This window comes from Kitasatospora sp. NEAU-69 (assembly GCF_057158765.1).
The window spans coordinates 1-55,540 of sequence record NZ_JBWXUE010000044.1 but is presented as its reverse complement, the minus strand read 5'-3'; the positions used below and the strand labels follow the sequence as shown (position 1 = coordinate 55,540).

Genomic DNA, 55,540 nt, shown 5'->3' with positions numbered 1-55,540 from the left:
CGCCTTCACCACCGCACCGCTCGACCGCCCGGCCCCCTACAAGCGGGACACCGTCACCGTCGACGTGATCACCACCGTCGCCCCGAACGACCCCACCGCGACCCACACCCTCAACGACAACCCCCAAGGCCAACGGCGCTTCACCCAGCGCACCCTGGCCCGCACCACCCTCACCCTGTCCAGCACCCTCTGCGTCAGCGACAAGCCGCCGGAGCGCTACGAGAGGCTCCACAACTACCGCTACGCCAAGACCATCTGACACCCGACTCCCCGCCCGAACGGGGTTGCGAAAGAAGACCATGACCAGCGCCTACCTCACCGAGATCCGCCTCAACACCCGCTCACGCGAGGTCCAAGCCGACCTCGCCCGCGGTGGCTACGGCTTCCACCACCGCACCACACGCCTCACCGGCGCCGAAGGCGACACCACCCCCACCACGGCCGGCGCCCGCCCCCTGTGGCGCCTCGACACCTTCAACAACGGCCTGCGCCTGCTCCTCCAGTCCACCGACAAGCCCGACCTGACCACCCTCCCCACCCACTACGGCAACGCCCGCACCCTCCCCCTCGACAAGCACCTCGACCGCCTCACCGCCGGCCAGAAGGTCCGCTACCGCCTCACCGCCAACTCCGTCCGCTTCGCCCTCGACGAGATCACCGGCCTCCCCCTGGCCAACCGCATCCCCTGCAAGGGCGAAGAGGTCAACCGCTGGTGGACCCTCCGCGCCCCCGACACCGGCCTCGCCCTCGAAACCAGCACAACCCTGCAACTCCCGACCGTCACCGGCAACCGCGACCACAAACCCGGCTTCCGCCTCGTCCTCACCCGCTACGACGGCACCGCCACCATCACCGACCCCGACGCCCTGCGCACCGCGATGCTCACCGGCATCGGCCGCGGCAAAGCCTTCGGCGCCGGACTCCTCACCATCGCCGCCACCCTGTAAGTCGCCCAACCTCAACGCTCCTTGACAACAGCAAAGAACCAGAAAAGCCCCCGCGTCACCGCAGGTGGCGAAGCCTCCTCCCCGCACGCTCGGGGCTGCTCCGGTGCTCGGGAACGACCTGCGCGGTGCCGAGATCTCCTCCCCGCACGCTCGGGGCTGCTCCGGACCTCCACCTGCGCGGCAAGAGCGACGAGTGCTCCTCCCCACACGCTCGGGGCTGCTCCGAAGGTCAGCATGTAGATGCTGCCTATGAGGTGCTCCTCCCCGCACGCTCGGGGCTGCTCCGGGATCGAGCTGGGTGCGCTGGCACAGGTGCAGCTCCTCCCCGCACGCTCGGGGCTGCTCCGACCTTCGAGGCCTCGTTCAGCGCGAGGAGGCGCTCCTCCCCGCACGCTCGGGGCTGCTCCGGTCATCGAGGACATCTACGACACCCGACTTCGCTTCTCCCCGCGCGCTCGGGGCTGCTCCGAGGCCCCGGGCGCTGTGGACCTAGTGTTCGGTCTTCTCCCCGCACACTCGGGGCTGCTCCGCAGGCCGTCACTGCTGCCACATACCAGCAGCACTTCTCCCCGCGCGCTCGGGGCTGCTCCGCACTACGGGGTGGAACTCACCCGGGCACACACCTTCTCCCCGCGCGCTCGGGGCTGCTCCGGCCGCTTGCTCATCTGTGAAAATGAACGGCTCCTCCTCCCCGCGCGCTCGGGGCTGCTCCGGCAACGGCCGCGTGGGTGGTCACTGCCACGTGCTTCTCCCCGCGCGCTCGGGGCTGCTCCGGACGTCTTCTGGGTCATCGTGGGTGAACTCGCCTTCTCCCCGCGCGCTCGGGGCTGCTCCGGTGCAGCCCGACACCTGCGTGTAGACGCTGCCCTCCTCCCCGCGCGCCGAGGCGTCGGAGACGACGGGGTTGGACCCCGCCCAGGCCGCGGGCGATGAGGGAGCAGAGGCCATCGTGTTGATCTCTCCGTCGTGACCTCAACAAGCCGAAGGATCAACCGGTGGCCGTCTTACGTTTTCAGGCGACACCCGCTACTGGGACGAAGACCCCCGGATCGGGTGGAGCCCGTACGACCACTTCCCTGGACGCAACTCACCGACCTGCCTCTGCCGCCCGGCGCGAGTGGGCCAAGTCATTCGCTATTCCGAGTGCACCCTCACCCACTCGGCCCACGGAGGCGACTGGTGATCGGCAGCCGCTGTCTCGTGACTCCGCTTCATGCAACACGCTCCCGGAGAGGAATACCTCACTCCTCTTCTTGATTGGCCTCTCCGTACGATCGTGCGAAGGGGGCGCAGGTGACCGACCTGAAGGTGTTCCGGCTGGGTGGCGACGGCCGTGATGTCGAGCTGCGTGGTTCGACGGTCGCGAGGGAGCGAGAGCTGCAGCGGCGGGTCGAGGCATCGCTGGAGGAGATGCTGGGGGTGCGCTTCCTGGCGTCGGAGTACCCGACCGGGCCGTGGCACCAGGGACGGATCGACACCTTGGGCCTGGACGAGAACACCGTGCCGGTGGTCGTGGAGTTCAAGCGCGGTCGTGACGCCGGGGTGATCACGCAGGCGACGTCCTATCTTGCGTGGCTGACCGCGCATCGCCACGAGTTCGAGGCACTGGTGCGAAGACGCTTGGGCGCCGAGGCCGCGGAGGCGATCGACTGGCGACGGCCACGGGCGGTCTGCGTGGCGGGCGAGTTCTCGCGTCACGACCGCACCGCTGCTTCTTTTCACCAGCGGGACCACCGGATCGACCTGGTGCGCTACCGGGTCTACGGCGCTGAGTTGCTCACCCTGCAGCTGGTGGAGACGGTCCCGGGCTTCACTGCCTCCGCGTCGGAGCCGCCGGCGGTTGCTCCGGCTGATGAGGCGTTCGTTCCGGATGCCGTCGCGGTGCCGGCGCAGGGTCCGCTGGTGGAGGTGCCGGGGTGTCTGCGGGAGTTGTACGGCGAGTTGGATGAGGTGCTGACCGCGGCGGGCGAGTTGGAGGTGGTGGTGCTCAAGCACTACATCGCCTACCGGCGGATGTTGAACGTGGCGTCCGTGATCTTCCGGCCGTCGCCGTCGCACCGGGCGATCCTGATGTACCTGCGGCTGGACCCGGACACGGTGGAGCTGGAGGCGGGGTTCACCCGGGACGTGCGCGGGATCGGGCACCTGGGGACCGGTGACCTGGAGGTGCGGATCGCCTCGTCGGTGGACGTGGCGAAGGCGGCGTCGTTGATTGGCCGGGCGGTGGAGGAGTCCTGAGGGACGGATGAGGGCGGCTGGAGCTTGGTGCTCCAGCCGCCCTCAACCGTCTGCGGCCGGTCGGCCTGGTGGTGGCTCTCGCGGTCATGCCTCCGGTCCGGCGAGGACGAAGTCGTCCTGGGTGAGTTCTGCCCGCAGCCGCTGTTCGGCGACCTCGGCGTAGTGGGGACTCAGCTCGACGCCGAGGAATCGCCGGCCTTCGCGTAGGGCGGCGACGCCGGTTGAGCCGCTGCCGGTGAAGGGGTCGAGGACGGTGCCGCCTTCGGGGCAGATCTGGACGAGTTGCTGCATGATCTCCAGCGGCTTCTGGGTGATGTGGACTCGGTCCTTGCGGGGCTGGGAGGCGATGAAGTGGCCGGGGAGGTAGATGGCCCGGCTGTTGTCGAGGGTGCCCTTGACGCCCCAGGTGATGAACTCCGCGGACTGCTTGAAGCCGCCCTTGCGGGGCCGGCTGGCGGGCTTGATCCAGGGGATGGTGCCCTGCCAGGTCCACCCGGCCATCTGGAGGGCGTCGCTGGTGGTGGGTTCCTGGCGCCAGTCGCCGAAGACCATCGCGACCGAGTGCTCGGTGGAGGCCCGGTACGCCTCGGTCAGCAGCTCGGTCAGCCACGAGCGGTAGGAACGCTGGTCGCGGTTCTCCCCGGGGAAGGTCTGCAGGTCGTGTGCGGAGCCGGAGGTCACGTACTTGGCGCGGGCGTCGCGGCTGGTGCGCTCAGAGCTGGTCCTGCCGCCGCTGTTGTACGGGGGGTCGGTGATGACGGCGTTCACGCTCTCGTCGGGCAGGGACTTGAGGACGGTGAGGGCGTCGCCTCGGTGGAGCGTGTAGCTCATGGGGCCTCTCTCAGGGCAGGGGTGGACCCGCTCCCGGTGGCGCTCTGCGGCAGCCGCCGGGAGCGGGGATGGCCGGGACGGTAGCGGTGAAATCCGGCCGTACCTAATGAACGGCGTGGGCGACGGCCCTGGTGGAGGGGCCGTTTGGTGCGGCCGGATTTCGCGTCTACTGTCTCGCCATGCCAACCGGGCAGTGGGCCAAACCGGCACGCTCCCGAGGAGCCTGCGTGTTCCACCTGAGATTACGAGCGCGGCTGGCTGCCGCGCAGACCTGAGACCGGTGTCCCGGAGCTACCAACTCCACTGACCCGGGCCCGCCTTGAATCGCGGATTCACAACAGCGCGGTGCCGACGGCTTTGGACGAGAAGTCGGCACCGCGCCTCCTACGACACCAGGGAGCCGCTGCGATGCAGCCTGCCCAGATACGCCTGCACCCTGCTCCAACTCCACGCTCCCGCACGGCGTTGCGCCTCGCTGGCTGGCGACGGCGATGAAGAAGTCCGCCGGAGCCGTCGTGGGGCTGATGGCGTCCGGTCCGCTGCTCCTGGCGGTTCCGATCCTGGCTCTCTCGGCCGGGAGTGCCTCGGCCTCGTGCCCAGCTAGCGGTGCGCAGGTCGTGGATTCCGTTGCCGTCGTCGGCCAGGTGACGGCGATTCCGGCTGGCGGCTCGGCGGGCGCGGTCTCCGTCGCGGGTCTGGATGCCCCGGCCGAGCAGGTGCCCAACGCCAGGACGATCCAGGCGACCGGCATGGCGATGCATATCCCGGCCCGAGGGCAGATCGTGGCCCTGGCGACCGCGCTGCAGGAGAGCGGCCTGCGGAACCTGACCTACGGCGACCGGGACAGTCTGGGGCTGTTCCAGCAGCGGCCGTCGCAGGGCTGGGGTACCGCGACCGAGATCCTCGATCCGGTGCACGCGAGCACAGCGTTCTACTCGGCGCTGCAGCAGGTGCCGGGTTGGCAGTCGATGACCGTGACGCAGGCGGCCCAGGCCGTGCAGAAGTCGGGTCTGCCAGATGCCTATGCGAAGTGGGAGCCGTTGGCGACCGCGTTGCAGAAGGCGATCGAGCCGCTGCTGGTGAAGGCTGGTGCCAGCGCGTCGCCGTCCGGGTTCGGCACCTCGAGCAGTCAGGCGCTGGGTACCGATGCCGGCTGTACGACCGGTGGTGACGGCACGGGCTTCGATACCATCCCGCCGGGCTCGGTGCCGGCCGGGTACACGATCCCTGCCGGTGCGCCGCCGCAGGTGCAGATGGCGATCCGCTGGGCCATGGGTCAGCTCGGCACCCAGTACCAGTGGGGCGGCTCCTGCACGGACTCCCACGGTGCGGACCCGATGGCGCGCTGCGACTGCTCCTCGCTGATGGAGATGGCCTACGAGGCGGCCGGGGTGTCACTGACGCGAACCACGTTCACCCAGGTCGCGGAGGGCAAGTCAGTGGCGGTCGACGCCCTGCAGCCGGGTGACCTCGTCTTCACGGCGGGCAGCGACGGCAGTGCCGCGAACCCGGGCCATGTGGGCATGTTCATGGGTTCCGGGTTGATCATCAACGCCCCGCACACAGGCGCGGTCGTCTCCATCGACACGCTCGCCTCCTGGCAGTCGCAGATCGTCGCTGCCCGCCGAGTCGTCTGACCGGCGCTTCTCCCTCCCCCCTCGCTTCTCCCGGCGCACTTTTGCGCGCCCATAATCGAACTGGAGTTCTCTGTGTACCTTGCCGACAAGGCCGTTCAGCTCGCCTACGACCCGGGGATCAGCCCGAACGAGGGCGGCCTGCCGGGGCTCAGCGTGCTGAAGGAGGTGATGGGCTCGATCAACCTGTTCGGGATCGTCGCCGTGGTCGGCGCGCTGGCGGTCAGCGCCGGTGTGTGGGCCTGGGGCCATCACTCGGGCGGCCACCAGGCCGAGGCCAACGGCAAGAAGGGCGTGCTCGTCAGTGCCGCTGCCGCGCTGGTGTTGGGCGCCTGCAACGGGATCGTCGCGTTCTTCAGCACGCTCGGGACGCAGATCCACTGATGCCTACCCGAAACCACAACCCTGGCGGCGCATCTCCCGTACGCCGCCGGGCACTGCTCGGCACCGCCGTCCTAGTGGTGCTCGTCGCCCTCGCCAGCCTGGCCGCCTACCTCACCCGCGACGGCAGGACCGCCGCCAAGCCTCGTGTCTCGCAGTCGAGTTCGGCCGCTCCCTCCGCTCTTCCCCTCTCTCCTGCCGCACCTTCCTCGGCCCCGCTGCCAGGGGGCCACGGCGCACTGCCCGTTCCGCCGTCGATGCACGATCCGATCGCCTTCGGGAAGGCGGCGGCCGTGGCACTGTGGTCCTACGACACCCGCGCCTACTCCCAGCCCGAGCTGCTGAGCGCCCTGCACGGGTGGCTGACCACCGAGTCCAAGTACGCCGACGCGGCCTCGGTCGACGCCGGCGTCCCCTCACCCGCGCTGTGGCAGGAGATGGCGGCCAACGGGCAGTTCGCCACCGCCACCGTCGCCGAGGCGCACTTCCCGGACTCGTTCACCCGGGCTCTGCAGGCGGATCCCGGTGCGCTGACCACCGCGTACGTCTACGCCGTCACGGTCTCCGGGAAGCAGTCGATCGCGTGGAACGGCGCGCCCGCCGGCGGCGCGGAGGACCGCGTCACCACCTTGGCGGTCCAGTGCCGACCGGTCCTGCCCTGCGCTCTGGTCGGTGTCCTGCCGGCTGTCGCGCCCTGATGATCCCCGTCCGAGAAAGGAGGTTTGCTCATGGGAGTCTGCGACCTTCCGCTGATGTCCCCCGTGTGCGCCGCGGTCGACTTCGCCAACAATCCGGCGGGCGCCATGACCGACGGCATCGGCGCATGGATCGCCAAGTCCGCGGGTGAACTTGCCGCCAGCGCGGCCGACCTCGCCGCCGAGGCCGTCAACGCCACCACTGCCATCGACCTCAACGCCTCGTGGTTCCGCACCGACTACGAACTGCTGCTGCCGATTGGTCTGGCGATCATCGTCGGCACGTTCTGCATCCAGCTGACGCTCGCCGCCTGGCGACGCGATGAACGCGCCCTGGCGCAGGCCGCGATCGGCACCATGACCGGTGTGCTCTTCTCCTTCTGCGCCCTCGCCTTCACCTCGGTGGCCGTCACCGTGGTCGACGCCCTGTCGGACGGACTGTTTCAGGCGGCCAACTCGAGCGTGGACGACGCGATCCGGCGCGTGATCAAGGTCAACGAGCTGGGCGCGATGTACGGCCTGGGCTGGGGCGTACCGTCACTGATCGCCCTGGGCTGTGCGATCGGCGCGTTCATGTACTGGGGTGTGATGGTCGCCCGGAAGGTCGGTGTGCTGATCCTGGTCGCTCTTGCCGTCTTCGCCGGCAGCGGTGGTGGCTGGGAGGTGGCCAAGCGCTGGCGGCGCGGCTGGACCGAGGCCACCGCCACGCTGGTGGTCAGCAAACTGCTGATGACGGTGGTGTTCCTGATCGGCGTCTCCGCGATGGGCAAGTCGGACGCCCACGACGGCCTGTCGGCCCTCTCGGACGCGATGGCCGGCCTGGTCGTCATGGTCATGGTGCTGCTCTGCCCTTACGCGACCTACAAGTTCGTCCACTGGGCGACCGACAACGGCGGTCACGACGACCTGCACCGAACCGGCGTCGCCGGTGTGGCGGTCGCCGCAGGAGCTGCGAAGACCGCGGCGAGCCTGGGGATGCAGGCGGGCACCGGCGCTCCGGTGCCGCAGGGCCCGAGCCAGGTTCCCGGCGCAGGCGCCGATGGCGTCGCCTCCGGGATCGACCCGACCGGGCGCATCTCCAAGGAGGGCATCGACGCCGGACCGCCTCAGATGCCATCGACGTTCCGGTTCGGCGAGGACCCGGGTGCGGGCGGCGACCGTGGACGGGCGCTGGTGACTCGGCCGGGAATCCCGGCTCTGATCTCCCGGCCGACCCCCGGCGGAGGCAGTGACCGGCCGCAGGGTGGAGGCGAGGCTCAGGAGGCATCGGCCGCGCCGAGCACCCAGGGTGCCCACTCCGCCGGTCAGGTAGCCCCGTCCGGAACGGGCACACCCCTGGCCGCTCCTCCCGCGAGCGGGCGGGCGAGCAGCCCGGCACCGCCTGCTCCGCCGGTCGGTGGGCCGGCGCCAGCTGGTGAGGCCGCGCCGAATCCGGTCCGCTGGGTCTTCCCGAACCAGCCTCCCGCGTCCGGATCCTGACCAGCCCCCACCCCTGGGGCGGGCCGCAGCCCGCTGCCCGCCCCAGGCCCCACCCACCCACCGCTGAGGGAGTCCAGCCATGAAGTCCAGAAGAGCGCCGCGCCCCCGCCCGCCGCCCGCACGCTCACCCCTCTGGATCACCCGATGACCTCCGCCTCGAATCCCGATGCCACCCCTGCGTCGGTCAAGTTCCCCCACCGCAGTCGCCGAGGTGTGCTGCTCGGCCTGAGTGCCTCGCAGCTGATCACCGTCTCGGTCACCGGCCTTCTGCTGCTGGCCGTCCTCACCACGCGCGGCGTCGTGGGCGCCCTCCAGCTCCTGCCGCTGTGGGGCGCCACCGCCGCGATCGTCTTCATCCGCTACCGGGGCCGGTCCCTGGCGGACTGGGCACCGATCGCGACCCGGTATGCGCTTCGCCACTTCCGGGGCCAGTTGGTCTGGCTCGTCCGCCCCTCGACGCGACCGGTGCGCGAGGGCCTGCTGCACCTGCCCGGCAGCGCCGCCAGCCTGCGCGTCGTCACAGCGCCGGATCGCCGCTACGGCGCCGTCCACGACCCGCACGCCGGCACTCTGACCGCCATCGTTAAGGTCAGCAGCCGCGCGTACGCCCTGCTCGACCCCGGCACCCAGAACGACAATGTCGCCGGTTGGGGGCGCTCACTGGCGGCCTTGGCCCGCACCGGGCACGTCGCTCGGATCCAGGTCGTCGAGCGGACCGTGCCGGACAGCGGCGACGCACTCCGCCGCTACTGGGAAGAGCACGGCAAGCCGGACGCCCCGCTCGCGGGCGCGCTGTACGGCGAGCTGATCCGCAACGCCGGCCCGGCGGCCGCCCCGCACGAGGCATACGTCGCCATCGCGCTGGACTTCAAGGCCGCCCGGCGCCTGATCAACCAGGCCGGCGGTGGCTTGATAGGCGGCTTCGCGGTCCTCGCGCAGCTGACCAGCGCGTTCGAGCAGTCCGCCCGCACCGCCGGCCTCAATCCGAACGGCTGGCTGTCCGCCACCGAGATCGCGGCCGTCGCCCGCACCGCCTACGATCCCAAGTCCCGTGCCGCGCTGGACCGCTGGTCCCAGGACGGGCGCCCTGGCGCCGATCCGGCCGCCGCCGGCCCAGTGGTAGTGGTCGAGCGAGCCGACCACATCAGCACCGACTCCGCCCACCACTGCACCTACTGGGTGGAGAACTGGCCCAGGACGGAGACGAATCCGGGCTTCCTGCACCAGATGCTCTTCGCCTCCGGCGTGCGCCGCAGCGTCTCCCTGTCCTACGAGCCGAAGAGCCTGGACTCCGCGATGCGCGACGTGCAGCGCAAGAAGGCGTCGGTGATCGCGGATTCGGCCGAGCGCGCCCGCAAGGGCCAGGTCTCCAACGAGGCGGACTCGGTGGAGTACCAGGACATCCAGAACCGCGAACGCCAGCTGATCGCCGGACACGCCGACGTCGCCCTCACCGGCCTGGTCACGGTCTCGGCCGACACCGAGGAGGAACTGCGCTCCGCGTGCGCGGTGATGGAGACCGCCGCCGTCGGCGCCCAGCTCGACCTGCGCCCGCTCACCTGGCAGCAGGCCGAGAGCTTCACCGCCTCCGCCCTGCCCTTCGCCCTCGCGGCCTGACGCCGGCCCATCCCTCTCCCGCCTCCGAAAGGGCACCCACATGCCGGCCACCACCGCCACCGCGCAGGACTTCGTCCCGTACGCGACCGCCGCACTCGACTTCCACCGCGCCCTGAACATCCCCGCAGGGCCGCTCGTCACCTCCCGCGCCGAGCTCGACTCCCTGCACTCCCATCTCGTCTCGCTGCACGGCCTCCTCGACGCCCACACCCAGCGCACCTCGCCGCTGCTGCCGGGCGAAGGCGATCACCTGAAGGCCGCGCGAACCCGCCTGTGGCAGGCCGCCGACCACCTGCACACGGCCTACCACTGCGCTCCCCGGCCTGGCAGCGGCGAGGTCCCCGACGATGACTCCTGCCGGGCCCGCCTACCCGAGGGCGCACCCGAGCTGACCATCTGCCGCCGCCACCAAGAGGCCACCCAGCTGGTCCGCCGCCGCACCACCCCCGCCGAGCTCAACTCCCCGTTCACCGGCCTCATCCGCCACTGACCCCGGAATCCGTGATCATGCCCAGGAACCGCGTCACCGCCTCCCCGCTCTTCGTCCCCCGCAAAACCTCACGCACCCAACAGCGCGCCGCCAGGGCCGAGTTCGCCCAGGCCAGGACCAAGGCCCGCGATGCCCGGACGCCCGAGAAGCGCCAAGAGCAGGACGGCGCCGACCCCGAGCACCAGGCCACCTACCCGCCGTCCGGGCGGCCCGGCCCCGCCTCCGCCCGAGGCAGCAGGCTCCGCCTGCCCAAGCACCGCATGACCACCGCCGTCGCCGGCGGGGCCTACCCCTTCCTGGCCGAGGCCGGGCTCGGCGCCGAGGGGATGTTCATCGGCCGGGACCTGCACGCCGAGGGCTCGTTCTGCTTCGACCCGTTCACCCTCTACAACTCCGGCCGCATAGAGGGGTTCACCAACCCCAACGTCGCGCTGTGCGGCGTGATCGGCATGGGCAAATCCGCGCTCGCCAAGAGCATCGCCACCCGGGCCATCGCCCACGGCTACCGGATCTACATCCCGTCGGACCCGAAGGGCGAGTGGAGCCCTCTCGCCGAAGCCCTCGGCGGCCAGACCATCGCCCTGGGCCCTGGGCTCCCAGGGAAGTTGAACCCGCTGGACGCCCCCGAGCGGCCCGCCGGGGTGAGCGAGGAGGACTGGGTCGCCGAGGTCCGCAAGCGCCGGCTCCTGCTGCTGGCGAGCCTGGCGAGCACCGTACTCAAGCGGGACCTGCTACCCATGGAGCACACCGGCCTCGACGTCGCCCTGGACCTCGTCGTCGCCCAGGCCCACGCCGCCGGCACGGTGCCGCTGCTCGGCGACATCGCCCACGTCCTGGGCCGTCCCGATCGCCTGGACGCAGCCCTCGGCGAGCAGGCCAGCAAGATCGGCCACGCTGCCGACGACCTCGCCCACGCCCTGCGCCGGCTCGTCCACGGCGACCTGTGCGGCATGTTCGACGCGCCCTCCACGGTCCACTTCGACGCGAGCGCGCCGATGCTCTCCATCGACCTGTCCCGGCTCGGCAGCACCGGCGACGACACCGCCCTGGTCCTCGCGATGACCTGCGCCTCGGCATGGATGGAGTCCGCGCTCACCGACCCGTCGGGTGGACGGAGGTGGGTGATCTACGACGAGGCGTGGCGAATCATGCGGCACGTCGCGCTCCTCGAACGCATGCAGCAGCAGTGGAAGTTGAGCCGTGGTTTGGGCATCGCCAACCTGCTGATCCTGCACCGCCTCACCGACCTGCTGTCCGCAGGAGACGCGGGAACGCGCGGACGCGTCCTCGCCGAGGGCCTCCTCGCCGACTGCAGCACCCGCATCATCTACCGCCAGGAACCCGACCAGATCGCGCTCTCGATGTCCCTGCTCGGCCTGACCGGCGTTCAGGCCCAAGCCATCGCCGCCCTCCCCCGGGGCCGGGGCCTCTGGCTGGTCGCCGGCCTGAGCTTCATCGTGCAGCACCTCCTCCACCCCAGGGAGCGGGCCCTGTACGACACCGACTTCCGCATGGCCTCGTAACCGAACCACGCGCTCCCGGTATCCGCCAGCTATCACCCCTTCCGGTCTGACCAAACCGGCGCTTCCCCGGATCCCTTGCGATCCCGCCGGCCACCAGCCACGCACCGCCTCGAAAGGCCCTCCTGTGGAAACCCCGTCCATTCGCATCTCCCGACAGCCCGGCTTCGGCGTGACCGCCGAAGGCCCCGGTGACGGGCTGAGCGACCGACTCCTCCAACGAGCCGGGTTCCATCCGGTCTCCGCTCCTGACTCGTCCCGGTGGCATACCCCCGATGGGCTGGCCAGGGTCGAGGAGATGGAGATCGCGAGTGCCGCGTACGACATGCTCACCGCTGCCCGGTACGAGGTCACCATCGCACCGGAGTTGCGCGCCCGCCCCGCAGCGTCGGCCCGGGGGGTTAAGGCCATGGCCGACGAGATCATCGACGCGGACAACATGGGCACGGTGACAGCGCTGCTGTCCACGATGTCCGACGTCAACGACGGCACGCTGCTCGAGATCGCTCGGGCGCTCAGCGACGCCGCTCACTGGACCGCGACGAGGCCGGCGTACACCGACCGGAATCACCTCGCGTTCACGCTGACGCAGGCCCGCCGGGCGATCGAGTCAGCCCAGGAGTACCTGGAGGAAGCCGTCGAAGCCATGGAGCTCGTGCCGCAACAGATGCGCGGGCTCCGTACGGCCAAGGCCGATTCCACCGCATCGGTCGAGCCGCGGGTTGCGGCGGCCCGCGCCCGCTCCACAGTCGCATCGTCCCCCAGCGAGGTCGCAGCTGCACCGCCGCCGGCCACACCACCCTCCACCCCGCAGCAGCGTTCGCGCTGACCCGCGCTACCACCGGATCCCGGCTCGGCCAAACCGGCGGATCTCCGGATTCTCGATACCCACACGCCCCACCAGCTCCCGGCTGCCGCCGGGCCTGACTACCTGGAGGAGACGGTGCGCCCCAGCCAGGTCTCCGTTCTGTTCACCGAAACCGACGCGGGCGTCAACGCCTACGTCTGCGGGCCATTCACCCCACCGAAGGCCCGCCAGAACACCAGCGACCAGTCCTATGCCGACATCACCGCCGCGCTGGAGCAACGGGGGCTCGACTGCGCGCTCGACTTCGGCCTCAGCGACTACATCGTCAACGCCGAGCTACCCGACGGCAGTCATCTGACCATCGCACCGCCACCGGATCCGGGCAGCGACTACCCGGACGGATCGCCGCCCAGCTGGGTGGTGACCCACTCCGAGCCCAACGACGCCTCGCGGTACGAAGTCGTCTACGACAGCGAGCCCACCGGGCTCCAAGCGTCCCACGGCGGAAGCGTCCCGGCCCTGCTGGCTGGCCTCGACGGCTACCTGGATCAGCTCGGTGTGCCGTCACGGCAGCAGTGCCTGGCCGTCCAGGAACGGGCTGATTCGCTGCTGCACCGCGCGGGGTTCGTCCCCGTGCACGTCGGCGAGAGCTACCACCGGCTGCCCGTAGCCATGACCGATCCCGCCGAGCAGCGAGAGGCCGTCGGCCGGGCACTTCGCCTGCTGAAGGCCGAAGGGTTCGGGTACACCTACCCCGCGAGCCTGGACACCTCCAATCGGCCCGCCCTCACGGCCAGGACCCATCCGTTCAGCTCCTCCCTCGCCCAGTTGAGCGACGCCATCGCGCAGGCGGGACACACCCGCGAGGTGGTGGAGGCGCTCAGCGAGCTGACCGCCCCGGGCGACGGCATCCTCGACCAGGTGGTCAGCGTCCTCGACCAGACCGCCGCGTGGTGGGAGGGCCTGGGAGGGAGCGCAGATCCGCACTACGCGGCCCGGCTTCGCCACATCGCGCAGATGGCGGACGTGTACGTGCGGGAGGTTCGCGCGTTGCGCGGTGACCTGGCCGACCGCCACACCACGCACCCCTCCCTCGGCCGCCCTGACCTGGTGCAGGCGGCAACGCCCGTGGAGGCGCGGGTGGCGGCAGCCCGCGCCACTTCACCGGCAGCCGCCCGCACCGCCGGCCAACTCGCGATGCCCCGGATCCCAGCGCCCGCAGTCCCAGCCGCCGGGGTATCCGACGCGCGCATCGCCTTCGCCCGCCCCCGATGACCCCACCACCCATGGAGATCAACGTGTCCCCCGCTGTCCCCGAACGCGACGACGCCGACGTCAAGATCTGGCGTGGCGCCGACGACGAGGTCCTCGCCTCGCATCCGCGGCTACCCGTGTCCGTCGGCCGGCTGGTCCTCGGCGGCCTGTACTTCCGCCCCCTGCCCCACCAGGCGGACCGCTACGCACTCGACTACCCGCAGCACGACGGGCCGCAACGCGCCGCCCACGCGGTCCGGATCCTGCGCGGCATGGGCTACCGGGTGAGCACGGACGCCGCGTTCGAGCCTGCGCCGGGCTCCACGGCAAGCCTTCGGGGCGAGCCTGATGTCGTTTTCGCGGACCATCCACGGTTGGGGATCATCACCGCTGTCACATCCGACAACCCGGCCATCGCGTCCGCCTACCTCGACCTGGAAGGCTGGCAGCTCCACCAGGGCCTCGGCGTCTACCTCTCGCCGACGGCCGACCGCCGCCAGTCCGTCAGCGACCTGGTCAGCGCCACGATCGCGCTTCAGGTCAACGCCTTCCAGGTCAAGATCACGCCCTCACTGGCCCAGTCCGCTCTAGCGGTCCGCCCGGCAACCGCCACACCCGGCCCGGACCTACTCGAGCCGGCCTCGGTGCCGCTCTTCGCCACAGTGCGCACCGTCCGCGACGGCCGACCAGGCACGGGTGAGACCGGGACCGCCAGGCCCCCGATCGCAGCCGCGCCTTCCGCCCAGCCCACGCGTTCGCGCTGATCACACCCCGCTCGACCCGAACGGATCCGCCATGCCCACATCCGAGCACCACCAGCTCTTCGACATCGCGTTCAGCCGCCACCCCGACCACGGCATCATCGCCATCCGCTCAGCAGAGATCCCCACCAGCGACTGGATGCTCAGGCGCGGCGGCTTCCGGCAACTGGCCGACCAGCCCAACGTCTACGCCCTCGTCAACCCCGACGTCGAGGGCGCGGACCGCGCCCGGACGGCAGTCACGGCGCTGCGCCGCTCCGGCTTCCGCGTAGACAGTGGCGCGGAGTTCGAGCCCGCCCTGGACCCTCCGGCCCGCGAACGGAATCGACCCCGCCCTGTGGAGCCGGATATCGCGTTCGCCGAACACCCCCAGCTCGGCGTCGTCGCTGCCACCGCCTCCACCAGGAACGCGGTCGACCGGGGCCGGCCAATCCTCCAAGCACACGGCTGGAGGTTCGATCACCAGCTGGACATCTACACCCTGCCTGCCAGCGTCGACCGGGACGAAGCACTCAACCGGCTTACGCAGGCCACCACCGCCATACACCGCGCCGGCGACCTCCAGGTGGCCGTACATCCACAGCTCGCCGCCGCTGTGACCTCCCGCCGTTCACCGGCGCCCGCACCCGGGGCGCAATTCGACAGGGCCCAGGACGTCAGCACGCGCATGCTCCCCCGCACCGCTGCGGCACTCGCCACCAGCCCGGCCCGCACGAGCCTACCGACCCAGGCCCCGGCCGCCGGATCCCCGGCGGCCCGCCCTGTGGATCCCCGCATCGCATTCTCCCGCTCCCGCTGACACCCAACTCCCTTAAGGAGCAGCTCCCATGGCCGTGAAGAAGGTCTGGATGATCACCCACTCCTGCGGGCACGAGGCCGAGCGTGACCTCGGCAACCGTCCCGCCGACCGCCGCGCGGGCTTCGCCGAGTGGCTCGGCAAGCAGGAATGCACCGACTGCTGGCAGGCCGCCAAGAACGGCAACGAACAGGACCAGGGCGCCTGGCTGGAGGCCAAGCGCGCCGCCGAGCAGGCGGAGTCCAACGCCTGGTCCGCGCAGTACCGGATGCCTCCCCTGGAAGGAAGCGAACGCGGTATCCCGTGGGGCGTGCGGTGCCGCCACCAGCTCCTCGGCGCCGCCTACACCAGCCTGGTCCTCGAAGGCGATCTGTCCGAGGCCGAATGGCAGGAGCTCGAGGAAGCGGCCAAGACCGTGACTCGCGCCGGGTGGTGGATCGACCAGCGCACCTCGGAGCCCGGTGACCTGCCCGAGTTGCTGCAGGCAGCCACCAGCGCGGACCGCCCGACAGAGAATCCCTTCGTCTGATGACCGTTCTGGTGGCCTGCCCCGCCACGGCAGGGCACCAGGTCCGGCCCACCTTCCGTGCGACGAGGACTTCGCGCATGGTCTTGGGCTGAGCGCTCGGGGCTGACGCCCGCGCAGCACGGCAGGGTCCGTCAGCGGTTCCTCTATCAGCGATCTCCGGCCCGGCCAAGCTGCGGAATCTGCGGATCCTTTCCTCTGCCCGCCCGCCCGCCGGGCGCGCGGTCCATCGGCCTGAGAGGGGATTTCGTGATCGCCCACCTGCAGCGCGCCGCCACCACGGCCGCGCTGATTCCCGCCCTCTACGGGCCGGATGATCCCCGCTACCGTCTGCGGCCCCGGCTCATCGCAGCCGAATACCGCGGCGCCGACGCCCAACTGCCGCTCTTCGGTGACCCGCAGGAGGTCCTCAGTGGCGGCGTGCTGGATGACCCGGCCGCACGGCTCGGTGCCCGCGCCCCCGAGCAGCCGGTGTGGATGTGCTCGGTGCGCTCCGACCCCCGCCGGCCGGACCTGACCGACGCCCAATGGGCCGACGTCGCCCGGCGCCTGGTCTCCGCCACCGAGCTCGCCCCCGACGGCGATCCGGACGGCTGCCGGTGGGTCGCGATCCGCAACCTCGACCGTTCGGTGCACATCGTGGCCACCGTCGTCCGCGAGGACGGCTACCTGCACCGCTCCTACCGCGACGCCTTCCACCTGCAGACCGAATGCGACCGCATCGCCACCGAGCTCGGCCACCGAACCCAGTCCGTGCGTTCCGTCACCACCGCGAAGGAGTACCGGATGCCCGCCCCGGTCATCACCATCACCATCGAGCCGAGCGGCAGCGTCGCCGCCAAGGGCGCCAGCGACGACCTGTCCGCCTCCCTGCTCAAGCACGCCGGATTCAAGCAGATCGAGGACTGGCACGGCCGACGCCATCGACTGCCCACCACCACCGCCCGGGCAGACCGGGCCTCCATCGCCACGCACGCCGCCGAGATGCTGCGCGCCGCCCGCTACAACGTCGCCCTCGACCCGGCCCTGGACAGCGACCGGCTGACCACGCCCACCGACCCGCTCGGTCTCAAGGTGGCCGGCCGCCAGGTCCTGGAGCTGACGGACCGAATCCGCGGCGCTGCCACTGGCGCCGAGGCCGCTGCCGCTCTCGACCAGCTTCTCGACCCCGACGACGGCGTGCTCACCCGTGCCCGGGAAGCGCTGGAAGCAGCGGCCGAGCAGGTCACCGACCTGGACCCTGACGAGTACGAACTCTCAGACCGGTTCTCCTCAGCGGCCGAGTGGATCGGCAACGCCGAGGCCGAGGTCGTCGACGCCGTCGGCGACCTCCAAGCGCTCGGCACCCCACCCGACCTACGAGACGACAACCGCCAAGCCCTGCCCGCCGGCAACCTCACCACGGCCACCGCCAGCGCGGCCCTGGCCACCTCACCCGCCGTGCTCCGCGCATCGGCCGCTCTCGGCAAGGCCACCGCCACCACCACTCCCATGCATCCTGTGCTGCCACCGGTTGGCCGCTCACGGGCACGGTGAACCGGGCCTCTGCCTACGAGCCGCAGCCGCCCGCTCTCAACTCGAGATGCTCACCCCCAGCACGCCACCCAGCGCCCGACTGCTTCCCGCAGCGTGCCTGCGACATCAGCCGAGGCCCCCTGCACCAACGGCGCCGCCCACCGGCCGCGCCCGCTGAATGCCAAGAGAGCTACTCAACTCCCTTTCCCGCCAGGTCCAGAAGGAGCGAGTCCATGATCCCTTCGAGAGTCGAGCGCGCCCCGCCCCCACCCGCTCGCACCCACCAGGAACCGCCTTGCCCTCCCCGCGCACCAGCGCGCCGTCGACCACCACCGGCTCCGACGCGCTCCTCTACCTCCTGTTCGGCGTCCTCGGCGCCGCCCTCGCCTTCGGCTCCCTCGCCTGGTTGGCCGGCAGCGTCACCAACTACTTCTTCGGACGCGGACCGTGGGGCCCGTTCCGCGCCACCGACGCGCTGCTGCACCCTGACGCGCTGTGGCCGCACCTGAGCACCACCGCGCTGCTCGTCGGCGCCCGCCTCGTCCCCGGCGTGCTCACCCTCGCTCTGATCACCACCGCCCTGATCCTGTGGCTGCGCAGGCACGGCGGTGCGAAGACCGGCCTCGCCCGCAAGGCCGATCTAGCCCCGCTGCTGGACAAGGAAGTCACCGAGAAGGCACGCAGCCTGCGCCCGAGCCTGAACGGCCGGGAGTGTAAAAGACGTCGCACCGAGCGACCGGGGCATCCTGGTCGGCACGCTCTCGCCCGGCAACGCCGAGGTGCGCGCCTCCTGGGAGGACGTCCTCGTCGCCATCATGGCGCCGCGCAGCGGCAAGACGTCCGGGCTGGCGATCCCGGCGATCCTCGCAGCCCCCGGCCCGGTGTTGCTGACGTCGAACAAGGCGGCGAACGACGCCTACACCACGACCGTCGACGCACGCGCCAAGGTGGGCACCGTCTGGACGCTCGACCCGCAGCAGATCGCCCACCACCCGCGCGAGATGTGGTGGGACATCCTCGCCGACGCCCGCGACCTCGCCGGCGCCAAGCGGCTCGCCAGGCACTTCGTCACCGCCTCCGTGGACGAGTCCAGCGGCAGCGACTTCTGGAGCACCGCTGCGAGCAACACGCTCGGCGCACTGTTCCTGGCCGCCTCCAGCCACCAGCGCCCGATCACCGACGTGCTGGCCTGGCTCGCCTCCCCGGCCGACCGAACCCCCGTTGACCTGCTGTCCGATGCCGGCCACCACGCCGTCGCCGCCCAGCTCCAGGGCACCGTCAGCGGCGCCACCGAGACCAGGGACGGCATCTACGAGACCGCACGCCAGTACGCGAGTTGCCTGCTGGATCCCGACATCGCTGCTTGGGTCACCCCGACACTCGGCCTGGCGGAGTTCAAGCCGTTCGACTTCGCGACCTCGCGCGACACCCTGTACCTGCTCAGCAAGGACGGCGGCGGCAGCGCGTCGGCGATCATCGCAGCGGCGGCCGATGCGGTGATGCGCGCGGCCGTCATCGTCGCCGAGCGCGCCGGCGGCCGACTCGACCCACCCGCGCTGTGCGTCCTCGACGAGGCCGCCAACGTGTGCAAAATCAGCGACCTCCCCGACCTGTACTCGCACCTGGGCAGCCGCGGCGTCATCCCGATGACCATCCTGCAGTCCTACCGGCAGGGCCAGCGCTGCTGGGGGCGAGGCTGGCATGGACGCCCTCTGGTCCGCAGCGACCGTCAAGATCGTCGGCAGCGGCATCGACGACGCCGACTGGGCCGACAAGCTCTCCCGGCAGATCGGCGAGCACGACGTACAGACCACCTCCGTCTCCACCTCCGACGGCGGCAAGTCCACCAGCGTCTCCATGCGCACCGAGCGGATCCTGCCGCCGGACCAGATCCGCGCACTGCCCAAGGGCAAGGTGCTGCTGTTCGCCACCGGCATGCGGGTGGCGATGCTCGACCTCAAGCCCTGGTACAAGGAACCCTCCGCCAAGGAGATCGGCCCAGCCTCCGCTCGCGCTACCAAGGCGATCACCGAGCGCGCTCTCGCCAAGGCCGTTGACCGCGACGACTTCGGGCTGGCGTCGTGAGCGTCCGGAACACCCCGGCCACCAATCGCGTCGCCGCGCTTCGCGAGCAGGCCCAGCAGCTCGGCGACTCGACCGCCGGCTTGTCCGACCTGGAACTCATGCTCTCCCTTCTACGAGCCAAGAAAGACGCCCCCGCCCGGCTCGGCGCTGCCCCCCCAGGTGATCACTCCGGCGATCCTCAGCGCACCCTTCAGCAACCATCTGTCACCGAAGGATGACGCTCACGCCCCGTTCCTCGCAGATACTCAGGAGCAGGTCGAACAGCAAGATGTCACCATCGCCGCTGGGCACGCGCTCTGCCAATCGCGCCCTCGCCTCGGCCGAGGAGTCCCAGTTCAGGACGAACGGAGTGGTGGCACCCCACCCACCAAACAAACAGTCGTCCAGAGCGTCAAGGTTCCAGCCGAAGTACCCGCCAGGCCCGTTGATGGCCTCACCGATCGCGCAGTAGAAGGTGTCCCTGTCAACGATGTGCCGTCCGTCCAGAGTGAACACCCTGTCCGCAGGAGCGTCGGGCCGTCCTCGCCGGTGGTACTCCCGTGACCACAACGCCACCGAAAGCCACGCTCGTCGGTCCTCGGGGCCGAGTTCGTGCCACAGGCCGGTGCGGTTCAGGTGACCCGTTCGGATCAGCTCCCACCATCGCTCCGCTCCGGCCAGCGCGTTCTCGCACCACAGCGTCACCGTGAGGTCGATGAGGCCGGTGCCGCGATCGGAAGGCTTGGCATCTACGACGGTGACGTCGTTGACGAAGTAGGACCCCATGGTGGCGCCGTCGCCGTCGAGGAGGTCGAACGACGCGTTCCCCGCCAAGGCACGACGAGTGCCGACGTGGTCAACGCTCTTCAGTAGGCCGCCCTGCGGCAGACAACCAGCAAGGTGCACGCGACGTGCGCCCCCCGCATCCGGCAACGGTGTGAACAGGCCCTTGGCGTCGTAGGCGAAACCCCAGAAGTCGCCTCTGACTTCGTCAGAGGTCAGCGCGTACTTCTGGCCCTGGCTGACCCGCCCTGATGTTCCCATCGCGCTCCCCATAAGAGCGCTGATCTTACCGACCCTCCACGGCTTGCCGGACGGTTGCCGTGGGCGACGTCCCCACCGCATCTCATCCATCTTGGAGGCCCCTTGAGGCGTCACAACACCGCCTTCACTCGTGAGACTGAAGTGCAGGGAAGCACGGGTCAGTACAAGATCAAGCCGATCAAGGAGACGGTCCGCGACCTGCTCGGCTACCCGCACCCGCTGTGCATCCCGACCGGCGTGTTCGTCGAGCGGTGGATCGGCATCAGCACGGACGAGTTCCACCGGGCGAAGGACGCTGACGTCGCCTACATGAAGAATCGCTTCCCCTTGATCGAGCAGGGCTTCTCCCGCGCGGACTGCCTGCGACTGCTGCGCTCGCGCGGCCTCGGATCGACCCCGAAGAGCAGCTGTCTGGGGTGCCCGTACCACGGCAACGCCCAGTGGCGGCAGCTGCGGGACGACAGCCCGCAGGAGTGGCGCGACGTCGTCGCCTTCGACGCCGCGATCCGCGCGGGCAACGCGCGGGCCACGGCGGAAGGCACACCGCTGCTCGGCCAGGCGTATCTGCACCGCAGCCGCCGCCCGCTCGACGAGGCGCCGATCAACCGGGTCACCGCGCACGAGTGGTCCGGCCGCCAGGGCGACATCTTCGACGCCATCGCTGACGCCGAGTTGGAGAACGGGGAGGGGAGGTGGACGGCTGCTCCCCGTGGGCCTGCCGCTCCGGCGCACCCGCCACGGCCGATTTCGCCCTCGCTGCCTGAAACCCACTGCCACGTAGAGGAGCTACCCATGTCCGAGCACACCTCTCGGGTGCCGAGCTCCGAGCAGCTTGGCGGCTCCCCGGTCGTGCGCCGGGGCGGTCAGTGGTGGCTGGCCACAGGTGCCGGCTCGATCCTGGCCACCGACCCGACATTCACCGGCAAGCTCGACCGTTTCGCCGCCGCGATGGCCGCCGCCGACCACGAGGTCGCCCGGCTGCAGACCGAGCGCGCAGCCACGAGGGAGCGGTGATGGACCCACTGCTCAGGGGCGAGCAGGCCGTACTGGGCGCGGTCCTCCTGGACCCGGCCCAGCTGGAGGCACTGTCGTGGCTGGCGCCCGGCGACTTCTACCGGCCGGCCCACCGGGCCCTGTTCGCCGCGATGCGCACCGTGTGCGCCAACGGGCGGCCCGCCGTAGACGCCGAGGGCAAGTTGCCGCTGTCCTGGGTGACCGACACCGTCGCCGAGGCCGGCCGCCACGTGCGCGGGCTCACCGTCTCGTACGCACACACCCTGATCGCCGCCTGCCCCCGCCCCCAGCACGCACCGGTCTACGGACGGATGGTGCTCGAAGGCTCCATCCACCGGACCGTGACCGAGCACGCCGTCCGCCTGCAACACGCCACCCGAACCGACACCGAGCAGCAGCACGTCGAGGGCGTTCTGCACCACGCCGACGTCCTGGCGGACGTGCTCGGCGACCTGGCCCGCCGCTGGGGCACCGAACTCCGCCCGGTACCCCGGCCCAGCCCGCTCCCGGCTGCGGCACCAACCCCCGTCAGGCCCGAGCGGACCGAGGACGAGCGGTTCCTCCTGGCCGTCCTCATCGACCAGCCCGCGGCGATGGAGGAGGTCTACGGCTGGCTGCGGCCCCAGGACTTCGCCGACGCCGGCCACAGCCAGCTGTACCACTGTCTGGGCGCCCTGCACCACCGGGGCGAGCCGATCGACCAGGTGACCGCCCTGTGGGAGGCTCAGCGTCGCGGCCTGCTGGCCGACGGCACGCTGACGCAGGACCAGCTCGACAGCCTCTTCGGTGGACCGGGTGTCGGCTCCGCCGAGTGGCTGGGCGACCAGATCATCCGATCCGCTGTCGTTCGCAAAGCCGCCTGGGCGGCCACGTCGATCAAGGCCCTCGCCGAGGACGAGACCCTGGCACCCGGCCGCCTGATCGGCCAGGCCCTGCACGCCCTCGGCCCGCTGGACGAGGTTCGAACCCGATGGCGCACCGCCGCACTCCCAACCCCGACCCAGCCCCAGAGCGATCCCGCAGCCCGGGTCGACGCCGCGCTCTCACGCAGCACACCCCGGCCCGGCCCACCGACCACGACACCCACCCGCGCCGACCCGCCAGCCGGTGCAGCCCCGATCAACCCCGCCCCCCTAACCAACCGCCGCCATCCCGTTCGGAGCACCCCGTGAACACACCCGTCCAGGAGTCGCCCGTCCTCCGCAGCGGCTCAGAGACGACGGCCGTGGTCGCTCAGGTGGAGACCGGTGGCCCGCTGCCGCAGCGCGTCGACGGCCCGGTTGCGCTGGTGCGGCCGGGTCCGCGCGACCAGTGCTGCCAACGCTGTGTCGGCGCGCCTCGACCGGATGTGCTGGTAGTCGTCGCAGAAGCGCTGCCAGTTCGCGCAGGCCGCCTCCAGGAGGCCGGCGTCCAACTGGAGTTCGGCGAGCATTGCCGTGGTGATCGCGCGGGTGCGGCGCTCGGCCGGCGGGCGGCGGCGGATCGAACTCCGCAGGTTCCTGATCGCGGCCTCGCGGTCGCCGAACCGCAGGTCGATCACGGCACGCTGGAGCGCGTACGAGGCGAGTTGGTGGGCACCGCTCGCGGAGCCACCGCCGTCGGCACGCTGCAGGTGGCGTTCCGTCGCTGCCAACTGCTCGGCCGCGCCAGGGGCGTCACCGGTGTAGGCGCGGGCCACCGCCAACTGCCCGCACAGCGCGGCACGGGCCACCGGACCGGTCACACCGGAGAGGTCGGACACGGCGGCCTCGGCCAGCTCCAGCGCCTGCCGGTGGTGGCCCAGGCGGCGCGCCTGGACCGAGAGGGCCCGGAGGGCGAGCGCGTAGTCGGTCGCGCTGCCCGCCCCGGCCGCCAGCCGTAGCGCGACCAGGTAGTAACTCTGCGCCCGCCCGTGCAGGTTGTCGTCGAAGCAGGTGAACCCGCACAGGCAGCTCAAGCGCGCCGCCACGGCGAGCAGGTCGCTGCGCACCGCCGGCCCCGCGCCGGCCCGCAGCCAGACCGCCACGCTGCTCGCCAGGTAGCCGGCCAGTGCGGGGCGCGCGTAGCCGCCGCCACGACTCGCGTCGGCATCGCAGAAAAGTCCCAGCATCGACTGCGCGGCTGCGACCTCGACCGTCCCGACGCGCGTCGCCGCCCGTGCGCCCGGGGACGGCGGCAGGAGTTCCGCGAGCTGCTGCCGGCCGGGCACCGTCAACGCCGCGAGGCGGTAGACACGGTGCGCGGCCCGCCGCCCCGACGGCGCCCGGCCGCCGGCCAGTTCCATCAGGTCGCCGGCCACGTCCGTCTCCCACCACGGGGAGGCGCCCGAGGACGCCGCGGGGCCGGTGCGGCAGAGCCCGGTCTCGGCCACGGTGACCCGGCGGCCGAGGTGGCGGGCGAAGGCTTCGGCCACCAGAGTGCCGACCGGATCCCGTGGCCGTGTCCCCGTCAGCCAGTGCGCGACCGCGGCACGCTGGTACCGCAGCGACAGCCCGGTTTCGGCGCCGACGGTGTTCACCGCGCGAGCCAGCTCCTGATACGTCCACTCCGCCTCGACCAGCAGACCGCGCAGCAGGGGGTTCGGGATTCCGGCCTTCGGCATGTCCTTCTCCCCGGAGCGCGCCGACGGTGAAACACGGCGCGGGATGAAACACCCCTGCCGGTACCGGCCTCTGGGCGGACCGGCCGCCGAGGGTGCCTACTCATCATGTCGGGCACCGCAGGGGCGCGGGAAGGCGCGAGAAGGCGCGCGGCACTCGGGGGCGCCGGAAGAGGCGCACGCCTCGGGGAAGGCGGCAGGGGAAGGTGGCAATGGAGATCGATGGAGAATTCGACGTCGTCGTGGTCGGCTCCGGGCCGGCCGGTGCGACCACCGCCCGCACGTGCGCCGGCGGGGGCCTGCGCACCCTGCTGGTGGACCGGAAGCAGGAGCTCGGCTCGCCGATCCAGTGCTCAGGCGCCGTCAGTTCGAAGGCCCTGCGGGGCGCCGGCATCGCCGTCGACGAGGAGTTCCTGTCCGCGTCCATCCACGGATTCGCCATCTTCGACGGTGCGGGGGCGGAGTCCCTGGTCGATCTCGGCCGGGTGCACCCGGAGCCGACCGGATACGTCGTCGACCGGCGCAGGTTCGACCGTCACCTGATGCGGATGGCGCAGCAGGCCGGGGCGCAGACCTGGCTGAAGGCCGAGGCGATCGGCCACGAGCCCCGCGGCGACGGCACCACCGTGCTGCGCGTGCGGCAGTTCGGGACCGTCCGCGCGGTCCGCACCCGGGTCGTCGTCGGGGCCGACGGCCTGCAGTCGCAGGTGGGGCGCTGGGCCGGCCTGACCACCCGGATCAGGCTGCCGGAGCTCGCCTCGTGCCTGCAGTACGTCGTCGACGGCGTCGAGACCCGGGGGCTGCTGGAGGTGGTCACCGGCTCCGCCTGGGCACCGGGCGCCTACGCGTGGCTGTTCCCGAAGGCCAACGGTCAGGCGGAGGTGGGACTGGGGGTGAGCCGGACGATGACCGGCCTCGACGCCCGGCACCACCTCGAGCGGCTGCTGCGCGATTCGTTCCTCCGGGACAGGTTCGCCGGGCTGCGCATTCTCGAGGTCCAGGGCGGGGGCGTGCCGCTGACCTCGCCACTGCGCCGCCAGTACGCCGACCACGTCCTGCTGGTCGGCGACGCCGCACGGCACGTCAACCCGATCACCGGGGGCGGGATCCACACCGCCCTTCGGGGCGGGGTCCTGGCCGGAGAATTCCTCTGCGAGGCCCTGGCGACCGGGGCGCCGCCGACCGCGGAGCTCCTGCGCGGCTACCAGGAGCGCTGGGCGGACGACTTCGGCGGCGCGCTCCGGCAACTCTGCACGCTCAGGTCCTCGATCTACCGCATGTCCGACGTCGACCAGCAGGACCGGAAACTCCACCGGGTTTTCGTGGACTACTTCCGGCCGGGTTCTCCGTACCGGTACGTCTGAGGAGTGAAACCGTGGCAAAGCCTTCCATCGTGTTCGAGGTCGACTGGAACTCCTGCATCCAATGCGGCGCCTGCGTGGCCGTCTGCCCGCTCCCCGGATTCACCAGCCCGTTCGATACCATCGCCACCCATCAGCCGTGCGAGGTCTCGTGCATGGCGTGCGAACGCATCTGCCCGGTGACGGCGATCAGTTCCACGGCAGCGGGCAGCGAAGTCTAGAGCGCCGTCACCGTCATGGTCTCCAGGAAGCCGCCCAACACCGCGTCCGCGCGACCGGCGGTCCGGCGGTCGCCGCCGACCGCCCAGCGCGTGTAGGTCAGTGCCGCTGTGCCCTCCTGGCGGTAGACGCTGCGCTTGACCAGGCGGAATCTGCGGCTGACGGGGGTCCAGCCGAGCAGTCGTGCCGCCTCCCGCAGGGGTGAGCCGGGCTTCGGCGGGTCGGTGGACGCCAGGCCTGCGGTGCCCAGGCTCTGGACGAGACCGCCGGCGGACGCATTGGAGAGGCGGATCGGCTCCCCCGTCCTCGGGAGCACCGTCGCCTGAACGGTGCTCCGCCCCGGGTGCGCCACCGCCATCCAGACCCAGGCCCGCACCGCCTCGGCGATCGGGTACGTTCCCCAGTTGTGGTCCAGATAGGCTGCCGCGGCGCGCAGGCACACCGTCCGTCCGCCCCACCGGACGTAGCCGGTCGCCCTGCCGAACGGCATCGTCACGCACCAGTTCGCCATGCGTCCCGAGCCGGGGTCGGTGCACAGCACCCATGACGGCGGTCCCCAGGGCGAGGACTCGGGGCTGACAGCGAGTCCGATCTCCAGGTCGCCGCCATGGACCGTGATCCGGTAGGAGTCGGCCTCCTGGACGACCATCCCGTCGGCGTGGAGCCGCCCGCACCTCTGCACGGTGGAGAGCGGCAGCCGCCACAAGGCCGGCGCCGCCGATCCGTCCCGACCCGGATCGGTGGCGGAGACCGAGAGGTACGGGGTCGAGCCGCCCGCGCTGTCGGTCCGGTGGACGGTCACGGTGAGCAGCAGCTCCCGGTCGACGATCTGGATGTACCACCACTCGAAGGTCCCGTTCACGCCTGCGACCAGGTGTTCAGGTGCAGGACGTCGGCCAGCGGCACCCGCCGGGCGGGCCTGAAGTCGTCCCCCAGGTAGTAGGCGGTAGGGATGAGCGCCCCCTGGCGGATGTCGTCGGGCAGGCCGAGCAGTTCGGCGATCTCCCTCTCGTGGACCAGGTGCAGGGTGGTCCAGGCGGTGCCGAGGCCGCGGCTGCGGGCCGCGAGCATGTAGCTCCACACCGCCGGCAGCAGTGATCCCCAGAGCGCCGCCTGGTTCCCGGCCGGCAGCCGGCCGCCGGGCACCCGCAGGCAGGGCAGGAGCAGCACGGGCACCCGGCCGAGGTGCTCCGCGAGGTGGACGACGCTGTCGACGAGGCGGGCCCGGGCTCCGGCCGGCAGGCCGCTCATCCTGGCCATCCGTGAGCCGACGGTGTCCGGCCGGTACCTGTCGTGGAACGCGCGGCGGTAGTACTCGCCGATCTTCTCGCGGATCCCGGGGTCGGTGACCACGATCCAGTGCCAGTCCTGGTGGTTCCCACCGCTGGGCGCCTGGACCGCGATCCGGATGCACTCCGTGACGAGCTCGACCGGCACGGGCCGGTCGAGGTCGAGCCGCCTGCGGACGGTGCGGGTGGTGGTCAGCAGTTGGTCGGGCGTCAGCGGGGCCCGCTCGGCGCCTCCGACGGGATCGTCGCTCATGGTGTGCCCTTCGGCCGTGCGTCATGGAGGTACGGCGTCACGATCAGCTCGTCCGGATGCAGCGTCATGCCCGGCACGGCGGCGGCCTGCCGCGGTGTGCTCGGCACCAGCCGCCAGCGCCCCGCGACGGCCGTCAGCACCGTCGCGAGTTCCCGCCAGGCGTAGGCCTCGCCGATGCATCCGCGCGGGCCGGTCGCGAACGGCAGGTAGGCGCAGGGCGGCAGGTTCCGCATGCCCGGCTCCAGCCACCGGTCAGGGTCGAACCGCAGCGGATCGCGGTAGAGGTCCGGCCTCCGGTGAAGGGTGTACGGACTGATGTGGACGATCGTTCCCCGAGCCACCCGACGGTCCCCCAGCACCGTCTCGGTCCGTGCCTGGCGCGCGAAGATCCACACCGGCGGGTACAGCCGCAGGACTTCCATCAGCAGGCGGTCGACGTATCCGAAGCCTTCAGCACCGGTCTCGCCTGCCGCCGCGTGCACGCGGTCCGCGAGGTCCGGCTGGTGGGCCAGCTGGTGGCAGGCCCAGGACAGAGTGGTCGCGTTGGTCACGCTGGAGGTGAGCAGGAACAGCAGGAGCTCGTCGACGAGGTCGTCACCACTCAGCCCGGACGGCTCGCGCGCGGTGGCCGTGCGCAGCACGCCGACGATGCTGTCCGGCTCGCCCCGGTCGTCGAGCCCGTCGAGGGCCTGCCGGATCGCCTCCTTGAGCATCGCGATCAGCGGTGACCAGGGACCAGCCCGACGGTCCAGCTCCTCCGTCGCCCCCGCGATCGGGTACTCCATCGCCTGCTTGACCAGCAGCGGAAGGTTCTCCTTGAGTGCCACCGGCGCCACCCGGTCGAGGTCGTCGAAGAGTGTCGCCATGGCGATCCGGACCGCCACCCGGGACATCTCCTCGACGATGTCGAGCCGACGGCCGGGCTGCCACGCCGCCGCGGCGTCCCTGGCCAGCTGCCGCATGACCACCGCGTGGACCTCCACCTGCCCCTTGCGGAAGTGCGGTGCGTGCAGGCGCCGGTAGTGGAGGTGCACGTCGTCGTCGGTGGACAGGATTCCGTTCGCACTGACCAGGGCCCCCTTCCTGGCGCCTTCGACCTTGCCGAAATCGCGGTGGCGGACGACGAGGATCTCGTTGATCAGGTGCGGTTCGTTGACGAGCAGTCCCTCCTTTCCCGCCAACACGACCTCGGCGACGTCGCGGCCGCCTTCGACGCACCTGGCGAGGTGCTCGGGAGTCGGCACGTGCGCCCGGCCCGGGCCGGGCGTGACGCCGTCGGAGCTGTTGCCACACATGGGTCAGTGACCTCCGTCCAGTGGTCGGTAGCGAGGGCTCCGGGCGATCCAGGCAAGGTTTCCCGCCACGATGCCGTCGACCCCGTCGAGAAAGCTCCGCATCTGCGCCAGGCCGCCCTGTCGGGCGAGCCGCCCCTCGAAGCCGCTCCGGAAGCCGGCCAGCGCTTCTCGCAGGTCCGCGGACCTGCCCCCGATCGCACGGACGACGACCGCCAGCGCGGCGCAGTCGCTCAGGCTCCGGTCCTCCTCGCGCAGGACGGAGATGATGTTGTCGACCTCACCGGCGCGGGCTTCCCGCCGGTAGGAGAAGACGTCGTTGGTCCAGCCTGCGATGTCAGCGGCGCAGCACAGCACTTCGTTCAGCTCCGCCGTGTCGAACACCCAGTCCGGCAGGTCGGCGCCCAGGCCGAACTCGATGAAGCAGAGGCACAGGAACATCCCGCTCGCCCGGCGCCTCAGCTCGATGAACTCCTCCAGCCCCGGCGGCCGACCGACCGAGCGATGACCGCGTTCGACGTCGAACGCCGACAGGCATCCGTCGAGGCTCTGCCGGAACCGCCTCACCCAGCCCGGCCGGGCCAGTGGCAGCGTCCTGACGCACAGGTGCTCGAACACCTCGCTGAGGGTCCGGTGCTCGCCGCCCGGCAGGCTCCGCCCGCTGCGCGAGCCGAAGGCCAGCAGGCCGTCCGCGGTGTAGGCGAAGACGTCCTGCCCGCTGCTGAGGAAGTCGTCCATCCAGAAGAACCAGACACCCCACTCGGCCAGGATCGGCAGCAGGTCCGGCCGGGCGTCCGGATACGTCCACCGGGCCGCCGATCCGTAGAGGTGGGCCGTTTCGCGGTTCGCGGAGCTCGGACCGACCGGGAGGTGTTCCTGCGCCCAACCAGCGACCACCCGCTCGAGGTGGGGTGAGCTCGCACTGCGGCGTGCCGGAATCCGCGTGCGGTCCGCGATCAGGGCGACGAGGTCATCCATCGCGGGCCAGCTCGACGGCACGGTGCGCGGTTCCGTTCGGGCCGTCCTGAAGTGGTCAGTTGCAGTCGCCATGGTGCTCTCCCTCCAGCCGTCGCCGGCGAGCCGATCGGGCGGCTCACCGGTCCCTGTGCGCGGTCAGCTCGGCCAACGCCCGCAGCTCGGCCAGCGCCCGTAGGTCGACCGCCCCCGCCGGGTCGCCCGACACCTCGCCGAGCCAGGCGTCCGCCGCGACGAGTTCCGCTTCGGCCCGTTCGAGCGCCCAGCGGCGCCCTCCGGCCGCCTCGACCAACTCGGCGATCCTGGCCACGCCTTCGCCGTCGGGCGGCTCGTCGCGGTGGTAGAGCTCGGCGAGCCGCCGGCCGGCATCGGTGTCCGAACAGAGCGCCGCGACCACCGGCAGGGACTTCTTGCGACTGCGCAGGTCCGCGCCGACCGGTTTGCCCGTCAACTCCGGGTCACCCCAGATGCCCAGCAGGTCGTCACGGAGCTGGAACGCGAGTCCGAGGTGCTCGCCGAAGATCCGCAGCGCCTCGACGCGCGACGGCTCCGCGGCCGCGAACACGCCGCCCAGTGCGCAGGCGCACCCGATCAGCGAGGCGGTCTTGCCCGCCGCCGTCAGGCACGCCTGGTCCAGGGTCACGTCCCGGCGCCGTTCGAAGGACACGTCGGCCGCTTGCCCCTCGCAGAGCCGCCGGCAGGTCGCGGCCAACTGGCCGACCGCCGCGACGGAGCACTCCGGAGGGCCTTCGGCGAGTACCCGGAATGCCGCGGTCAGCAGCGCGTCGCCGGCCAGGATCGCCTCCGGCACGCCGAAGACCGTCCACGCGGTGGGTCGGTGGCGGCGGGTGCGGTCGCCGTCCATCACGTCGTCGTGCAGCAGGGAGAAGTTGTGCACCAGCTCCACGGCGACCGCCGCCGGCACGGAGAGCCCCTCGTCCCCGCCGACCGCCCGCGCGGAGCACAGCGCCAGTGCCGGGCGCACCGCCTTGCCCGCGCGGCCGCTCTCCGGCACGCCGGCGGCGTTCCACCAGCCGAGGTGGTAGCCGGCGATCCGCCGGATCGGCGTGGGCAAGTCGTCCACCACCGCGCGCAGCGCCGGATCCACCAGTGTGCGAGTCCGCGCGAGGAACTCCGCTGCCTTCTGCCTCCGCTCGGCGATGTCGACCGGCGCCCTTCCCATGCCCACCAGCCTCCCTCGTCGAGTGGTGCACGCCCTTTCGCGCCCACACGGTGTCCTGTCTGACGAGTAGGCACTCTCGGCCGCCGGTTCGCCCAGGGGACGGAACCGGGGAGGTGTTTCATCTCCCGTCGTGTTTCACCGCGCACGTGCGACGCTGCCGGGACCAAACCCGAAGCCGGGCAGCCTCGGGTGCCGGACCGTCAGGCGCTGTGCGGGATGCCGTTCGTGCTGCACACCGGCACCCAGTGGGAGCACCTGCCCCAGGAGCTCGACTTCGGCTCGGGCATGACCTGTGGCGGCACCTGGCGGCCCGGGTAGCTGGCACAACCTTTCAAGGCGTAGGCATGTAGAACGGGGGAAGCTCAACTCCCGTGCCGGCGTGCAGCCGTGCCATGTCCTGTCGATCCTTGTTCGCGGCTTCGTAGCCGAGGTGGCACTGCACCTGCGTTGCCGCATCGACACACGGGGACCTGGCGACCGCCGATGGTCCCGGTTACCGGCGCCGGGTAGTGGAACCGTTCACCGCCCGGGAGAAGCTGCTGTCCACCTTCGCTGGGGGAGCCGAGGATGGGGTGCAGGTCGATCTCCCGGCCTGCACTGTCCGCGACGGCCAGCGCAGTGGGAAGCCAGTCCCGCAAGACCTCCGTGAATCCGTCTTCGACCAGCGCCTCCTGCACTAGGCCGAGCTGGTCTAGCAGCACAACCAGGTCGAGATCCGAATGGCTTCGGGTCGTCTCCCCGATCAGGGCGTCTACACCCCAGCCGCCGTCCACCCAGGCCACCGCCCCTGCGCTCTTGAGCAGGTCCAGCACTTCGAGCACATCGGATTCATTCAGCACCAGGGCACTCTGACAGCGCAGACGAGCTGTCACCACCGAGATACCCGACGGTTCGGCGCCATTAGTCACCGACTACTGCCCAGTTGCAACCAGCGCACTTCCCGGCTCACCCGTCCGATCAACGAGCACCGTGATCGGCACGACAACGGCTTCTAGCACGAGTTGGCGGCCGTACCTAACCGCCGATCCTGCGGATCCTCTTCCCACCCGCACCTCTGGAGCACGCCCGTGACCTGCCGAAGAAGACCACCTGTCCCGGTCAGCCCTGTCCGCCTGAACCCCCTGGATGTGCCATGTCCGACCCGACCACGGGCACCCCCGAGCCCGAACCGATCCGCATACCCGACGAGGACCTCGACGACCTCGCCAGCACCCTCGCGCGCACCATCGCCGAGGTCCGCCAGCACGGCGTCATCCTCGACCGCCTCGGCTCCGACCCCGAATCGCCCACCGTACCGGGCACCGATGAGCCGGACGTGGAGCCCAGCGCGCCCGAACCCGAGGGCCCGGCCTCGGTGTTCATCCTCGCGATGGGCGGCGCAGAGTATGCCGCCGAACTGGCCGCGCTCAGCAACTGGGTGACCCACATTCTCCTGCCGACCTACGGCCGGGAGATCAGCTCCGGCCGTCCCTGGTGCGCGCGCTGGCACGAGCACCCTGAGGCCGTTGCCCGGCTCCACGCCCTGTGGCTCGCGTGGCAGCAGCTGACCGACGCCGAGGCCGGCCTCAGCGGGCCCTCGACGTGGCACCGCGATCACCTCGACCACACCCTTCTGCAACTTCGGTCCCCGGATGGCCCGTTCGCCGCATGCACCACCAGCCCGGGCCGGCCCAACCACCGCGTCCTGTCCACCCCGGCCCCGGCACCCGAGCAGTTCGGACTGACCGCATGAACCGCGAACCCAGCTTCGAACTCGACGACTTCGCGCCACCGGACGCGGTCTCCGCACAAAAGGGCACTCCGGCCGCGAGCTGGACCCAGGTGACGATTTCCCGGAGGTCGCTGTGACCAGGACCACGGGCGCCAAGTTCGCCTTCGCCGCTCACCCCGACGCCATCGCCGACCTGCGAGAACTGCCCGCCGCCATACGCGACCAGGCCCTGCTCCACCTTCAGGACCTCGTCCACGGAGAACGAGTCGCCAAGCGTCTGGAGGGCCGACTCGAAGGCTTCCACAAGGTCTACCTCGGTGTCGGCAGCGAGTTCGCCACCCACCGGCTCGTCGTGCAGTTCCGGGATGCTCCGGCCGACTCCAAGCACCGGCGTGAGGTGTACCTCGTCGCTGCCGGCGCCCGGCTCGACTACGCGGTCTACCGCTCGGCCCAGATGCGCCTCAACCGCACCGGACTCAACGTGGCTGCCGGCGCCGACCCGGCCGAGGAAGCCCGCGTCCAGGCCGCCCGCTACCGCTCCGTGCGCCCCACTCCGCACCGGGGCACCACGCCCGCCTACAGCACCGCTATGCCCGGCTTCGCCGCCGCCACCGCTTCCCGAAGGGCCCATTGATGACCACCAGCGCCACACCCAGCCGCTCCGATCTCGCGGGGTGGCTCACCGAGGCGGCCCAGGCCGTCTCCGGGATCCTCACCGCCGAATACCCCACCCCGGCAGGCCGCTCCTACCTTCACCCCGTCCTGGGCCCGCTCGCCGCCGGCCCCCGGGTGGTGAGCGACCTGAACCTCCGCCTGGAAGACCTCTTCGACGAGCCGCTGCCGGCCACACCGATCAGTCTGTTCGCCCTCGCCTCCTACGCTTCCGCGCTGGGCTGGCTCACCGAATCCCTCGCCGAACTGACCACGGCGGTGGACACGATCTGCACCCGCGCCGGCATCCCCGCCCTGACGCCCGCAACCGCCGAAGCCGCGCTCAACCCGGAGGAGGACGAGGGCCTCGACTACTCCTTCAACACGCTGGAGCTGGCTGCCATCCACAGCGCCGCCGACGCGGCCGGGATGACACCCGGCGTCTACGTCGAGGTGCTCACCGACGCACTGCGGGCCGCCGCCGCCATCACCGACGCCTGCATGGAGATCAGCAGCGGCCTGATCGAGGACGCCCAGTACGTCTTCGCCGAGGCGACCAACGACGTTCGGATCGGCGAGGGCCCCGGCAGCCTCCCCACCCTGGTCCGCTCCCTGCTGGCCCGGATGGAGGCAGCAGAGTGAACCCGCACAACCCCACGGAGCGCCCCGGGGCGTACCTGGTCGCCAGGCGTCTGGGTGTCACCAATGCCGGCGCCCTGGCGGTCCTGCACCCGCACGGCAACCGCCTGCGGCCGGTCGCCGAAGCCGTCAACGAGCTTGCCGGCAAAGCAGACGAGCTGAACGCCAAGCTCTTCGACCACGTCCGCTCGACCCTCAGCACCCTGGAAGAAGTCACCCGGCACGACGGCGCCCAACCCTCAGCGACCTACGAGCGCCTGCGGGACTCCTCCCTTCGCGTCGACCTCCTCGCGCTCCAGTGCCACCACGCGTACGCCCATCTGGGCCGACAGCGCGATACCTACGACGAGGCTCTGCGGGCCGATCACCGCCACGCAGGGGAATGGATGCTGTCCGCGGCGCACGACGATCCCGAACAACGTGCTGACGCCTGGTGGACGGCTCCGATTCAGAAGCGCGAAGCGCTGCTGACGATCGAACGTGGCGGCTTCCGCCTCCACGAGCACCCCGGCACCGGAAGCCTCTCTCTGCGCAACGACTCCGACATCCACCACTACCTCGGGCACGACACCGTCGAGTGGCTTCAGGAGGAGCAGCTCGTCACTGCCGACACTGCCTTCTCCACCTATGAGGGCCGGCCGATCTCACTCACGCAGCGCGGTCGGGCCACCGTCCAGGCGGTTAGTGCGGTGCAGAACCTCCTCGCGGCCACCCCGCTCGCCGCACCGGCCGAACCTTCGGCAGACCTCGGGCTGCCGCCAGGTCGGCCGCGCGCCGCCGACCTCCCCTCCCCCGCTCACCAGCGGGCGCTAGCGGAGATCGCTGGAGGCAAGGTCCGGCTACGGCTGTCCGGCATGAACGGCAGCATCTTCGTCTCCACCGCCTCGCACGCGCACATCACCTATCCCACCGTGCAGGCGATGGACCGCAGGGGCTGGGTCCACCGGGACGTGCGTACCTCCCTCTTCGTCGGCCAGCAGCTGTCCCTCACACCGGACGGCGAGGTGGCTCTGCGGGCTGCGCAGACAGCCTCCTCCCGGGTGTCCGCCGCGCTCCACCGCAGCAGCACTGGTCCCGCTGCCAACTCAACTCCCGTGGCCACGCCGGCTGCTGACCGAGCGCCCCAGTCCTCCGTCCACTCCCGAACCCGTTAACCGGAGCACGGCCATGTCCTCCCCGTCGATGACCTCCGCCTCTGCGACGACCACCGGCGTCGATCCGCAGCGCGTCGAGAACGCACTCCAGCAGCTCGCCCCGAAGTGGACCACCGCCTTCGTCCACACCCTCGCCAAGTACGGGCCGCAGATGCGCGTACGCGACCTCAGGCACTACTTCCCGTCGATCGGTCAGCCGTCCATCAGCAGGCGGCTGGCCGCCATGAAGGATGCCGAACTGGTGGCCCATGAGGCCGAGTTCGATCCGATGGCGCCCTACCGGCTCACCCGTCGGGCGCTCACCCTGGGCCCGGTGTACCGCGCCGTGGCCCAGTGGTCCTCGGACCACGTCGACCGAGGGCCCCGAGGGCGGCCCGAGCGAATCGAGGACGCCCTGCGCCTCCTTCGGCCGGTCAACACCACGAAGGTCGTCCAGCTGCTGGCCGAGAACGACAGCATGCGCTTCACCCACATCGCCGAAGCCGCCGGCGTGTACGAGCAGCTGCTGACGCCCCGCCTCGCCCGGCTCCAAGCCGATGGCCTGGTCATCCGTGCCGGCGACCGCCACGGCGCCCCGTACGCCCTCACCGGTGCCGGACGGTCGCTCGGGCCGGTCTACGCGGCCGTGCAGCGCTGGGAGGACCGCAACACACCCGCGCCAACTACGTCGGCGCCGACCGCCGTTCGAACCCTCAGCGGCCCGGCGAACGGTGCGGACGGCCTCCGAACCGCGGCGGCACTTCGGCGCACAGCAGTGCCGGCTGCTCTGTTCAGCCACTCCGCACAGCCGCACCCGCGCGTACCCGCCGCCACGGCCCCCGGTCCCGCTCGCGGCCGGTGAACTCCGTGACCCTACGGCCCAGACCCGGCCGCAGCCCTCCCCGGGCTCGCGCGCCCCCAGGCCCCCGTCATGGATAGCGCGCGAGCCCGCTCCCCGATCACCGCCAGGAGCGCCCGTGCCCACCCTCGCCTCCCTCCCGCCCGAGACCGCCCTGCTCGTCAGCCCGGTCCACCTCGCCGGTCCCGGCGACTCGCGCCTGATCACCGATCCGCTGGACGCCTCAGCGGACTGGGACAAGGCCACGACACCCGCCGGTGTCCTCTACGTCAGCACCTGCCGGCGCGTCCACATCGCCCACCTGCCCGACAGCGAGCACGGGGGCTGGGCCGTACGCGGCCACCACGCACCGTCCGCCGAGCCCCTCTGGGGAGCCACCTTCGGCCACGGCACACCGGCCGAGATCACCGCCGCCTTCACCACCGCCCTGGTCGACGGCCTGCGCAGCAACCCCCGCTACTACTACAGCGGCGGTGTACGCCAGCCATCCGGCAGCCCGGCCGCCGTCCTGGACGACCGCGGCTGGCAGCCGACCCCGGCCAAGGGGTACCACGACCAGGTCTCCCCCGACGGCCGTGCCGCCTACCGCCACCGGCTGGGCTGGCAACCGCACGAGGCCGAGCTGGACGGCGCGGCCCCGGGCTCCTGGGCCATGGCCGGCGGTATCCACGAGGCCCGATGGCAGGCGGAGTTCACCATCAGCGTCCCCTTCTACCCCCTCACCCGCGCCGCACTCGCGCTCAGCAGTGCCGAGCCCGTGAAGCGGCGTCTCGGCGAGATCCCCCCGCGCTGCCTGCCCCACCTCACCGCGCGACCCGCCGCTGCCCCAGCCCAGCCACGGCGCCCTGCCGTCCGGCCCCCGGCCGCTCCTGGCACCCCGCCACCCGCAGCAGCCCCAGCCATGGCCGCGCGGCGCCGCTGACCCTTCCCGAGAGGTACCTCATGCCTGCACCTGCCTTTGCTCGGCCCCGCGAGTACAGGGTCGAGCCGCGCTTCCTCGCCGGCCCCACCCACACCGGCGACCCCGGACTTCAGCCGCTGCTCGACGCCGGCTGGGCGACCAGCATGGACGAGCTGGGCAGCGTGTTCATCAACTCCCCCGACCAGAAGCTCCGCCTGGGACTACAACCCGACGCCGAGTTCGGCGAACTCTGGTCGATCAGCGCGCACTCGCACGCCTTCGCGCCGCCCGATTGGCTGGTCACCTTCGACTCCTACACACCGCCCGAGATCGTCGGCGACTTCACGACCGTCCTCGCCACCTCTCACGCCCAAGGTCCCGACGCGTTCCTCTCCGGCACCGCCAGCACCGGGACGGCTGCGTCCGACCCGCTCCTGCAGGCCGGCTGGCACATGGACCCCGGCCCACCTGATCTCGCCTTCCGCTCCCCCGACAACCTCGTCACACTGCACCGGCGGCTCGGGCACCTGCGGCACGAGGCCGAGATGTACGGCAACACGGAACGCTGGCTGCTCGAGGTCGGACCTCCCGGTCACCGCTGGTACGCCACCGCGTCCTCCCACGTCCCCGACCAGCTCCTCGGCGCGCTCACCGCCGCCGCTACCAACCCTGCCCCGGTCAACCGCTACTGGCGACCCGCCGACCTGGACCACCTTCCCGCCCAAGCCACCGCGACACCAACGGCGCTCAGCCCGCTGGAGGTGGCACGCATCCAGGCCGCCACCGCCCGCTCGACCACCACACGCCGCCCCGCCACCGTGCTCGCCTACACCACAACCAGCCGTCCGCCCGCCCCGCAGCCAGCCCTGGCCGGGCGCACCCGCTGACTCCGCCCCCACGATCTGAAAGGCCATCCGGTGTCCGACGCCACCGCTCTCGACCACGCGAACGCGATGATCGAACGGGCCTGGGGCCAGCCCGTCGAGGTCCTCGACCGGCGGGCTGTCCGCAGTCCCGGTGATGACCCGCTCCTGACCTCGGTGATGCACACCCGCGACGATCTCTCACGCACCGACTGCGACGTCCGAACCTTCCGGGACCGCCTTCACGCGCTCACCCGGCCCGACCGCGTCGTGGAGTTCTACAACCTCAACCGGATCACCGAGACGGCGACCGACCTACGGGTGGCCCACGCCGAGTGCAACACAGCGCTCCGGTCGATCCGCCACGTCATCGACGCCCGGGAAGCCGCGCTCAAGGCGGGCGCCGACCCGAGGGCCGCCCTCGTCCAGGCTGCCACCGCCCGCTCCACGCAGGCGCCACGCCACCTCGGGACGCCGCCCCGCCAGCCAACCCCGCCGACCGGGACCGGCACCGCTTCCCCCGGCCTGCCCCGCAGGTAGGCCGCTCAGTCCCCGGCCACGTCGCGGTGGGCGCCCGGATCAACGGCGCCCACCGCGCGGGCCAGCTCCTCCAGCGTCATCTCCACCCGCAGGCCGTCCGCCACGCGCGACTCGGCCGCGCGCTCCTGTGCGAACTCGGCAGCGGTCTTCGTCCGCACCGCCCACTGCCCGTCAGCGATCATCACGATGTCGCCCATCGTCAACGGCCGTCCCGCCGCCCGGGTCTTGCGCTCCAGCGCCGCGCCCTCCCGGCCTCTGCTTCGCTCCACCACGGTCGTCCCCCTTCAACCCTGTTCAGCCGCATACCGCGACCACCTTGCAGCAAGCGAGTACGCCGATCCATTCCCGCTCCGACCTCCCGGCACCGACCGTCGCGGTCCAGTTCGCCCACGGCAGACCGGCAACCCCCGGAAACGACTACGTAGTTCGGCATGCCGCATGCCAACGTACGGGTGTCGGGAAAACCGCAGGTCAACGAAGGGATCGCCCCACATGAACACCTCCAGCAGCCTCCTGCCCGCCCCTGTCCACCCCACCGTCGAGGACCGCTCCTGGCTCTCCTCCGACCACTGCGCGGGGCCCGTGCTCGAGCTGCTCGGCTCGCTCGGCTGGCCGGTCGTCGCCACCCCGGAGGCCAACATCCACATCACCAGCCCGGACGGGCGGATGTACGTCGGTTGGCTGCCGGAGGACCCGGGCGCCTGGCAGCGCGGCGTCGTCTGGCAGGTGCGGGTCCAGCCCGGTGACGCCCCCGCGTGGACCCAGGAGTTCGGCCTCCACACCCCGTCCGAGGCCGTCGCCGGATTCCTCACCGCGCTGATCGCCGTCCCCACCCGCTGACCCAAGTCTCCCGACGCGCGGACGTCCCAACCACGGCCACTCCGCCTCGACGACCCCGTCGCACACGGCATCGAACGCAACAGCGTCGGCATCACCGTGATCAACCCGCTCATCAACTGCGCGACGCCTTCAGCCTCTCCGTGATCCCGCGACCCGCCGAGGAGCCGGAGATCGGCTTGCCCAGAGCGTCCGGCGGCGTGCTCCCCTGCCGCAAGCACCTCGACATCGCCGCACCGGCGCACGCCGCCGAACCCCACACCCCTCCGAAAGGACCCCACCCTTGAAGCTGACCGTCGACCTCAACCGCATCCCCGGCCCGACCATCGCCTTGGCCGGCCTGATCGACGCCTGCTCAGGCCAGGCGAACCCCACCACCTTCGCGGTCAGCCTCTGCCTGACCGCCAGCGGCCTGCTGCTCGCCCTCGACGACGTCCACGAACGGTCCCTGCGCCGCGACCGGAAGGTCATCGCCCACATCGCCAAGCTGCCCGACGGAGCCCGCGTGCACCAGATCGGCACCGCGCTGAGCCTGGAGGACCGCTATGTCGTCAGGTCGCTCGACCGCCTCACCGCCGACGGGCTCGTGGTCCACGAAACCGAGGGCGAGTCGCTGCCGATGCGCACCTACCGGCTGGCCGACTGACCCCCGCCGCCCCCCAACTTCCCTCCCATCCAAGCCCCTTGGAGAACCTTCATGCCCGAGCACCTCACCGTCAGCCACCTGCTCGCCCAGCTTCAGCATGTCGACCCGAACCTACGCCTACGGCTGGCCGTGAACCCCGACTGGCCATTCGCCCACTACATCGGCACGGACGTCATCGTGCGCGACGGCATGGCGTTCATCGCCGAGGACGGCCAGGAGGGCTACCTGCCGGCCTCCGTCCGCGAGGAACTCGCCTGGTCCTGACCACCATCGCCTCGGTCCCGAAGAAGGAGCAGCACATCACCTCCCACGCCGACCTCAGAACGCCCCGTCCACTCGACCACCTCGCCGTACGACCGATGCCGCCCGGGGTCCGCGGCGCCCTCGTCCACCGCGCCCCCACCTCACCTGAGCAGCCCATCAACGTCTTGTGGCTGCCCGCTGACGCCCCGTGCCTCCCCCACGGCCGCATCAGCCTGCGCTGGGAACCGGCCGCCGGCGCGGGCTGGGACGTCACCGCCCGTCTCGGCCTGGCCACCACCGAGGTCCACCTCGCCACCTGGCGCGCCGCCCCCGACGACTGGCCCCGCCTCGTCCACCCAACGGTCCACGAGGTCACCGGCCTTTGCTCCGCCCTCGCCGTCGCCACCGCCGCACTCAACCTCGCCAACCGCCTCGCCGAGTCCTGACCACCACCAGCAGAAGGCCGCCCCCGCGCCGATCCGGCAGGGGCGGCCTTGCCGTGCATCCACTCCCTCGGGCAGCACGTAGCCTCGTCACCGAGCAACCGAGGGGGACACCATGGCCGACGACCAGCAACTCTGGGGCTACCCACAGGTCGCCGCTCACCTGGGCATCAGCATCGGGGCTGCCCGCAGCCGCAAGAGCCGGGGCGCACTCCCCGCCCCCCGACGACGACACCATCCCGGACCGACCCCGCTGGAAGCCCTCCACCTTCCAGAACTGGAAGCCGGTCAGCCGAGGCTTCCGCAGCGACCTCCACAGCACTCCCAAGCCAGAGAGCCCCACACCGAGCTGACCTTCGAGCAAGGCCGGACGGTAGAAGGGAAGCCCCCTGCCCATGACCGACCGCCTCGGCCGACGACTCACCGTGCTCCTCGCCTGCTGCTGCCACGCGGCCCTCGGCGCCGCCGTCGCAATCATCGCGGCGACCCGCGACGCCTACGCGGTACCGCGCTCGGGCTGCCCGCCACCGGCGGCAGCGCGCTCAGCGCCCACCGCCTCGTGCGGGCAGTCGACATGCGGACCGACCAACTCATCCCTCAGCGCCTCCAACAAGCCCCAGCACTTGGCACCGCCGCCCTGGCCGCTGGTGGGCGACGATTCGAAAGACGCCATGGGACGGTAGGTGATTTGTCCGCAAGGGACCTTGCGTACCTCGCGTGGGTCGGCTGGCACTACCGTCACCTCGCGCGGCTCCTCGGGAAGCCCTGCCAAAGCGATCACCGGTGTGGTTGGCTCATCTCGGCACAGTTGAGACAGGCATACGAAAGGGGCGGGACGTGGCAGACCCGGAGCAGGAATTCAGGGAGACCTTCGCACAGGAGATGGCGGACCTCATCGCGAACCCGCTCCTCACTGTCGAAGACGTCCGGGGCGCCCTCCTGGGTATCGCCGAAAAGCTGGGCACCGCCGAGGATGTGGCCAAGGACTACTTCGAGGGTGTAGTGGAGCAAATCAACAAGGGCGGGGACCGCAAGGTCATCGCCGAGGAATTCAAGCAGGCCCTCCTCGCGCTCTGACACACGCCAGTTGCCGCCGGACGGGACAGCAGTCCGGCACGGGGATGGGCGGGCGGGCCACTGCGACCCGACCGCCCCTCTCTGCTTCAGCACGTCGGCCGTGCGCGCGGACTGCGAGTCGATCGGCCCCGCGCTCGGGTCGGCATTCCTGCCGTCGCGATGCAACACCGCTCGTTATGCCGGCGGAGAGCACTTATTCCTGGAGCGTCGTATTGGTCTGGCAGCCCCCGGGAGAAGTTCACCCACCAACTCCCAATATCTCCTGGCCAGTCAGACAGCCGCTCTCGGCCCCGACCAGCCAGCCGTCTGCATCGACACGCTCCGCAAGGTCCTTCCCAAGGGCGTGGCGCTGGACGGCCTGCATAAGGACCAGCCTCCCAACGAGGCGAGTGCGCCGACCCACTGAGGTTGGCGCGACTCTTCGGCATCACGGAACAGACCGCCATGCGCTACGTCGCCGCCTACCCGGAGCGCATCGCCAAGCTGCCGCGGTGGCGCAGCTCCTGGCGGCCGAACTCGCCTGTGGGACCACCGCTTGGGGTCCGATCCGCGGCCAGATAGCATAGAGCGACCTGACGGCTAGTCAGATCTACCGGCCCTGTCGCGCAACCTGCGCGAGGCAGCCTTTCACCCCGGGAGTTCATGTGTCGACCATCAACGTGCTAGCGCCTGAATTCCCCGAGTCTCAAGGGGATGGCACCCTCTTGAAGTGGATCTACCAGGTCGGTGAGCGCGTCAAGCACGACGACATCATTGTCCAGGTCGAGACCACCGATATCATCTTTGACGTGCCTGCGGGTAAGGATGGCACTCTGAAAACGGTCCTGGTGAACGACGGCACACGTGTCACCCCGCAGCAGGTCATCGCGACCATCGAGTTCTGACCGCCTCTCAACAAGGCCGGCGATTCACACGTCGCCTCAGTCCCGAACCGGGTGCCGGACCGTCTGATGTCGCCGCTGCTGCTCCAGCACGACCTGCGAAGGTACCGCATCCTGGCCCAGCTGAAGTCGGCACCCGGCCCCCTGCCAACTCTGCAGCGAACCCGGCGGCACACCTCTCGGTGCCGAACAGCCTGGATCCCGGGCTGTTCGGCACCTTCGTGGGCGTTGGAGCGGGAGGAGGAACCCGAACGGCCGCTTATACCGGCGGAGAGCACCTACGCCTGGGCTGTCGTATTCCTGGGCTCCGCGCGATGGGGGTGTGCGCTGAACCGGGGCGACGATACGGCCACATGCTCGTTGGACTGGTGAGAAGACGCCGAAAGGCAGAGACGGAGGAGCAGCGTGAGTTCGTTCACCCCTCCCGTGCCGCCGAGCTTTCGTGAGGCCAGCGGCCGGGTCCGGCTGGCGAAGGTGGTCACCGAGGTGATGTCGCCGGCCTATCTGGCGACCGTGTTGGTGGTGCTGACCGGATGGCGGAGCGCAGGGGTGCGGGGGCTCGGCTGGGGGGTGTTCGCGGCTGTGTTCATCGGTGCGATTCCCGTCGCCGTGGTTCGGCTGGGCGTGCGCGGCGGGTGCCTGAGCGACCGCAACATCCGCGTGCGGCGGCAGAGAATCCTTCCCCTGCTCGCGAGTGTGGCGTCGGTGCTGGTGTGTCTCGTGGTCTGCCGGGTGTGGGGGGCACCGGGCGGGGTGCTGGCCGTGGCTGCCGCGGTCCTGGCGGGTCTGCTGGTCGGCGTCGTACTCACCGTCTGGTGGCAGGTGTCGGGGCACACCGGGCTCGCGAGCGCCGCGGTGCTGATCGTCGTACAGCTCTACGGGTCGATCTCGTTCCCGCTGTTTGCCCTGGTGCTGGTCAGCGGCTGGGCTCGCTGGGTACTGAGGGCGCACACCGTGCCCCAACTGTGCGGGGGCGTCGCTGTGGGGGCCGTGGCGGCAGCCGTTTTCGCTCTGCTGCGCTGATTCCCGTTGCGATCGCGCCAAGCCTGCCGCTTCAGTCGGCTGCGGCGAACGGATGACTTCCGCTGCGAGGCCCTGGCCAGACTCGTTGAATCCGTCAGATGCCTGGTTTCCGCGAGCGTGACAAGTGCTCCTCCCGGCACGCGGATGGGTGATGGGCATGGATTCGAGGTCGCTAGGGGTGGGCACAGCGACAGGCGTCGCCCCGCTGGCCTTCGGTGAGCTCTACGCTCGTCTGGACCGGCTGGCGGCGGCCCACGCCGCCCCGCCCGCAGACCTGGCGAGGCCCGTCCCTCTCCCCTCGGCCCTGACGCAGGCCACGGCGCCCGGCTACCGCTTCGCACGGCAGCTTGACAGCGCGGGCATCGACGACCCGCAGCTGCGGGCTGCGTTCGCCCTGTGCAGGGCGTGGACGTGCCGGTTCAGTACGTCGATGAAGTACGGAATCAAGCTGGCGGCCCCAGCGAGCCGCCCCCACCTCTACAGCATCTACGCCTTCGCCCGGTACACCGACGAGATCATCGACGGCTCGGCCCCCCTCCCGGCGAAGCTGGCCGAGCTGCGCCGCTGGACCGACGACGTACGGGCCGGTGTGACCACGGGCCGCGCCCAAGCCCCGATCCTGCGGGCCCTGCTGCACACCATGGACACCCGCGGCCTGCCGCTGACGGATCTGACGGCCTTCCTCAAGGCCATGTTCAACGACGTCGACACCACCGCACGGTTCGAGACGTTCACCGACCTCCAGGACTACATCCGGGGCTGCACAGTCGTGCCGATCCTGCTGCTCATGCGGGCCCAGCAGCCACTGGACCGGCAGGCCGTCGACTGCGTCACCACTGTCTGCCTGGCCGCGCATCTCGCCGGGCAGATCCGCGACGTCCACGACGACGCACGCGCCGGCCAGCTCTCTTTCGCCGAGGAGGAGCTCCGCGCGTTCCAGGTCACGCCCACAGACCTTCGACGCACGGCCGCCACCCCCGAGGTCCGGGACCTGATCCGGTTCCAGACGGACCGCGCTGCACAGCTCTGCGCCCAGGGCCGGAGCGGGCTGGGAGCCTTGGAACAGCCCGCCCGCCGGGTTGCCGCCACGATCCTGGCCATGACGGAATTCACCATCCGCCGCATCCGCCGAGCCGATCACGAGGTCCTCGACGGGGGCATGGGCATCAGCCGCGCCCGCAAGCTCGCAACCGTGGCCTCGGTCTACCTGCGGCACCGAATCCCGGATGGTGGCCTGCAGAGTGGTGTCGGTGGCAGTCATGGTGCCCCCTGTTTGAGGCTGCCCGGAGTCGGCGACCGGTCTGGCCGGGTCCCCGCCGACCACGAGTGATCTTGCCATGACTGGCCGTCAGGGGGCGTCCCCGATGGTGGCCACACCCCGGTGGCTGCCCGCTGCACGCGGGTTCCCACTATGGCCGACGACGGATTCCGGTCACACGGAGGCGCCGAGCGGTGGCCCGCTACGACGGGCTTCGAGGTAGCCCGTCCAGTCCCGGCCGCCGCGCTTGCCCCAGTAGACCGCCGTGGTGATGTGCAGGTCGAGCAGTTCGCTGACCACCGGCGCCGGGAGGTCCTGGGCGAGGGTGAGGGCCGCGGTGTTCCGGGCGGCTCGGACCTCGATACCGTGGGCGACGAGCCGCTCGCCGAGCCGGTGGGCGCTGACTGGGCGGCCGGGCAGCGCTCCCGGGAACAGCCACTCGCGGGCGTCTGTGCCATCGTGATGCCGAGTCAGCTGGCGGGGGCGGCTGAGCGCCTGGGTGCTCACCAGTCGGGCGAGGGCCGGCGGCAGCGGAGCAGGCTGGCCTCCGAAGGAGACAAACGCCTGATCTCCGGCGTGGGTGAAGTCCCGCAAGGCCAGTCGCGCGATGCGGGTCACCTTGGCACCGAAGAGCAGTAGCAGCGCGCCGGCGACCCGGACGTCGTCGGGGAGGCCCTGGTCGTGGACGCACCGGTGCAGCAGCTCCACGTGGAGGTCCTCGTCGAGGAACGTCACCGCCTGGCTGTTGGGCATCGTGGGGACGCTGAGTTCGCTGCTGAGCTTGTGGCGGGCGGTCCAGCGCAGGAAGTCGCGCAGCCGCAGGCGGGTGGTCGTCCCTTCGGTAAGCCACCGGTCGACGTCGTGCTGGCCGGCCCGGTCGAGGGTAAGTGGCTGTTCACGGCGTTCACCGGGAGTGAGGACCACCGTCGCGGGCTGGTGCTCGATGGGGCCTGGCTGCGGCGATGGGCGACTGCCTGGCGGTTCGACGGTGACCAGGTCGTCTGGCCGGTGCGGGACTTGGCGTCGGTGCCGGTGCTGGAGTCGCAGCCGGTCCGCCAGCTCACCTGGCGGGCGAGGCACCGGCACCGGGCTGGAGTCCATGGTCTCGACCGGCCGGCAGCACGGGTTCGAATCGCTGGAGGAGCGGGACCTGCTTCAGGCACTGGACTTCGTGCAGGTCCGGGAGGTGCTTCCGCAGTCGTTCCGCCTCGATATCACCTCACCCTCCGTAGTCACGACTGCGAAGGCCGCCAACCCAGCAGTTCCAGAAACCGCCAACTACCACTTCCAAATCGTGCAACCACCTGCACGGACTGCAGATTCAGCCGCCAACTACGCCTTCCAGTCACACCTCGGCCGATCCCCCGGTAAAGTCCCAGCACACCACCATGCGCAGCGCATGCCGGATGTTGCATCCGATGCAATACCGCGCATTAGTCCAGGTAGAGCCCTGCGAAGATCCCGTCGTACCCGAGGGCTACCCGCGCCTCGTCGAGTGTGGGGTAGTACGTCCAGCTCGGGTCGACGAGCATGTCGTCGAAGTCCTTGCGGGTGATCTCCGGTTCGAGCCATTCGTTCGCGCAGCGGCAACGGATCCAGACTCGGCGGCCGTGGTTGATCAGCAGCCAGTCGCGCTGGCCACGGCAGGCTGAGCAGATCACTGGGATGCCCTGCATCGCCAGCTCGTGCGGGCACTGCGCGCAGCGGACGGCACTCGGTCCGCCGGGCGGCTGTGTCTCGTACTGCAGTTGGAGCAGTGGGTCACTGCCGGCCGGTGGCGGGGTGATGGGTGCGGTGGGGGCGGTGTGGGGCTTCTCGGTGGTTCTGGGCACGGGTTCTCCGTTCGTGGTGCTGGTTCTTGCGTAACAGTCGGTGGAGCTAGGTGTCGAGGGGTTTCCGGGGGTACTGGCCGGCGGTCAGCGGCGTGGTGTCGGGCGGCGGGTGTCGGTGGCAGGTCGGGGGGACGGCGGTGTGGTGCGGATGCCGGTCCGGGCGGGTGCGGCCTTGGTCCGGGCGGTGCCGGCTACCGGCACGGCGGGTTGCCCGGGGATGGCGGGGAGGTCGGCGATGCGGCGGATGCGCCATACGAGGACGTCGGTGGTGCTGCGCGCGGTGTCGAGTTCGCGCCAGGAGGCGGCTTCCTCCAGGAGGGCCTTGGGGTCGTGGCCGGCCTTCTCGGCTTCGGCGAGGGTGGCGGCCAGGGCGTCGTGCTCGGGAGTGGTGCCGGTGCGGGTGCTTGGCTCGCCGAGGGCGGTGCGGATGGTGGTTTCGTGGCGGCGGCGTTCAGGCTCGGGGAGGGCTCGGCCGTTCTCACGCATCGTCCGCATGGGGGTGTTGGCGGCCTGCCGGTAGGCGGCGCGCAGGTGGTGGGCGGCCTTGCTGGAGGCGGCGGCCTGCTGGGCGTGGCCCCGGGCGGAGTGCCAGCGGGCAGCCGCCAGTGCGAGCAGGACGAGTGTGGAGACGACCATGGCGGTGGTGCCACCGTCCTCTCCCTTTCCAAGTGCACTGCCAGCGTGGACGATTCCGCGGGCTGCCGATCGAAGAGCACGGATGTCGGCGCTCTCCGCACGGACGTGGCTGCGGGTGGCTCGCTCGAAGGCGCGAGCTGCGGCTCGTAGTTCGGCGCGGGTGGCGGTCGGAGAGGTCTGGGCGAGGGCGTCGAGGAGTTCGCCGGCTCCGATGAGCTGCGCGGCGGCCTCGTCGTCGTCCTCGTCGAGCACGGCGACGACGTGGTCCGCGATGCCGGCGGCCTCGCGTCGGACCCTGGCGGGAGCGGACCAGCCAGTGCGTACCGACGAGGTTCGGGGCTTCGTGGTGTCAGCGGGTCCGTCGGCCAGGCGGCGGCGGATCCGTGGCAGGGAGAGGTCGGGGGCGAGTTTGGATCCGGAGAACCAGATGGGCTCGTCGCTGGCGTTGCGGTCGCCGGGCAGGGCGACGTTGTAGCCGAGGATGTCGCCCGACGGGGCGGGCCGCAGCTTGACCCTCAGGCCGGCCGCGCGGAGGCGGGTGAAGAACTCGTCTTCGGTGGCGGCTCCGGCGACGGCCTGGCGGACGGCTTCGCGCAGCCTCTCGCGTGGGGTCTCGGTGTGGCCGGTTCGCTCGGCTTTCCAGCGTTCCTGACTGGTCGGGGCCTGGGCGGCGGTGCCGTCGCCGGGGTTGAGCTGGCGCAGGCCGTACTCCTTCTCGATGAGGCGGGCTTCGGCTTGGGCCTTGGGGCGGTCGAAGCTGAGGTTGGCGAGGCGGCCGTCCTGGCGCACCAGGGTGGCGGCGATGTGGATGTGGTCGGGTGCGTGGCGGACGACGATCCAGCGGCAGGCGGCGGTGTCGCCTTCGGGGGCGATGCCGGTGACGTGGACGATGCGGCGGGCGATGACGGCCCATTCGGCGTCGTCGAGATGGCGGTCGCCGGGGGCGGTACGGACCGAGCAGTGCCAGAGTTTGGCGGCCGGTGCGCGGTCGCCGATGGCCTGGACCGGCTGGTCGAGTTGATTGGCGAGCTTGGCGACCTCGTGAGGTTCGGGGTTGGGGCCCGGGTCGGGGGCGAAGTCGTTCCAGGAGGCGACGAGGTGCTGGTGGGTGTGTTCTTCGTGCTTGCCGGGGCCGAAGAGGTAGTCGATGAGGGGGAAGCTGCGGTCGGTGCCGATGCGGATCTTGGGGATCACCGGCGGACCATCCAGGCCACCGCCTCGTCGACCGCGTCGATGGAGGCTTCGACGCGGGCCATCAGGTGTCGAAGGCCGGAGCCTGGCTGGCCGCCGGCGTTGACGTAGTGGGCGAGCTGGTTCAGGTTGTTGCCGACGGCGCCGAGCTGGCGGTTGGACTCCATGAGTTCCTGGATGCCGCGCCGGTAGTCGGCGACAGCGGCGGTCGGGTCGGTGCTGGTGGCCGCGGCGATGGCGGCGGCGGCCGTGTAGCCGCCGGGGGCGAGTTCGGCTTGGTGGGCGGCGTGCTGAAGGAGCGTCCACTCGGTGTCGCTGAAGCGGGGGCAGAGGCGGTTGGTGCGCGGCGTGCTCTGGCGAAGGCGGCGGTGGGTGGCTGCGCGGACGGCTTCGGCGGTCGGCTGCTGCTGCGGTTCCTCCCTTGTGGTCGGCACCCCTGGGCCGACTCCCCGGTTGGTGGCAGGCCCCCCTGGGTCTGCCACCAACCGGGGTGCCTCCGCCCCCTTCGGGGTGGGGGCGGGGTAAGGACTCCTTACCCCATAACTTGCTCCGCCAGGAGGCTGATCGCGGTCACTGTCCGGTCCCGGGGTGGTTGCGGCCTGGCCGGTGCCGGTCATCGGGTCGTCTCCGTGTCCCGCTGCTGGATGTCGCGGACGAGGTCCTCGATCCAGTCGATGGCCAGGACCGGGTGGTGGAGGGTCCAGGGGCGGGTGTGCCGGCCTCGTTGGACGGTCCGGGTGCCGTCGGAGCCGGTTTCGACGTGGTGGAGGTGTCCGCGCTGGTGCAGGACGGTCAGCCAGGAGTCCGCCTCGGTCCAGGTGGCGGGGGTGGTGCGCATGGCGGGGGCTCCTGTTCGGTGGTGTGCGGGGCGGGTGACCGGCCGGGGTGACCTGTCCTGTCACCCCGGCCGCTCGGTTGTGGTCAGTTCTGGTTGGCGGTGACCGGCTGGCCGTGCTGTTCGCGGAGCTGGGCCATCAGCTGGGTCAGGGTGTCGCTGGACAGCGGGATCCTCTGACCGCGGATCGCCTCGGCGACCACCTTGCGGGTCAGCTTGTCCTCTGCCCTGACCGCATCGCGGGCGATCTCCAGCAGTTCCTCGGTGTCCGGGTCAGCGCGCCGGTCACCGCTGTCCCGGTCAGCCGGGTCGGTGCCCTGCGGCCGCGTGACCGAAGCCCTGACCGGCTGACCTGCGGGACCTGCGATGCTGACCGACTGGCCAGTGCCCGGCCGCACCTTGGCCGGTCGGTCACTGACCGCCGAGGCACTGTCCGGCTGACCGCCCAGGTCAGCGCGGTCGGTCGCCCTGACCGGCTTGGCCAAGGTCAGCCTCGGCCGGTCAGTAGGTGCGGTGACCCAACCGCTGACCGGCTGACCGGCGCCGGGGTGACCGGCGGTCACCTTCGTGCTGTCCGTACCGCCGGTGAGCGCGGTCACCGGGTTGTCCCGGTCAGCGGGAGCAGTGACCTGACCGAGGTCACCCCGGTCACCCGGGCTGACCTGGTCAGTACTGGTGGCCGTGCCCCGGGCGATGAGGATGTAGAGGTGGACGGCGCCGGCCAGGGCGAGCGGGGCGATGGTGGACAGGACTGCCACCACCACGTCGCTCAGCCGCAGGCCGCCGGTCGTCGCGCTCTGCTGGTTGAGCCTGACCGCGTGCAGGGCGTTCGCCCACAGGCTCGCGGCGGTCGCCGCGCCGAACAGCGTCCAGCAGTAGGCCCGTGCGGGCAGTGGCGCGTAGCGCATCACCAGCAGGGCACGCACCCCGTAGGCGATGAACCCGTCGATCACGAGCGGGAAGATGAAGGTGAGCAGGCCCCGGACGTGGATGGCGACGGCCATCTGCTGCAGTGCGTCGTACGACAGCGCGCATCCGGCGGTGCCGAGGACGATCACGACGGCCCGGTCCCAGCCGGTGACGCGTGCAGTGCCGGGTGCGGTGGCGGTGGCGGTGCTCATGCCGCCGTCCCGAAGTCGTCGCGCTCCAGGTGGTCCTGGGCAGTCCGGGACCGCTTGCCGGCCCTAGCCGCCTGCTGCAGCTCCCGGTTGCGGATGGCTCGGCGGGTCTGGCGCAGGAGCTTCAGCGCGTGCTCCTCGGTGATCTTCAGGAGCCAGGCGAGTCGCTCGACCGTGACGCCCTGGCGGTGCCCGGCGAGGACCACGGCGCGGCGCTCGGCCTTGGTGAGGTGGATGTCGCGCCCGGCGAGAGTGGCGTTGACGCGGGCGTAGTCCAGGCGCTTTGCGATCTTCTCGTGCAGGGGGGCTCGTTCCTCCTGGGTAAGGCCTCCCCGGATGCCGTGGGTCTCGTTGCCTTCAAGCGCGGCGTCGAGGCAGGCGAGGCGGACGGGGCACTGGCCGCACAGCGACAGGGCGGTGGTGATCTTCTCGGTCTCGTCGGGCTCGGGGAAGAAGGTCTCCGGGTCGACGGGGTTGTACTCGCTGGGGTGGCAGACGGCCTGGTCCTGCCAGGTGTGGTCGCCGAGCGACCGGTAGCGGGCAGGGCTGGTCGTGGTGGTCATGCGGGGTTGCTCCGATCGCTCTCCGCGTGCGGCGGCGTCGGCGGAGAGGTGCGCTTGTCGGTGAAGGGTGAGGCGGCGCGCCGGGGGCGCGGCCGAGGCAGCGGCGGGTCAGGCGGCGCGCTGGAGGCGTCTGCGGTCGACCGGCTCGAACTCGACCCGTGTGGTCATCTGCCGCAGGCGTGAGGCGACGCGGTCGCCGAGGTAGGCGCGGAGTTCACCGATCGCCAGGTTCGTGGTGATCAGGGTCGGCAGGCAGTGGTTGTACCGGCGGTTGATCAGCCGATAGGTCTGCTCTTCGACGAACTCGCTGGACTTGGCGGCGCCGAGGTCGTCGAGGATCAGCAGCGGCACCCGACTGTAGGCCGCCAGCACCTGCTCGCTGTCCGTGCCGGCGCTGGGCCGAAGCTCGGCGTAAAGGTCGGCGGCAGTGGTCGCGCGCCAGCGCACGCCGATGCCGGCCTGCACCAGTGCGCGGACCGCGCCGTACGCCTGGTGCGTCTTCCCCGCCCCGACCACCCCGGCCATCAGCAGGCTCGGGCCAGTGGTGAGCTGTCGGCGGGCGCCGATGCTCGGGGCGACGGCCTGGTCGGCGACCTGCCGTACCCAGGCCAGGACCTGCGGGTGCGTTGCGACCGCGTCTCGGTAGCGCGGCGGCATCCCGGCGGACAGGGCCTGCAGCGGCGAGTAAGGCTCGGCGTCGGCGGGCTGGGCGTTGACGGTGGCCTGGTCGATGCCCCGGGCAGCGAGGATTCGGGCCATCCGGTCGAGCACCGTGGTGCTGTCGGCGAGGGTCTGCGGGTCGCGGCTACGGCGCATCACAGCTCCTCGGCGTAGGCGCTGGCGGCGTCGACCGGGTTGGTCCATGCCTGGTGGGCGGGCACGTTAGGCCGGAATCCCGGCCGGGCCAAACCGCCTGACCGTGCGTTCATGGCGTCGTTGACCAGGCTCGGCAGCCGGGAAGGGTGGCCCTGGAGCTCAGTGAATCGCCGCAGCCCGGCTCGGACGTGCTCCGGCGCGATGCCCTCAGCGAGCAGGGTCTTGATGACCTTGCCGAGGTGGCCGATCACGCTCCCCGGCGGGCGCTCGGCGCAGGCGGCGACGTACTCGCGGATGAGCTGGTTGACCGTGACGGTGGCGGCGGGCGCCTCGCGCCCCGTAGGGAAAGAAGATCCAGGATCCAAGATCCTAGATCCAGGCGCCGAGGGCTCCGGGAGGCTTCGGGGAGCCCTCGGGGAGGCTTCGGCGAAGGCTGCCTGACCTGCGGTTTTCTTCGGCCTGCCGACCGGCTCCCGGCCGAGGTCGAGCAGGCTGTCCGGCGCGGCGTCGGTGGCGGGCAAGGCCGGTGCGGGATGGGCTGACGAGGGCTCGACGGGCCGTTCGAGGGCTCCCGAGGCGTTCGCCGAACTCTCGTCGAATCCTCGGGGAGGGTTCGACGAGACTGCCCCGGCGCGGAGGGGATCCGTGGGGGAAGCGGCGGCCCGCTGGGTGCACGGGCCCTTGCAGGGGCCGCACCGCTCCGGCGCGCAGTGCGGGCAGGAGGGCAGTCGGGACAGGCTCGGCTTGTCGATCTTCTGGTGGCGGTCCCAGGTGATGTAGTGCAGGTAGCGCTTGCCGTCGCAGCCGGTGTAACGGTGGATCAGGCCCGACCGCTCCATCTGCATGAGGTGGCCTTCGACGTCGACCGGCGTCTGGTCAGCGCGCACCACCCAGAGCTTGCCGTAGATGATCGCCGCGTGGTCCTTGTGGCGGCCTCGGTCGTCGCACTCGGTGGCCAGGCCGAAGAAGGTGCGCTCGGCGTAGATGGTCAGCTCGGCGAGCGTCTCGGAGGTGTACGCCTCCGGCTTGACCGGTCGGATCCGCGACATGTCAGCGCCCCCGGCCGGAGGATGCGAGGTCGCTACCGCCGGTGAGGTTGCCGGTCGTGAGGTCAAGCGTGTGCGCCCGGGTCCAGTCGGCGGCCGGCCAGACCCGCAGGATCCAGCGGGCCGCCACCTTGGCAGCGGTGCGGCTCAGCGCTATCGGCTTCCGGGCGGCGTCGGTCGCCCTCGCGTGGGGCTCCGGCCACCGCTTGGCCGGGTCGGTGTGGCTGACGCGGATGCTGGCTGCGCCAGGGACCATGTCGGCGAGGTAGATGGCGAGCCGGTGCTGACGGTCGCCGTCCGGGCAGGCCAAGGTTCCGCTCACTGCGGTGAGCATGCGATACTCCGTTGTTTGCAGGAGCGCGATGCGGCGGTTCTCGTCCAAAAGCCCCGCCGCTCGCGAGTTGTGAATTGGCACCCTTCGGGGCGCTGCCCCGGCGTCCAGGAGTTGGTAGCTCCGGGGCGCCGGTCTCATTTGTCAACGGCCATTGAGATGCCCAGGTGGGTGGCCGTTGGGTGTCCAGGCTGGTGGCCATCAGATGCCCAGGTGGGTGGCCAGTGGTGTTCCTGGGGTGGGGGTCAGTTCAAGGGGACCACTCCCTTCCCGGCGAGGGCCTCGGCGAGGCGGTGTGAGTCGCCAGTGGTGGTCACGAGGTGAGCGTGGTGCATGAGGCGGTCGGTGCTGGCGCCGGCGAGAGTCTTGGGCATGATCGTGTCGAAGCCTGAGGGGTGAATGTTGCTGGTCACCGCGATGGACCGGCGTTCGTAGGCAGCGTCGATGATCCGGTAGAACGCCTCGGCGGCGTCCTCGCCGACCGGCAGCAGGCCGATGTCGTCGATGACGATGAGGTCCGCGCGGCAGATCCGGGCGACGGTCCGGGCGGTGGACCCGTCGACCTTCGACTTCCCGATCGCGGCGCTCAGCGTCTCCAGGGTGAACCAGGACACCCGCAGGTCCTTCTCGATCGCGGCCTGGGCCAGGCCCTCGGTGAAGTGGCTCTTGCCCGTCCCCGACGGGCCGGCGATCACCAAATTCTCGGCGCGGCCGATCCACTCCAGGGTGATCAGGGAGTTCTGGGTGGGTTCGGGGATGGTGGAGTCCTCGGCCCGCCAGGAGCCCAGGGTTTTGCCGGTGGGGAAGTTCGCCGAGTGGCGGCGAAGGCGCCGGGTGGCCGCGTCGCGGCCGGTGACCTCCTCGGCTATCAGCAGCCGCAGGACCTCGGCGGGGTCCCAACGCTGGGCTCGGGCGGTGGCCAGGACGTCCGGGGCCGCTTTGCGCATGTAGGGCAGGCGCATGCGGCGCATGAGTTTGTCGAGTTCCTCGGGGATGGCGGGCGGGCTGGGAAAGCTCATGGGGGTGCCGTTCTCTTGGGTGACGTGCAGTCAGAATGCTGTGGTGGGCGGCGTGTTGGCTCAGCGGCCCAGGGCCTGCCAGCCGATGGTTCCGTTCTGGACGGAGTGGGCCTCGTCCGCGCGCACGACCTCGCCGGCGGGCTTGCTGTCCGCGATGTGTCCCAGGATCGAGAGCAGGTCGTCGTCGGCGAAGCGCCCGGCCGTGGCCGCCAGACCGAGGGCCTGGTCGACTTTGTCGTTGCCCAGGACAGTGGCCAGCTCGACCGCGCGGGCCATCTTGGCGCGGATGCGGATCGCGCCGGCGGGTCCGGCCTCCTTGAGCCAGCGCCCGGCCCCGGGCCCGATGCCCACGAACGCGATCTCCGCCTCCGAGCGCGGCCGCAGCCGCGGCTGGTGAACGCTGCGGCCGTCCGGGTGGTCGGGATAGTGCGCGTCGATGATCTGCGGAACACCCGGGGTGGACAGCTGGTGGCGCCAGATCTCCGACAGGTCCCCGGATTCGGTGCGGGCGGTGATGGAGAGTTCCTCGCCGACGACCCGGCACCACACCCTCGCGCCGGTATAGCCCGGCGGGGTCGAGTAGCGCACCGAGTTGAAGCTGATCGTGCGGTCCGAGCCGACCAGCCTCTCCTCGCCCAGCGCGAGCGCGAGCGGCTCGATGGGCAGGACGTGCAGGGTGGTGCGCTCCACGTCCAGGCGGCTCGCGGGTATCTGCCCGGTCGCCCGGTGACGACGGGAGTTCACCTGCTCGCACCAGGTGCGGCAGGCATCGGTGAGCTCGGCGAAGGAGTCGTAGGCGGGCAACAGGTTCGCATCCGTGGGCACCAGGTCGGCCTTCGCGATACGGACCGTGGCCTCCGCGCCGCCCTTCGACTCGGGGTCGTAGGGCACGCAACTGACCACCTGGCAGCCGTAATGCCGACCCGCGGCGACCATCTGTGGATGACGTACCGGGATCCCGGCGATGTGCTCGACGGTGACCGTCTTCGCGTTGTCCGTCAGTACATACGTCGGCGCCCCGCCAATCCGCCGCAACGCGGTGTCCAGGCAGGCCACCAGCGTGCCCAACGTGCAGTCCCAGACCGGGATCACGACCCGGAACCGCGACCAGGACAGCCACGCGCAGAACAGCCAGGTCCGCCGGCCGCCGATCCGCGGCCCCTCGCCCCAGTCGAACTGCAGCCACCGGCCCGGCTCGGGAATCCAGGGTCGGTACGTCCGGCGCTTGCCCGTCTTCCACGCGGTCTTCGCCGCGTTCACCGCCCGCCTCGTCGAGCGCGCACTTCCCCGGTAGCCCATCTTCACGAGCTTCTCGTGGACCACATCGGCGCGGATCGTCGCCTTCGACTGCTCGACCCACTCCTCGACCTTCTCCAGGAACGCGTCGATCATCTTCGGCCGCGGCTCTCGCTCATAAGGATTGCGCCCGCCGTCGCGGGCCTCGACATACCGCTTGACCGTCTTCGGGTCGTGCCCCGCCAAGCTCGCCGCCGACCAGACCGTCCCGGTCAGGTCGTACGCCTCAAGGATTTCCATGATCTCTCTGTCAGACTTCGTCACAGGACCTCTCCGACCGGTTCGCTGATGCTTCGCAAACACCAGCAAACCGGACGGAGGGGTCTCCTTCGATAAGGAAGCGATCAGGAACACCACAGGTCAGACGGCCATCCACCTGGAATTCCGG

At 71.0% G+C, this 55,540-nt stretch carries 59 protein-coding genes and 2 pseudogenes (1 of these 61 cut by a window edge); 38 read left to right on the top strand and 23 right to left on the bottom strand.

What is annotated here, in order from left to right:
* From cas5e to AC060L_RS33530, 3 genes are all read left to right on the top strand, one after another.
* Positions 1 to 259, top strand: the 3' end of a protein-coding gene (gene cas5e, locus AC060L_RS33540) for a type I-E CRISPR-associated protein Cas5/CasD (protein WP_483802761.1). Its footprint begins 485 nt before the window's first position; the window shows 259 of its 744 coding nt (coding positions 486-744); the start codon falls outside the window, past its left edge; the stop codon is at positions 257 to 259.
* Positions 260 to 299: 40 nt separating this feature from the next.
* A complete protein-coding gene (locus AC060L_RS33535; RefSeq protein ID WP_483802760.1) occupies positions 300 to 947 on the top strand; it encodes a type I-E CRISPR-associated protein Cas6/Cse3/CasE in 648 nt (215 codons plus the stop codon).
* A gap of 1,293 nt (positions 948 to 2,240) precedes the next feature.
* Positions 2,241 to 3,185, top strand: a complete 945-nt coding sequence (locus AC060L_RS33530; protein WP_483802759.1) for a DUF5655 domain-containing protein — start codon at positions 2,241 to 2,243, stop codon at positions 3,183 to 3,185.
* Between the two features lie 84 nt (positions 3,186 to 3,269).
* On the opposite strand, the gene AC060L_RS33525 is transcribed toward AC060L_RS33530, so the two are convergent.
* The gene (locus AC060L_RS33525; protein WP_483802758.1) at positions 3,270 to 4,016 is read right to left on the bottom strand and encodes a DNA-methyltransferase; all 747 of its coding nucleotides are present in this window, start codon (positions 4,014 to 4,016) and stop codon (positions 3,270 to 3,272) included.
* Positions 4,017 to 4,507: 491 nt separating this feature from the next.
* On the opposite strand from AC060L_RS33525, the gene AC060L_RS33520 reads away from it, so the two are divergent.
* From AC060L_RS33520 to AC060L_RS33455, 14 genes and pseudogenes are all read left to right on the top strand, one after another.
* Positions 4,508 to 5,653 carry a C40 family peptidase gene (locus AC060L_RS33520; protein ID WP_483802757.1) on the top strand — a complete coding sequence of 382 codons (1,146 nt, stop codon included), beginning with the start codon at positions 4,508 to 4,510 and terminating at the stop codon, positions 5,651 to 5,653.
* A gap of 72 nt (positions 5,654 to 5,725) precedes the next feature.
* Positions 5,726 to 6,034, top strand: a complete 309-nt coding sequence (locus AC060L_RS33515) for a DUF6112 family protein (RefSeq protein WP_483802756.1) — start codon at positions 5,726 to 5,728, stop codon at positions 6,032 to 6,034.
* Complete coding sequence (locus AC060L_RS33510; RefSeq protein ID WP_483802755.1) at positions 6,034 to 6,729, top strand: hypothetical protein; 696 nt, start codon at positions 6,034 to 6,036, stop codon at positions 6,727 to 6,729. The genes AC060L_RS33515 and AC060L_RS33510 overlap by 1 nt, the downstream gene beginning before the upstream one ends.
* A gap of 30 nt (positions 6,730 to 6,759) precedes the next feature.
* Positions 6,760 to 8,205: an SCO6881 family protein gene (locus tag AC060L_RS33505; protein WP_483802754.1), complete on the top strand. Its 1,446-nt coding sequence runs from the start codon at positions 6,760 to 6,762 to the stop codon at positions 8,203 to 8,205.
* Positions 8,206 to 8,349: 144 nt separating this feature from the next.
* Positions 8,350 to 9,822, top strand: a complete 1,473-nt coding sequence (locus AC060L_RS33500; protein WP_483802753.1) for an SCO6880 family protein — start codon at positions 8,350 to 8,352, stop codon at positions 9,820 to 9,822.
* A gap of 40 nt (positions 9,823 to 9,862) precedes the next feature.
* Positions 9,863 to 10,312 carry a DUF6238 family protein gene (locus AC060L_RS33495; RefSeq protein WP_483802752.1) on the top strand — a complete coding sequence of 150 codons (450 nt, stop codon included), beginning with the start codon at positions 9,863 to 9,865 and terminating at the stop codon, positions 10,310 to 10,312.
* A gap of 17 nt (positions 10,313 to 10,329) precedes the next feature.
* Positions 10,330 to 11,835, top strand: coding sequence for an ATP-binding protein (locus AC060L_RS33490; protein WP_483802751.1), 1,506 nt, complete (start codon positions 10,330 to 10,332; stop codon positions 11,833 to 11,835).
* A gap of 295 nt (positions 11,836 to 12,130) precedes the next feature.
* A complete protein-coding gene (locus AC060L_RS33485; RefSeq protein WP_483802750.1) occupies positions 12,131 to 12,661 on the top strand; it encodes a hypothetical protein in 531 nt (176 codons plus the stop codon).
* Between the two features lie 114 nt (positions 12,662 to 12,775).
* Positions 12,776 to 13,915: a hypothetical protein gene (locus AC060L_RS33480; protein WP_483802749.1), complete on the top strand. Its 1,140-nt coding sequence runs from the start codon at positions 12,776 to 12,778 to the stop codon at positions 13,913 to 13,915.
* Positions 13,916 to 13,926: 11 nt separating this feature from the next.
* Positions 13,927 to 14,658, top strand: a complete 732-nt coding sequence (locus AC060L_RS33475; RefSeq protein WP_483802748.1) for a hypothetical protein — start codon at positions 13,927 to 13,929, stop codon at positions 14,656 to 14,658.
* A gap of 31 nt (positions 14,659 to 14,689) precedes the next feature.
* Positions 14,690 to 15,454 (top strand): hypothetical protein, encoded by a 765-nt coding sequence (locus AC060L_RS33470; protein ID WP_483802747.1) that lies wholly within the window; start codon positions 14,690 to 14,692, stop codon positions 15,452 to 15,454.
* 28 nt (positions 15,455 to 15,482) lie between these two features.
* On the top strand, positions 15,483 to 15,980 hold the full coding sequence (locus AC060L_RS33465; RefSeq protein WP_483802746.1) for a hypothetical protein: 498 nt from the start codon (positions 15,483 to 15,485) through the stop codon (positions 15,978 to 15,980).
* Positions 15,981 to 16,226: 246 nt separating this feature from the next.
* The gene (locus AC060L_RS33460) at positions 16,227 to 17,513 is read left to right on the top strand and encodes a hypothetical protein (RefSeq protein WP_483802745.1); all 1,287 of its coding nucleotides are present in this window, start codon (positions 16,227 to 16,229) and stop codon (positions 17,511 to 17,513) included.
* A 274-nt stretch (positions 17,514 to 17,787) separates the two neighbouring features.
* Positions 17,788 to 19,577: pseudogene (locus AC060L_RS33455) on the top strand (type IV secretory system conjugative DNA transfer family protein).
* Positions 19,578 to 19,781: 204 nt separating this feature from the next.
* Here the strand turns inward: AC060L_RS33455 and AC060L_RS33450 are convergent.
* Positions 19,782 to 20,690 (bottom strand): barstar family protein, encoded by a 909-nt coding sequence (locus AC060L_RS33450; protein WP_483802744.1) that lies wholly within the window; start codon positions 20,688 to 20,690, stop codon positions 19,782 to 19,784.
* Between the two features lie 51 nt (positions 20,691 to 20,741).
* On the opposite strand from AC060L_RS33450, the gene AC060L_RS33445 reads away from it, so the two are divergent.
* Together AC060L_RS33445 and AC060L_RS33440 are read left to right on the top strand one after the other, a co-directional pair.
* Positions 20,742 to 21,614 (top strand): hypothetical protein, encoded by an 873-nt coding sequence (locus tag AC060L_RS33445; RefSeq protein WP_483802743.1) that lies wholly within the window; start codon positions 20,742 to 20,744, stop codon positions 21,612 to 21,614.
* Positions 21,614 to 22,786: a DnaB-like helicase N-terminal domain-containing protein gene (locus AC060L_RS33440; RefSeq protein WP_483802742.1), complete on the top strand. Its 1,173-nt coding sequence runs from the start codon at positions 21,614 to 21,616 to the stop codon at positions 22,784 to 22,786. Before AC060L_RS33445 ends, AC060L_RS33440 begins: the two co-directional genes overlap by 1 nt.
* Positions 22,787 to 22,824: 38 nt before the next feature.
* On the opposite strand, the gene AC060L_RS33435 is transcribed toward AC060L_RS33440, so the two are convergent.
* Positions 22,825 to 24,195 (bottom strand): NsdA family TPR-like regulatory protein, encoded by a 1,371-nt coding sequence (locus AC060L_RS33435; RefSeq protein ID WP_483802741.1) that lies wholly within the window; start codon positions 24,193 to 24,195, stop codon positions 22,825 to 22,827.
* Between the two features lie 209 nt (positions 24,196 to 24,404).
* Between AC060L_RS33435 and AC060L_RS33430 the strand changes: the two genes are divergently transcribed.
* Both AC060L_RS33430 and AC060L_RS33425 read left to right on the top strand, forming a co-directional pair.
* Positions 24,405 to 25,556, top strand: a complete 1,152-nt coding sequence (locus AC060L_RS33430; RefSeq protein WP_483802740.1) for a geranylgeranyl reductase family protein — start codon at positions 24,405 to 24,407, stop codon at positions 25,554 to 25,556.
* An 11-nt stretch (positions 25,557 to 25,567) separates the two neighbouring features.
* On the top strand, positions 25,568 to 25,774 hold the full coding sequence (locus AC060L_RS33425) for a 4Fe-4S binding protein (protein WP_483802739.1): 207 nt from the start codon (positions 25,568 to 25,570) through the stop codon (positions 25,772 to 25,774).
* Here AC060L_RS33425 and AC060L_RS33420 read toward each other — a convergent pair.
* Genes AC060L_RS33420 through AC060L_RS33400 form a run of 5 tightly spaced genes read right to left on the bottom strand, consistent with a single transcriptional unit; the run spans position 25,771 to position 30,764 of the window.
* Complete coding sequence (locus AC060L_RS33420) at positions 25,771 to 26,634, bottom strand: hypothetical protein (RefSeq protein ID WP_483802738.1); 864 nt, start codon at positions 26,632 to 26,634, stop codon at positions 25,771 to 25,773. The genes AC060L_RS33425 and AC060L_RS33420 overlap by 4 nt on opposite strands.
* A complete protein-coding gene (locus AC060L_RS33415; RefSeq protein WP_483802737.1) occupies positions 26,631 to 27,314 on the bottom strand; it encodes a nitroreductase family protein in 684 nt (227 codons plus the stop codon). Before AC060L_RS33415 ends, AC060L_RS33420 begins: the two co-directional genes overlap by 4 nt.
* Entirely contained in the window at positions 27,311 to 28,609 is a 1,299-nt protein-coding gene (locus tag AC060L_RS33410) for a cytochrome P450 (protein ID WP_483802736.1), read from the bottom strand. The genes AC060L_RS33415 and AC060L_RS33410 overlap by 4 nt, the downstream gene beginning before the upstream one ends.
* 3 nt (positions 28,610 to 28,612) lie before the next feature.
* Complete coding sequence (locus tag AC060L_RS33405) at positions 28,613 to 29,656, bottom strand: terpene synthase family protein (protein WP_483802735.1); 1,044 nt, start codon at positions 29,654 to 29,656, stop codon at positions 28,613 to 28,615.
* A gap of 43 nt (positions 29,657 to 29,699) precedes the next feature.
* A complete protein-coding gene (locus tag AC060L_RS33400; RefSeq protein ID WP_483802734.1) occupies positions 29,700 to 30,764 on the bottom strand; it encodes a polyprenyl synthetase family protein in 1,065 nt (354 codons plus the stop codon).
* Between the two features lie 189 nt (positions 30,765 to 30,953).
* Between AC060L_RS33400 and AC060L_RS33395 the strand changes: the two genes are divergently transcribed.
* Entirely contained in the window at positions 30,954 to 31,082 is a 129-nt protein-coding gene (locus tag AC060L_RS33395) for a hypothetical protein (RefSeq protein WP_483802733.1), read from the top strand.
* 13 nt (positions 31,083 to 31,095) lie between these two features.
* Here AC060L_RS33395 and AC060L_RS33390 read toward each other — a convergent pair whose 3' ends face one another.
* Positions 31,096 to 31,206 (bottom strand): hypothetical protein, encoded by a 111-nt coding sequence (locus AC060L_RS33390; RefSeq protein ID WP_483802732.1) that lies wholly within the window; start codon positions 31,204 to 31,206, stop codon positions 31,096 to 31,098.
* Positions 31,207 to 31,291: 85 nt separating this feature from the next.
* Positions 31,292 to 31,537, bottom strand: a pseudogene (locus AC060L_RS33385) (nucleotidyltransferase domain-containing protein); the annotation flags it as partial.
* Positions 31,538 to 31,896: 359 nt separating this feature from the next.
* On the opposite strand from AC060L_RS33385, the gene AC060L_RS33380 reads away from it, so the two are divergent.
* From AC060L_RS33380 to AC060L_RS33345, 8 genes are all read left to right on the top strand, one after another.
* Complete coding sequence (locus AC060L_RS33380) at positions 31,897 to 32,496, top strand: DUF4913 domain-containing protein (protein ID WP_483802731.1); 600 nt, start codon at positions 31,897 to 31,899, stop codon at positions 32,494 to 32,496.
* Positions 32,497 to 32,608: 112 nt separating this feature from the next.
* Positions 32,609 to 33,109, top strand: a complete 501-nt coding sequence (locus AC060L_RS33375) for a type II toxin-antitoxin system RelE family toxin (RefSeq protein WP_483802730.1) — start codon at positions 32,609 to 32,611, stop codon at positions 33,107 to 33,109.
* Positions 33,109 to 33,768, top strand: a complete 660-nt coding sequence (locus AC060L_RS33370; RefSeq protein ID WP_483802729.1) for a hypothetical protein — start codon at positions 33,109 to 33,111, stop codon at positions 33,766 to 33,768. The genes AC060L_RS33375 and AC060L_RS33370 overlap by 1 nt, the downstream gene beginning before the upstream one ends.
* Positions 33,765 to 34,919, top strand: a complete 1,155-nt coding sequence (locus AC060L_RS33365) for a hypothetical protein (RefSeq protein WP_483802728.1) — start codon at positions 33,765 to 33,767, stop codon at positions 34,917 to 34,919. Before AC060L_RS33370 ends, AC060L_RS33365 begins: the two co-directional genes overlap by 4 nt.
* 28 nt (positions 34,920 to 34,947) lie before the next feature.
* Positions 34,948 to 35,760 (top strand): winged helix-turn-helix transcriptional regulator, encoded by an 813-nt coding sequence (locus tag AC060L_RS33360; protein WP_483802727.1) that lies wholly within the window; start codon positions 34,948 to 34,950, stop codon positions 35,758 to 35,760.
* Between the two features lie 115 nt (positions 35,761 to 35,875).
* On the top strand, positions 35,876 to 36,679 hold the full coding sequence (locus tag AC060L_RS33355) for an SPDY domain-containing protein (RefSeq protein WP_483802726.1): 804 nt from the start codon (positions 35,876 to 35,878) through the stop codon (positions 36,677 to 36,679).
* Between the two features lie 20 nt (positions 36,680 to 36,699).
* On the top strand, positions 36,700 to 37,545 hold the full coding sequence (locus tag AC060L_RS33350; RefSeq protein WP_483802725.1) for an SPDY domain-containing protein: 846 nt from the start codon (positions 36,700 to 36,702) through the stop codon (positions 37,543 to 37,545).
* A gap of 30 nt (positions 37,546 to 37,575) precedes the next feature.
* The gene (locus AC060L_RS33345) at positions 37,576 to 38,061 is read left to right on the top strand and encodes a hypothetical protein (RefSeq protein WP_483802724.1); all 486 of its coding nucleotides are present in this window, start codon (positions 37,576 to 37,578) and stop codon (positions 38,059 to 38,061) included.
* 5 nt (positions 38,062 to 38,066) lie between these two features.
* Here AC060L_RS33345 and AC060L_RS33340 read toward each other — a convergent pair whose 3' ends face one another.
* A complete protein-coding gene (locus AC060L_RS33340; RefSeq protein WP_483802723.1) occupies positions 38,067 to 38,330 on the bottom strand; it encodes a hypothetical protein in 264 nt (87 codons plus the stop codon).
* Between the two features lie 223 nt (positions 38,331 to 38,553).
* Here AC060L_RS33340 and AC060L_RS33335 point away from each other — a divergent pair, with 223 nt between their 5' ends.
* From AC060L_RS33335 to AC060L_RS33300, 8 genes are all read left to right on the top strand, one after another.
* Positions 38,554 to 38,901, top strand: coding sequence for an SPDY domain-containing protein (locus tag AC060L_RS33335; RefSeq protein WP_483802722.1), 348 nt, complete (start codon positions 38,554 to 38,556; stop codon positions 38,899 to 38,901).
* A 280-nt stretch (positions 38,902 to 39,181) separates the two neighbouring features.
* A complete protein-coding gene (locus AC060L_RS33330; RefSeq protein WP_483802721.1) occupies positions 39,182 to 39,544 on the top strand; it encodes a hypothetical protein in 363 nt (120 codons plus the stop codon).
* Positions 39,545 to 39,595: 51 nt separating this feature from the next.
* Positions 39,596 to 39,808 (top strand): hypothetical protein, encoded by a 213-nt coding sequence (locus AC060L_RS33325; RefSeq protein WP_483802720.1) that lies wholly within the window; start codon positions 39,596 to 39,598, stop codon positions 39,806 to 39,808.
* Between the two features lie 95 nt (positions 39,809 to 39,903).
* Positions 39,904 to 40,233: an esterase gene (locus tag AC060L_RS33320; RefSeq protein WP_483802719.1), complete on the top strand. Its 330-nt coding sequence runs from the start codon at positions 39,904 to 39,906 to the stop codon at positions 40,231 to 40,233.
* Between the two features lie 834 nt (positions 40,234 to 41,067).
* Positions 41,068 to 41,307 carry a hypothetical protein gene (locus AC060L_RS33315; protein ID WP_483802718.1) on the top strand — a complete coding sequence of 80 codons (240 nt, stop codon included), beginning with the start codon at positions 41,068 to 41,070 and terminating at the stop codon, positions 41,305 to 41,307.
* Between the two features lie 644 nt (positions 41,308 to 41,951).
* A complete protein-coding gene (locus AC060L_RS33310; protein WP_483802717.1) occupies positions 41,952 to 42,191 on the top strand; it encodes a biotin/lipoyl-containing protein in 240 nt (79 codons plus the stop codon).
* 402 nt (positions 42,192 to 42,593) lie between these two features.
* Positions 42,594 to 43,211, top strand: coding sequence for a hypothetical protein (locus AC060L_RS33305; protein WP_483802716.1), 618 nt, complete (start codon positions 42,594 to 42,596; stop codon positions 43,209 to 43,211).
* Between the two features lie 178 nt (positions 43,212 to 43,389).
* Positions 43,390 to 44,541: a phytoene/squalene synthase family protein gene (locus AC060L_RS33300; protein ID WP_483802715.1), complete on the top strand. Its 1,152-nt coding sequence runs from the start codon at positions 43,390 to 43,392 to the stop codon at positions 44,539 to 44,541.
* A 102-nt stretch (positions 44,542 to 44,643) separates the two neighbouring features.
* On the opposite strand, the gene AC060L_RS33295 is transcribed toward AC060L_RS33300, so the two are convergent.
* From AC060L_RS33295 to istA, 12 genes are all read right to left on the bottom strand, one after another.
* The gene (locus tag AC060L_RS33295) at positions 44,644 to 45,393 is read right to left on the bottom strand and encodes a hypothetical protein (protein ID WP_483802714.1); all 750 of its coding nucleotides are present in this window, start codon (positions 45,391 to 45,393) and stop codon (positions 44,644 to 44,646) included.
* A gap of 509 nt (positions 45,394 to 45,902) precedes the next feature.
* Positions 45,903 to 46,301 (bottom strand): hypothetical protein, encoded by a 399-nt coding sequence (locus tag AC060L_RS33290; protein WP_483802713.1) that lies wholly within the window; start codon positions 46,299 to 46,301, stop codon positions 45,903 to 45,905.
* An 84-nt stretch (positions 46,302 to 46,385) separates the two neighbouring features.
* On the bottom strand, positions 46,386 to 48,131 hold the full coding sequence (locus AC060L_RS33285; protein WP_483802712.1) for a relaxase/mobilization nuclease domain-containing protein: 1,746 nt from the start codon (positions 48,129 to 48,131) through the stop codon (positions 46,386 to 46,388).
* Entirely contained in the window at positions 48,128 to 48,562 is a 435-nt protein-coding gene (locus AC060L_RS33280; protein WP_483802711.1) for a MobC family plasmid mobilization relaxosome protein, read from the bottom strand. Before AC060L_RS33280 ends, AC060L_RS33285 begins: the two co-directional genes overlap by 4 nt.
* A 179-nt stretch (positions 48,563 to 48,741) precedes the next feature.
* Positions 48,742 to 48,966, bottom strand: a complete 225-nt coding sequence (locus AC060L_RS33275) for a hypothetical protein (RefSeq protein ID WP_483802710.1) — start codon at positions 48,964 to 48,966, stop codon at positions 48,742 to 48,744.
* Positions 48,967 to 49,049: 83 nt separating this feature from the next.
* Positions 49,050 to 50,084, bottom strand: coding sequence for a DUF2637 domain-containing protein (locus AC060L_RS33270; protein WP_483802709.1), 1,035 nt, complete (start codon positions 50,082 to 50,084; stop codon positions 49,050 to 49,052).
* Positions 50,081 to 50,644: a WhiB family transcriptional regulator gene (locus AC060L_RS33265; RefSeq protein ID WP_483802708.1), complete on the bottom strand. Its 564-nt coding sequence runs from the start codon at positions 50,642 to 50,644 to the stop codon at positions 50,081 to 50,083. The genes AC060L_RS33270 and AC060L_RS33265 overlap by 4 nt, the downstream gene beginning before the upstream one ends.
* A 108-nt stretch (positions 50,645 to 50,752) precedes the next feature.
* Positions 50,753 to 51,460, bottom strand: coding sequence for an ATP-binding protein (locus AC060L_RS33260; protein WP_483802707.1), 708 nt, complete (start codon positions 51,458 to 51,460; stop codon positions 50,753 to 50,755).
* A complete protein-coding gene (locus AC060L_RS33255) occupies positions 51,460 to 52,509 on the bottom strand; it encodes a hypothetical protein (protein ID WP_483802706.1) in 1,050 nt (349 codons plus the stop codon). The genes AC060L_RS33260 and AC060L_RS33255 overlap by 1 nt, the downstream gene beginning before the upstream one ends.
* A 1-nt stretch (position 52,510) precedes the next feature.
* Positions 52,511 to 52,840 carry a transcriptional regulator gene (locus tag AC060L_RS33250; protein ID WP_483802705.1) on the bottom strand — a complete coding sequence of 110 codons (330 nt, stop codon included), beginning with the start codon at positions 52,838 to 52,840 and terminating at the stop codon, positions 52,511 to 52,513.
* A 242-nt stretch (positions 52,841 to 53,082) separates the two neighbouring features.
* Entirely contained in the window at positions 53,083 to 53,856 is a 774-nt protein-coding gene (gene istB / locus AC060L_RS33245) for an IS21-like element helper ATPase IstB (protein WP_483799922.1), read from the bottom strand.
* Positions 53,857 to 53,916: 60 nt separating this feature from the next.
* Positions 53,917 to 55,392 carry an IS21 family transposase gene (gene istA, locus AC060L_RS33240; protein WP_483799923.1) on the bottom strand — a complete coding sequence of 492 codons (1,476 nt, stop codon included), beginning with the start codon at positions 55,390 to 55,392 and terminating at the stop codon, positions 53,917 to 53,919.
* Between the last annotated feature and the right edge of the window lie 148 nt (positions 55,393 to 55,540).

Excerpts from the sequence above, each read along its gene's own strand:
- AC060L_RS33535 (WP_483802760.1), top strand. The coding sequence starts at position 300 with ATGACCAGCGCCTACCTCACCGAGATCCGCCTCAACACCCGCTCACGC.
- AC060L_RS33525 (WP_483802758.1), bottom strand. The coding sequence starts at position 4,016 with ATGAGCTACACGCTCCACCGAGGCGACGCCCTCACCGTCCTCAAGTCC.
- AC060L_RS33520 (WP_483802757.1), top strand. The coding sequence starts at position 4,508 with ATGAAGAAGTCCGCCGGAGCCGTCGTGGGGCTGATGGCGTCCGGTCCG.
- AC060L_RS33510 (WP_483802755.1), top strand. The coding sequence starts at position 6,034 with ATGCCTACCCGAAACCACAACCCTGGCGGCGCATCTCCCGTACGCCGC.
- AC060L_RS33505 (WP_483802754.1), top strand. The coding sequence starts at position 6,760 with ATGGGAGTCTGCGACCTTCCGCTGATGTCCCCCGTGTGCGCCGCGGTC.
- AC060L_RS33500 (WP_483802753.1), top strand. The coding sequence starts at position 8,350 with ATGACCTCCGCCTCGAATCCCGATGCCACCCCTGCGTCGGTCAAGTTC.
- AC060L_RS33495 (WP_483802752.1), top strand. The coding sequence starts at position 9,863 with ATGCCGGCCACCACCGCCACCGCGCAGGACTTCGTCCCGTACGCGACC.
- AC060L_RS33490 (WP_483802751.1), top strand. The coding sequence starts at position 10,330 with ATGCCCAGGAACCGCGTCACCGCCTCCCCGCTCTTCGTCCCCCGCAAA.
- AC060L_RS33485 (WP_483802750.1), top strand. The coding sequence starts at position 12,131 with ATGGAGATCGCGAGTGCCGCGTACGACATGCTCACCGCTGCCCGGTAC.
- AC060L_RS33475 (WP_483802748.1), top strand. The coding sequence starts at position 13,927 with ATGGAGATCAACGTGTCCCCCGCTGTCCCCGAACGCGACGACGCCGAC.
- AC060L_RS33470 (WP_483802747.1), top strand. The coding sequence starts at position 14,690 with ATGCCCACATCCGAGCACCACCAGCTCTTCGACATCGCGTTCAGCCGC.
- AC060L_RS33465 (WP_483802746.1), top strand. The coding sequence starts at position 15,483 with ATGGCCGTGAAGAAGGTCTGGATGATCACCCACTCCTGCGGGCACGAG.
- AC060L_RS33450 (WP_483802744.1), bottom strand. The coding sequence starts at position 20,690 with ATGGATGAGATGCGGTGGGGACGTCGCCCACGGCAACCGTCCGGCAAG.
- AC060L_RS33440 (WP_483802742.1), top strand. The coding sequence starts at position 21,614 with ATGGACCCACTGCTCAGGGGCGAGCAGGCCGTACTGGGCGCGGTCCTC.
- AC060L_RS33435 (WP_483802741.1), bottom strand. The coding sequence starts at position 24,195 with ATGCCGAAGGCCGGAATCCCGAACCCCCTGCTGCGCGGTCTGCTGGTC.
- AC060L_RS33430 (WP_483802740.1), top strand. The coding sequence starts at position 24,405 with ATGGAGATCGATGGAGAATTCGACGTCGTCGTGGTCGGCTCCGGGCCG.
- AC060L_RS33415 (WP_483802737.1), bottom strand. The coding sequence starts at position 27,314 with ATGAGCGACGATCCCGTCGGAGGCGCCGAGCGGGCCCCGCTGACGCCC.
- AC060L_RS33410 (WP_483802736.1), bottom strand. The coding sequence starts at position 28,609 with ATGTGTGGCAACAGCTCCGACGGCGTCACGCCCGGCCCGGGCCGGGCG.
- AC060L_RS33405 (WP_483802735.1), bottom strand. The coding sequence starts at position 29,656 with ATGGCGACTGCAACTGACCACTTCAGGACGGCCCGAACGGAACCGCGC.
- AC060L_RS33400 (WP_483802734.1), bottom strand. The coding sequence starts at position 30,764 with ATGGGAAGGGCGCCGGTCGACATCGCCGAGCGGAGGCAGAAGGCAGCG.
- AC060L_RS33380 (WP_483802731.1), top strand. The coding sequence starts at position 31,897 with ATGTCCGACCCGACCACGGGCACCCCCGAGCCCGAACCGATCCGCATA.
- AC060L_RS33370 (WP_483802729.1), top strand. The coding sequence starts at position 33,109 with ATGACCACCAGCGCCACACCCAGCCGCTCCGATCTCGCGGGGTGGCTC.
- AC060L_RS33360 (WP_483802727.1), top strand. The coding sequence starts at position 34,948 with ATGACCTCCGCCTCTGCGACGACCACCGGCGTCGATCCGCAGCGCGTC.
- AC060L_RS33350 (WP_483802725.1), top strand. The coding sequence starts at position 36,700 with ATGCCTGCACCTGCCTTTGCTCGGCCCCGCGAGTACAGGGTCGAGCCG.
- AC060L_RS33335 (WP_483802722.1), top strand. The coding sequence starts at position 38,554 with ATGAACACCTCCAGCAGCCTCCTGCCCGCCCCTGTCCACCCCACCGTC.
- AC060L_RS33325 (WP_483802720.1), top strand. The coding sequence starts at position 39,596 with ATGCCCGAGCACCTCACCGTCAGCCACCTGCTCGCCCAGCTTCAGCAT.
- AC060L_RS33320 (WP_483802719.1), top strand. The coding sequence starts at position 39,904 with ATGCCGCCCGGGGTCCGCGGCGCCCTCGTCCACCGCGCCCCCACCTCA.
- AC060L_RS33275 (WP_483802710.1), bottom strand. The coding sequence starts at position 48,966 with ATGCGCACCACCCCCGCCACCTGGACCGAGGCGGACTCCTGGCTGACC.
- AC060L_RS33270 (WP_483802709.1), bottom strand. The coding sequence starts at position 50,084 with ATGAGCACCGCCACCGCCACCGCACCCGGCACTGCACGCGTCACCGGC.
- AC060L_RS33265 (WP_483802708.1), bottom strand. The coding sequence starts at position 50,644 with ATGACCACCACGACCAGCCCTGCCCGCTACCGGTCGCTCGGCGACCAC.
- AC060L_RS33260 (WP_483802707.1), bottom strand. The coding sequence starts at position 51,460 with ATGCGCCGTAGCCGCGACCCGCAGACCCTCGCCGACAGCACCACGGTG.
- AC060L_RS33255 (WP_483802706.1), bottom strand. The coding sequence starts at position 52,509 with ATGTCGCGGATCCGACCGGTCAAGCCGGAGGCGTACACCTCCGAGACG.
- AC060L_RS33250 (WP_483802705.1), bottom strand. The coding sequence starts at position 52,840 with ATGCTCACCGCAGTGAGCGGAACCTTGGCCTGCCCGGACGGCGACCGT.
- istB (WP_483799922.1), bottom strand. The coding sequence starts at position 53,856 with ATGAGCTTTCCCAGCCCGCCCGCCATCCCCGAGGAACTCGACAAACTC.
- istA (WP_483799923.1), bottom strand. The coding sequence starts at position 55,392 with ATGGAAATCCTTGAGGCGTACGACCTGACCGGGACGGTCTGGTCGGCG.